The sequence below is a fragment of the Cedecea sp. VD22 genome (assembly GCF_037150195.1).
Taxonomy (GTDB): domain Bacteria; phylum Pseudomonadota; class Gammaproteobacteria; order Enterobacterales; family Enterobacteriaceae; genus Cedecea.
On record NZ_JBBCPX010000016.1, the window covers coordinates 1 to 57,671 of the forward strand.

Sequence of the window (57,671 nt, forward strand, 5' to 3'; positions counted from 1 at the left end):
GGTCTTTGAGACGCATGTTGAACATTGTTGCGGCTGCCTGAAGGTTGGCGGCGTAATTTCCTCGCTCAGGACGATAAGTGTGTCCGGTATCGGCATTGTTATGAGTTCCATTACTATTACCGTTATTGCCGTTATTGCCGTTATTGCCGTTATTGCCGTTATTGCCGTTATTACCGTTATTACCGTTATTACCGTTATTACCGTTATTACCGTTATTACCGTTATTATTTTCACTCTGACTGGTGAGATACCAGTTATTGTTATTCATGCCGGAAGGGGTACCCTGCTGGAGATGATACTCATAACTGCCGGCTACAATTCGCCCTTTCTGAATAAAGGCACCGGAGGCGGAGTTACCGGTGGAAATAACTTCAATTCCCTCCAGGGTCTGTGCCCCGATACCGCCTTCGTTGGCGACCCTGATGTAGGTGGTGCCGGAAGCATTCCCGCTGATGGTCAGCTTATCTGTCAGGCTGTCATCGCCACCCAGCACAGTTCCGAGAGAAACTGTACCGCCATTTCCGGTCCAGTCGCCTTCCACGGCCAGGGTCTGGCCCGCATTAGTGGCTCCGTTATTAATCATTACCAGTCCGCTGTTAATCATGTCACCGTACAGTGTTACTGCTTTCGGCAGTGCATCTGCGCCGGTATCATTAATTAATACGGTACCACTGTTGTTCAGTGTGGTGACGGTCTGGCTGTTGCCGCTGAGATTAAGGGTCGCACCTTCAGCTACCGTCACACCGGAGGTGGAGGCAAAAGTATCCTCAACACCGGTTTTAAGTGTGCCGCGGCTGACCGTAGTAGTACCTGTGTAAGTGTTGGTTCCGGATAAAATAAAGCTGCCTTCACCATTTTTACTTATGCCTCCCCTGCCAGAAATCTTGCCTGAAAATGTGGTAGCGGTGCCAGCGGTATTATTTTCCGTGAGGGTATTATCGCCTAGTAGAATCTCTCCTTTTCCGGATAGGGCATTTACTTGCTGATTGTAACCTCCAAGATCTAAACTGGCACCAGAGTTAACGACCAAGCTGTGGGAGGTCATGATTGCATTTTCCACACCCGTCTTGAGCGTTCCTTTCTCAATCAGAGTATCGCCAGTATAAGTATTGTTACCGCCTAAAATCAGCGTTCCATCTCCTAATTTTTGTAGGCTGCCCGTACCTGCTATAATGCCTGAAAGTGACATGCCTACACTGTTAGTGTCTAATGAAGAGATACTATTTCCATTTAGATTGATATCGATGCTGGATGTTAGCGTCGATTTGTATGCCTGAAGGATTCCACCGTCGAGAGTAAAAAGGGGTGGAATACTGCTTCCCCCATAAACAATGCCGTTCTGCCCGCCAATGGACAGTTTGCCGCCATTGGAAATGATCATCTCCGTAGTGCCAGCAGAACTTGTCGCAAGGTATAATTTGTCTGCAACGGTGATGCTTGCTCCGTCGGTAACCGTAGTTTTGGCTGTACCTTCATCTGCGCCGAGATAGAAAGTATTAACATTTAACGCTGAGCCCTCACCCATGACGGTAATAGCGGTGTCAGAATTGTCATTGCTGTTACCGGCAGCGAGCATATCTGCATTGACAATGCCACCATTAGATATATTGAGATATCCAGTTCCACCTCGGCCGTAACCAGTCCCCCCCATACTTAGTAATGCTCCATTAGAGACATTAACAATACCTCCATCGGATACGTTTAGTTCTCCGATAAAACCTTGAGATCCAATTGTTAATTGCTGAAATGGGGTGCCGGCCGCATCGCGGCCAGGCTTTACAGTCAGAGCTGAACCATTTCCCTGTACGTTAATCGTGCCTTCAGCGCCATATCCGGTGTAAACATCAAACGAGTTAACCTTGCCGCCATCGATAATGTTGAGAATATTGTTTTTACCTCCTCCAGCATTACCAACACGGATCTGGGGGCTGGTTAGTGAGGAGCCATTTCCGGAAACTACAATATATGACGACAGACTGTTATCGCTTCCAATGAAAATATTTTGCTCTGCTAACACAGTTGCACCATTTTGCACCTGCATATAAGCTTCTTTATCGCCCGATGCAGCACCGTTACCGATACTTATGGTGCCGCTTAGCGGTAATGTATTAGTATACTTTGCGGCAATTGATGTGCCCGATCCTGTAACAACAAAATTTGATGAGGTATTATATTTTTCACTGTACGTGAGAAAGCTTGCAAATTCTCTTGAACCACTTTCGTATACAGTGTCACTTGATGCTGAAACTCCAAAGTTTATTCCATAAGCGATCATGGAAATCGACATGGCAATTTTTTTAATTTTCAAAGCATATTCCTTAAGCTCTGGTGTTAATGAGTGGGTAATTTATAATTGATACTCTGGTGTTTTTATTTTTATGAGGTTGCTTTGAATCTTTGCAAAAAAAAATATTAATGTATTAGCATTATCAGATAGGGGGGCATGCTCCTTTTCTTATGGCGCTTTCAGGTAAGCTACCGCCCGTTACTATACCAAGTACACTAGGGAAAATAATTATCAATACTTGTGGCGAGTTACTATCAATGAACATGCATTTATTTGCGCCTTATTCATCCTCATATGAAGAGTTCACGTATGTGAGTTCATTCCCAGACGAGAGTACAAAGAATACCAAATTAAATAAATGTCAAAAAAAAGCACCAAAGTTTGTTACTGAAAGTTATTGACATTACGAAAAAATGTATTTTATTCCCCGTGAGCTTGGTGAACCTTAAGGTTGTATTATTTAGGAGAGATGTTTTATGAGAAAAATTTAGAGAATTCAAGTGGATTGGTAAGTAATATCATTGAGTTATGAGGTTGATGTTTCTATTCCCCCAGTTGTCTTGGTTCATCGACTCCTTAGCCTCTATATATTAAGGCGCAACTTCATCGTTAAATTTATTTTTGGGTGCTCATTTATCACTCAATAGATAAAGCGCTAACGCATATAGATTAACCCGCTCCAAGTGAGAAGAATTGTTACATCTGGTTATTTACCAGACTCTACGCGATAGTTTTCGGAATAGTTCCCGTTATTTCATATGTTCACTAATTTATGTTTAAATACTTGAGCATTGTTCCCTTGATTCCCTTTTCTTAAACATGTTTATAGTTACCCGGCTTGATTAACGCTTTCCCCTGCGATGTTCGATAAGCGTTGGCATCCCGCAAAGAATAAGCGCAGCCGCAATACTCCTGCTGATAAAACTGCTCGCGTTTGCAGATCTCTACCGTGCGCGCGGAGCCACCTTGCTTACGCCAGTTGTGGGTCCAGTAAAACATTCCCGGATGACGCGCCGCTGCTCGCTGGCCGCATTCGCAAACCTGCTGAAAATTCTTCCAGCGTGAAATTCCCAGCGAACTGCAAATCGCCTCGAAGCCGTGTTCAGCCGCGTACAGCGCGGTGCGCTCCAGGCGCATATCAAAACAGGCCGTACAGCGCGCGCCGCGCTCGGGTTCCCATTCCATACCTTTCATGCGCGCAAACCAGTTATCGGCATCATAATCCGCGTCGATGAAGGGCACGCCGTGTTGCCCGGCAAACCGCTTATTCTCCTCCTTACGGATGAGATACTCCTTTTGCGGATGGATATTGGGATTGTAGAAAAAAATCGTAAAGTCGATATCCGAGGCAAGCAAAGCCTCGATGACTTCGGAAGAGCAGGGCGCGCAGCAGGTATGCAATAACAGCTTGTTTGCACCGTCCGGCAGCACAAGCTTCGGGCGCTTAAATTCGGTGGTTGTCATGATATGTTGGCGGAAAGAAGGAAAACGGCGTGGATTGTACCACTAAAATTGTGGTCAATGGGCTTTGCCAGCTTAAGGTGAGGCGGGAGACTGCTTCTCCCACCTTAGCTAACAGTTATTCCTGCCCTGATAAATGCATCCCGACGTACCGCTCATAGCGGCTTTTTTTCAGGAACGTTAAATCCACCAGCACCAGCCCATCGACGCAGTTGTTGAAGGCCGGGTCGCTGCCAAAATCAATAAACTGCACACCGCCCGGCTCGCAGAGTTCCGAATATTGCTTATACAGCGTCGGGATGCCGCAGCCCATATTGCTGAGCAGGGATTTTAAACGAGTCAGATCTTCGCCGTAATCCTCGCCTTTGAACTGCGCCAGCACGTCGGGGAGGCTTGCCGGGTAAGGGCTGCGGGACGAGGCCAGCGGATGGCTCGCCGGGAACCACAGCCGATAAAAGGCGACAAGCAGATCGCGTGCGTCCGGCGGCAGGCCACCGGAAATAGATACCGGGCCGAACAGGTAGCGATATTGCGGGTAACGGGCCAGGTAAGCGCCAATCCCCGACCATAAATAGTCCAGGCCACGGCGGCCCCAGTAGCGAGGTTGAATAAAGCTGCGCCCCAGCTCGATGCCGTGCTGCAGCACATCGTCCATTTTTTCGTCGTAGTGGAACAGGCTATAGCTGTAAAGCCCGTCTAAACCGCGTTTTTTGATCTGCTGAGCGGTAGGCATAAAGCGGTAGGCGCCGACGATCTCCAGGTCCTGCTCATCCCAAAGGATTAAATGCAGGTAATCGTCATCATACCTGTCGAGATCCCGGCGTTTGCCGCAGCCTTCACCTACGGCGCGAAATGCTATCTCACGCAGGCGACCAAGCTCGCGCAGCAGCGGAGCCTCTTCTTTGGTGTCGTTTCGCTGCCAAAGATAAATCACTTTATCGTCGGCGGTTCGGCCCAGACACTCGGCTTTAGCCAGCTCCCGGCGCAGCGTGGCCCGGTCTTCCGCCCGGGCAATCGCGCTTTCCGTTGTGAATTTGCCGGACAGCCCTTTACCCAGCAGCTGAACGTGCTGGCGGCACTTTTTAGCCAGTTCGCGCGGGATTTGCTGTGGACTATGCCAGCTTTCCCAGGGAATGCGCTGGCCAAGCGTGATTGGCAAAGTGGAGTTGCGGCGGCGGAACATTTGCTGCATCAGCAGCAGCAACGGCAGCGCAGGGGAAACCATCGCGCCAGCATAAAACAGGGCGCTGTTACGCGCGTGGATAAAGGCCGGCAGAAGCGGCACGCGGTACTTCGCGGCAAGCTTAATGAAGCCGGTGTGCCAGTGTCCTTCGGCAATGCCTTCCCGGGATAAACGAGACACTTCTCCCGCCGGGAAAAAGATCAGTACGCCGCCGTTTTGCAGCTGCTGTTCCATCTGCACAAGCGATGATTTAGGCGTGCGGCCATTGATATTGTCGACCGGGATAAACAGAGAACTCAGCGGTTCGAGGTGATTGAGCAGGCGATTGGTGACGACTTTAACATCGCGGCGGACGCGGGAAACGGCATACAGCAGCGCCAGTCCATCAAGCGTGCCCGTTGGATGGTTGGACATCATCACCACGGGGCCACTTTCAGGGATATTTTCTAATTCACGGGGAGAGATATTACAGCGGATTTGCAGGTGGTCCAGTACCTGTTCGACCATGTCGAGGCCACGAAGATGAGGGTATTGCCCGGCAAAGGCCTGAAACTCTTCCTCATGCAGCAGGCGTCTTAACAGATTTTTTTGCCAGGGTGCAGGCTTAGCCTGAGGCCAAAGATCGTCAAGTACGTTATCGATACTAAACATGTCAGCTCCTCCTAACTTCCTGTTGGTGAAAGTATAAGCAAAAGATGAAGTTTTCGTGTCAGTGAGGTGATGTTTCAGGGATACGCGCAGAAGCGGTGCCGATTTTTTATTCCGCAGTGATACATCGATGGGGGGTTAACGCGATTTTGGGCTTAGGTAATGGGGTAAACCCTGATGAGTTGTAGGTTAATGGCGAGTGTTTCGTGAAAAAGCGTGATTTTTATTTAATTAATTGTTTTTAATGAATTTTAATGAATTTTAATTTTGGTTGTTTGAGATTTTATTGTCAAGATGAAAGCGCATTTAATGAGATTTTTATCATGAAAAATGAGAGTTAAGTCGATTTTTAATCTAAAAACCCTCTATTAGACACTAAAGTTACTCTTCGTCCTGATGATTTTTCAACGATCTACGCTAAAGTAGCCGCCGCTGGCTAACGACCAGCCTATGATTAAAAATCTGCAACCGAACGCCGGGAACGGCGTTTTATCAACACCGCATCAAAAAAAAGATAACCTATGGGAGTTCACAGATGAGTCACTCTGCGACGAAAACAAAAACATTTTTCGGGCATCCGTACCCGTTAAGTTCGCTCTTCCTCACCGAAATGTGGGAACGTTTTTCTTTCTACGGGGTTCGCCCGCTGCTCATTCTGTTTATGAGCGCCGCGCTGCTTCAGGGCGGGATGGGGCTGCCGATTGAGCAGGCATCCGCCATTGTCGGGATCTTCGCCGGCGGTGTGTATATCACGTCTTTACCGGGCGGCTGGCTGGCCGATAACTGGCTCGGGCAGCGCCGCGCCGTCTGGTATGGCTCGCTGATTATTGCCCTCGGCCACCTCTCGATTGCGCTGTCGGCATTCGTGGGCAACACCTTCTTCTTTGTCGGCCTGCTGCTGATCGTCCTGGGAACCGGGCTGTTCAAAACCTGTATTACCGTCATGGTCGGCACGCTGTACAAAAAAGAAGATACCCGCCGCGACGGGGGCTTCTCGCTGTTTTACATGGGCATCAATATGGGCTCGTTTATTGCCCCGCTGATCATCGGCCCGCTGCATGAAAAATACGGCTGGCATATGGGCTTTGGCCTGGGTGGCTTAGGGATGCTGGTTGCGCTGTTCATCTTCCGCTTCTACGCCATTCCGCAAATGCGCCGCTACGACAAAGAAGTCGGCCTGGATTCCACCTGGAACCGCCCGACGACCGAGCGTAAAAACGTCGGTAAATGGGTGACGCTTGCCATGGCGCTGCTTGCCGGGCTGGTGGTACTTATCTCCAATGGTACGATTCCGTTCAATCCGACGGTAATTGCGAAAAGCTCCGCCTACATCATTTCTACCTGCGTGGGCCTCTACTTCCTGTTTATGTTCTTCTTCGCGGGCTTAACCAGCAGCGAGCGTTCGCGCCTGCTGGCCTGCCTGATCCTGCTGATTGCGGCGGCGTTCTTCTGGTCTGCCTTTGAGCAGAAGCCGACCTCCTTCAACATCTTTGCGCGTGATTACACCGACCGCCAGATGGGCAGCTTTGAAATCCCGACGATCTGGTTCCAGTCGATCAACGCGCTGTTTATTATCCTGTTAGCCCCGGTCTTCAGCTGGTTCTGGCCGTCGCTGGCTAAGCGTAATTTGAACCCGAGCAGCATGACGAAATTCGTTATCGGCATTCTGTTTGCGGCGGCAGGTTTTGCGGTGATGATGGCGGCGGCAAACCAGGTGCTGGCGACGCAGAGCGGCGTTTCTCCGTTCTGGCTGGTAGGGAGCATCCTGCTGCTGACCCTCGGTGAGCTGTGTCTGAGCCCAATCGGCCTCGCGACCATGACGCTGCTGGCCCCGCAGAAAATGCGCGGCCAGGTGATGGGGCTGTGGTTCTGCGCCAGCGCGCTGGGTAACCTGGCGGCGGGTATTATGGGCGGGCACATCAAAAAAGATCAGCTTAGCTCGATGCCGGAGCTGTTCTCCCACGTCTCTATCGCCCTGGTTATCTGCGCCGTTGTGCTGGCCGCGCTGATTATTCCGGTCAGAAACATGCTGAGAAACGCGGATGCCAACGAGGCTAAATAACGGTTTTTAAGCACCTGGCCCGGTAGCCTTTATGGGGTACCGGGCCTTTTTATTTTGTGGGCCGCTACTGCACATCAGTCGAACGACTTACCGTTTCCCACGCCTCAATATCTGCTTCCATTCGCTCAAGCTTCTCTTTGACGAAGGTAACGGCGTCGCTGCCCAGGAGCAGGGTTGCCGGTGGATGAGGGCTGTCGATAAGCGCCAAAATTGCTTTGGCGGCTTTGATCGGATCGCCCGGCTGCTGCCCGCTGCGTTTCTGGCGCGCGTCGCGAATCGGGCCGAAGCTCTGGTCATAATCGCTGATGCTGCGAGGGGTTCGCACCATAGATCGCCCGGCCCAGTCGGTTCTGAAGGAACCGGGCTGCACGGCGGTGACCGCGATATTAAAAGGCAGGAGCTCTTTGCTCAGCGTTTCGGAGATGCCCTGCAGGGCGAATTTGCTGCCGCAGTAGTAGCTGATACCGGGCAGGGTGATAAAGCCGCCCATCGAAGTGATATTGATAATATGGCCCGTACGACGAGTGCGGAACCCAGGCAAAAAGGCTTTTATCATCGCGACGGCGCCAAATACGTTGACGTCGAACTGGTGAATCAGTTCGTTCATCGGGGATTCTTCCATCACCCCCTCGTGCCCGTAGCCTGCGTTGTTGACGAGTACATCAATAGCGCCAATCTCCTGTTCCACCGAAGCCGCCAGCGGGGCTGCGGCATCAAAGTCGGTGACGTCCAGAATTCGGGCAAAACACTTGCCGGGTGCCAGCGCCTCAAAGGCTTCCTTCGCCTGGTGATTACGCACGGTTCCAACCACGCGGTGTCCGGCTTTCAGGGCTTCTTCTGCCAGCGAACGGCCAAAGCCGCTGCTGACGCCGGTAATTAAAAATAACTTCGACTGGCTCATTATTATGTCCTCCGTTAATGGGAGGTAAATCGTAGGGCTGGAAGGACTGAGTGAGTAGCCTGGATCCTCTCTGATGTTTGCCTATTCCTATGAGGTGTCTGGACGAGGTGAGGTTTCACTGCCAGACTCTGCCAACATTTCCCTTAGCCAGATGAACCGCTATGACAAACGCCAGCCTTCTGGCCAGTAAACAAATGGTTGAGCTTCTGGATCGGTTAACCCCGCATGAAGGCTACAATCTCACCGCGCTGAACGAAGTCCGTTTCTTACGCTCTAATCGCCCGCTGATGCGAACCCCGGTTCTTTATGAGCCCGGCATTGTGATTGTGGTGCAGGGGCGTAAACGGGGTTTTTTAGGTGAGGATGTCTATTTATATGATGCCCAGCACTACCTGATGGTTTCCGTGCCCGTGCCGTTCACCATGGAAACGGAGGCCAGCGCCGAAGAACCCATGCTGGCTATCTACATGAGGTTAGACTTTACGCTGGCTGCGGAGGTGATGCTCGCGCTCGATGGCCGAGGCATTGAGCTGGCCTGCGAGCCACGCAGCATGATGTCCAGCCCGATGGACGAAGCGATGAGCGCCTCCGTACTGCGTTTCCTCCAGGTGATGTCGACGCCGCTGGATGCCGAACTCTTGGGGCCGGCTATGATGCGGGAGATTTATTACCGGGTACTGACGGGCGCGCAGGGGCAGACGTTACGCAGCGCGCTGACGATGCAGGGGCAGTTTGGCAAAGTGGCGAAGGCGCTGCGCAAGCTTCATGCTGAATTTGATGCGCATCTGGACGTTGATGCTCTGGCAAAAGAAGCGGGCATGAGCGTGCCCACTTTCCACAGCCATTTCAAAGCGGTGACCAACACTTCCCCCATGCAATATCTCAAATCCACAAGGCTGCACCAGGCGAGATTGTTGATGCTGCGAAACGATCTGACCGCTTCGGCGGCCAGCGCCCGCGTGGGCTACGAAAGTGTGTCGCAGTTCAGCCGCGAATTTAAGCGTCTTTTTGGGCTCACGCCGCTTAACGAGGTGGCGCGCATGCGGCAGCATTTTTCCATGCCGGCCCCGCTTTCAGAGTCCGCATTTATCTCTTCCCACTGAAGAGGTTAGTACCGGTATTTCTTATCCAGAATTCGGCAGGTTGTATAAGCCCCGGCGGCGCAGAGCAGCGCGGGGGCAAAATAGCCGTGATCCATATGGGTAAACTCCATCACCAGCGCCACGGCGGTGATTGGCATCTGCATCGAAGCGGCTAAAAACGCCGCGCCACCGACCAGCGCAAAGCTGCCCACGTCCCCGCCAGGGAAGACAAACTGCCAGACCACCGCCAGCAGCAGGCTTAGCAAAGCGCCCACCGTTAAGCCCGGCGTCAGCAGCCCACCCTCAGCGCCGCCTCGCAGGACGGCGAGGATCACCAGCATTTTCAGCGCCAGCAAAATCGCCGCGAAGTTAAAGCTCAGGCCGTTGCTGATGGCAAGCTGCATCGGACCTTTGCCGTTGCCCGGCAGCTGCGGGAACCACAGGCTAAGCACGGCCAGCAGCGCAAAGGCCAGCAGGCAAAATACCGGCATCTGCCAGTTAGTTTTTACCAGCGTTCTCACGCTTGTTGTCGCCTTGCGGAACAGCCAGGCTGCATAACCCAGCAGCGGGCTGGCAACAATGGCCCAGGCGATAAACGCGTGGGGAAGCGCAAAAGAAGCGAAGTGATACTGCGACTCATCCCCCAGCCCCAGCGTGGCGACCCAGGCCGCTACTGCCGAAGTGATAACCGCCGCCAGCGCTTTCTCCCAGCTGAACGAGATCAGCAGCACTTCCAGCGTGAACAGCGCTCCGGCAAGGGGCACGTTATACACCGCAGCCAGGCCCGCGCCTGCGCCGCAGGCAATCAGCGTCCGGGTTTCATCCGGCTGCAGGCTGAACTTCCGGGCAAGGAGCCCGGCCGCCAGCGCGCCCATTTCCCGAGGGGCCACTTCACGCCCGAGAGGGGAACCCAGCGCAACGGTAATGATTTGCAGCAAAGCATGAACAGTGGTGGTGCCCGTAGGCATAGGCACGGCAGGATTTGACACGGCGGCAGCGATAGACACTCTTTTCTTGCCGTAACGCGCGAGCAGCCACCAGCCAAACCCGGCGACGGCCCCGCCGCCAAGAATCGCCGCGACCCGGCGTAAATGCGTGGCGTCCGTCACGCCCTCAAGGAACGTCTCGCTCCCAACCAGTTGGTCAATGCTGTAGCCAAAAGCCAGGTGCTGAATGGCGTGTAAAATCAGCGCGAGAAGCATCCCCGCGATGCCGGCAAGAATGCCGGTAAGTACGACCGCAATCAGGCGCACAAGGTAGTGTTTAGCGTCAGCCTGGTCAGCTTGCTGGGTCATATTGGGATCCTTAACGCGGGAAAATTCGATGATAAGGGAGAAGAATTAAACAGTTAGTATAAATGTAGCATTCATCCGGCCCGAATCTCTCTCACCTTTCCCCACGCAGATTGCCCTTGTTTAACTCGCTTTCTGGCATGCCGCAAGCAGCATGCCTGCCACAGCGGCAGCGCCCAGCAGCCGGAAAGCCGTTGCCCACTGTGTTATATCGGGAGCCTGCCCGAGCACGACGGAAAGCACCGCCAGCATCATTGCCCCGGCCATATACTGGCTGGTGGCCATCAGGGCGCTGGCGCGTCCCTGTTGATCAAGCGGGGTGGATGACAGCCCCACGGCGAACATCGCCGGGAAGATGAGCCCGTGGCCAAGCCCGCTTAACGCGATACCACTGATAAATACTGCAGACAGCGGGGACGCCACCCCGACGGACAGCAGCCCCAGCCCCAGTGCCGAACAGGCAAACCCGACGGCCAAAACCGTGGCGCTGGCGTAACGGGCCGTCAGGCGGGTAAAAAGAGTATTGCCCGCGACGATTAATAGCGCGAGCGGCGTGAACATCAGCCCGGTGGTAACGGCATCCTGCTGCAGCGTCTGCTGCCAGAATAGCGTCATGGCATAAAACTGGCTTCCCACGCTTGCCATATAACAGGCGCTGCTGAGCCAGCCCGTTTGCAGGCCCGGCAGAGCGCGAAGCGAGCGGGCCAGTAAAGGCTGAGGGGCGTAGCGCTCGTGCAGAATAAACAGGATCCCCATGGCAACGGCGAAGCGGTTGGCAACATAGTCAGGCTGCCCGGTTTCGCCATAGCGCATCAGCGCCCAGACCAGTGCCCCGGCGGCGAAGCACCCGACCAGCGACCCGATGCCCGTCTGCTGTTTTTCGCCCTGCGTGCTGAGCGGGAGATAATCCCGGCGAACCAGCCACAGCGCAAGCAGCCCCGGCGGAATGTTAATAAAGAAAATGGTTCGCCAGTCCAGCGCGGCCAGGATCCCGCCCAGTATCACGCCCGCAACCAGGCCCAGCGCGCCGATGGCGCTCCATATCGCCAGCGCCCGTCGGTGCGCCTCGCCGTGAAACCGCTGCGCCATCAGCGCCAGTACCGCAGGCTGCAACAACGCTGCCGCCATCCCTTGTCCGCAGCGGGCAATGAGCAGCAGCGTGCCGCCCTGTGCCAGCCCACCAACCGCTGACGAGAGTAAAAACAGCGCCATGCCGAAGCTGAACATCCGGCGTGCCCCCAGCCGGTCGCAGAGGCTGCCGCCCGCCAGCAAGAGGGCGGCAAACGTCAGGCCATACAGGGAAACCACCCACTGCATCTCGCTGAGAGAAAGATTCAGGCTCTGCGCCAGCGTGGGGAGCGCGACGTAGACAATTGCATAGTCCAGCGCAATCAGCGCCTGTGCAATGCCGGGCGCGGTTAAAGCGCGCCAGGACCCGGCGGCGGGTATCGCATAAGTTTGTGTCATCGACGTTTCCTGCTATTTTCTCTTTGATGAATCATTTTCATCATTTGATGAGCGTGAATAACAGGCTACGCCTTTGTTGATGGTGCAATCAAAATCATATAATTCAGCCAAGGATGAGTTAAATTCACTCATGAAAAGTCGTCGACTCCCGCCACTCACGGCCATTCGGGCCTTTGATGCCGTGGCACGCCACGCCAGCTTTAAAGCGGCAGCGGAAGAAATTGGCGTGACGCCCACCGCCATCAGCCACCAAATTCGCCTGCTGGAAGATTCGCTGGAGCAGCGATTATTCACTCGCTCTGCTCGGGGCGTGGCGCTGACTGCGGCGGGGGAGATTCTGTTTCGCGCCTCCGGAAACATGTTCACCATGCTGCGCGAGGCCGTTGAGTCCATAGCTACAATATCTCAGCCCGGCACGCTCACGCTCAGCACTACTTCGAACTTCCTGACTAACTGGCTGGTGCCGCGTTTACCGTCTTTACATCAGCAGCATCCCTCGCTGGAGCTGCGCTTTCACAGCGGCGTAGCGCTGGCCGATCTCCACGGAAAAATGGCGGACTGTGCGGTGCGTTACAGCATGCAGGCCGACGAATCTCTCGACAGCACGCTGCTGCATAGCGACAGCTTTGTGCTGGTGGCAAGCCCGCAGCTAAAGCTCAGGAGCGTGAAGGATCTCGCGGGGATGACGCTGTTTCATATTGATAACCGGCATGTGCCCAGCCCTGAACCCAGCTGGCAGCACTGGAAATCCGTCTTTGGGCCTGAAGATTTGGATGTGCAGAGCGGCATTCATTTTGACGACGAAACTCATGCGATTCAGGCGGCGATAGCCGGGCAGGGGATCTTGCTGGCAAGCGAGCTATTGATTCGCCGGGCGTTGCAGCAGGGCTTGCTGCATATTGCGCTGCCGGGCGCGCTGCCTGGGGCGAACTATTATTTTGTGACCAGCCACGAAAAGGCCCGGAGAGAAGATGTGCGGCAGGTTAGGGCGTGGTTGCAGCAGGTGTTTGAGGCAGGTGGCTGATGATTGCCCCTCACCCTGACCCTCTCCCCAAAGGGGAGAGGGGATTGGATCGAGTTTGGTTTCTCCCCTTTCCCCGGAGCGTACAGGAGGGATGAGGGGGACTGGATCGAGCAGAGATTTTCCGTCGGTTTTCCCCCTCTTCCTTCCAGGGAGAGGGCCGGGGTGAGGTTCTTGTTATTCCCCGGATTCCCACCGTTTCAACAGCAGGCTTGCATTCACGCCGCCAAAACCAAACCCGTTCGACAGCGCATAGCGCAGCGTCTTCGGCCGGGCGGTAAGCGCCACCAGATCCAGCCCGGCCGCCTCTTCATCGGGGTGATGCAGATTCAGCGTCGGCGGCACAACCTGGTCACGCAATGCCTGAATAGTAAATATAGCCTCGATGCCGCCCGCCGCGCCCAGCAGGTGGCCGGTGGCGGATTTCGTTGACGTCACAGCCACCGGATGCGTGCCGAAAAGCGCTTTAATCGCCGCCAGCTCGCCTTTGTCGCCGACCTGCGTCGAGGTTGCGTGCGCGTTGATATGGTCAACATCCGCGGCTGCAATGCCGGCCTGGCGAAGGGCCGCCTCCATTGCTCGCCTTGCGCCGTTGCCGTCTTCCGGCCCGGCGGTCAAATGCCAGGCATCCGCGCTGGTGCCGTAGCCGACCAGCTCAGCCAGCGGCGTTGCGCCACGAGCCATGGCGTGTTCCAGAGATTCAATCACGATAAGCCCGGCGCCTTCGCCCATCACAAAACCGTCCCGGTCACGGTCGAACGGGCGTGAGGCGGCTTCGGGATTGTCGTTGGAGGCGGTAGACAGCGCGCGTGCGGCAGCAAATCCGGCCAGGCTGACGCGGTGAATGGCCGCTTCTGCGCCGCCGCAAAGGGCAATATCAGCCTCGCCGCTGCGGATCAAGCGGGCGGCATCGCCAATGGCCTGGGCTCCGGCGGCACAGGCGGTCACCGGGGCACCAATCGGCCCACGAAAGCCGTGCGCAATGGACACATGCCCGGCGGCAAGGTTGGCGAGGAAAGAGGGGATGGTAAACGGCGACAGGCGACGTGGTCCGCGCTCGTCCGTGGTGCGCACTGCATTGGCTATTTCGCTGAAGCCGCCGATCCCGGTGGCAATCACCGTTGCGGTACGATCTTTCTCTTCCTGCGAAGCTGGAGACCAGCCCGCCTGGGCGAGCGCTTCATGGGCGGCAACCAGTGCAAACTCGATGAACCGATCCATCTTTTTACGTTCTTTGGCGGGGATCGTCGCCAGCGGATCAAAGCCGTGCTCAGGATCCTGTTCTACGGACGGCACCTGACCGGCCACTTTGCAGGGGATATCTGCCACGATGTTTTCATCCAGCGCCGAGATGCCGGATTTTCCCGCCAGCAGCGACCGCCAGACATGCTGCACGCCACAGCCCAGCGGGCTGACGATACCCATGCCCGTGACCACAATCCTTTTCGCTGAAACGCCCATCATTATTCTCCTGAAATATCAGTGTGGCTGCGGCTTTTTCATTAACGGAACCAGCATCGCAGCAATCAAAAAACCTATCATGATCAGGTAAAAAGCATCCGAAAATGCCTGAGTTCGTGCCTCGCGCAGTGCCAGAGAGGACAAGTTTTTTAGCGCCCCGCTGGTGGCGGCATCCGGGGACAGACCCTGCGCGGCCAGGCCGGCGGCGCTGCGCTGGACAAAATCCGTCATCGCGAGGTTAGCGGTATTGAGATGGTCGGCCAGGCGGCTGTAGTGCAGGTTGGTTCTGTCATTCAACACCGTGCCGCACAGCGCAATGCCGATAGCGCCGCCGAGGTTACGCATCAAGTTGAACAGCCCGGAGGCAAGCTTAAGCCGCGCGGGCGGCAGGCTGCCCAGCGTTAACGTTACCGTAGGCGCGACGGCGAACTGCTGCGCAAGGCCGCGAAACGCCTGCGGCAGCAGCAGTTGGTCCGCGCCCCAGTCGTGGGTGATCGGCACGAAGCTGTACATCGAAATGGCAAAGCCGATCAGCCCGGCCATCAGCAGCCAGCGGAGATCCACGCGGTTTGCCAGCCAGGCATAAAAGGGAATCGACATCACCTGGAACAGGCCAGTGGAAAACACCGCCAGGCCGATTTCCAGCGCGCTAAAGCCGCGTACGCTGCCGAGATACAGCGGCGTTAAATAGATCGTGGCGAAAATGCCCACCCCGGCCATAAACGAGAAATAGCAGCCGAGGCTAAAGGTTCTGTCCTTGAGCGCCCGCAGGTCCATCACCGGCTGGGCGTGGCGCAGCGTTCGAATAATAAAGGCGATGCCGCACAGCAGCGCTATCCAGCCGGTTGTGGCGATGGTGTTGTCATCAAACCAACCCCAGCGCGGGCCTTCTTCCAGCGTATATTCCAGGCAGCCGAGCGAGGCCGCCAGCAGCAAAATACTGAAATAGTCCGCGCCGCGCAGCAGCGAGAAATCAGGACTATCCACCTTCACCAGCAGCGGCACGGCGACGGCGATATAAATCCCCGGGATGACGTTAATAAAGAACAGCCAGTGCCAGTTGAAGTTCTCGGTGATCCAGCCGCCGACGGTGGGGCCAAGCGTCGGAGCCAGCGAAGCCAGGCCGCCGATGGTCGCGGCGGCAATAACGCGCTGTTTGCCCTGAAAGAAAGCGAAGGCGGTGGTAAACACCAGCGGGATCATCGAGCCGCCCGCCAGCCCTTGCAGGGCACGGAAGGCAATCATGCTTTGAATATTCCACGCCCAGCCGCAGAGCAGGCTCATCAGGGTGAAGCCTGCCGCCGAGGCGGCAAACAGCCAGCGGGTGGACATCACCCGCGCCAGCCACCCGGACAGCGGAATAATAATGATCTCGGCGATCAGGTAGCTGGTTTGCACCCAGACAGTTTCATCATCCCCAGCCGAAAGGCCGCCGCCGATATCCCGCAGCGACGCGGAGACGATTTGGATATCAATCAGCGCAATAAACATCCCGACGCACATGCTGGCAAAAGCGAAGATCTTTTTTGCCATTGGCATAGAGATGCCCAGCGGCATCGGTGCGGCCTGGGCGGTGCTCATCGCGTGCTCTTTTGATCGACGGTAACGATGACCGACAGCCCCGGACGAAGCACATCCAGTTTTGCGCCGTCACCTTCCAGCGCTATCCGCACCGGAACCCGCTGAACGATTTTGGTGAAGTTCCCCGTGGCGTTTTCCGCCGGAAGAATGCTGAACCGGGAGCCGGTCGCCGGAGAGACGCTGGCAACGTGGCCCTTAAAGGTGTGGTTCGGCAGCACGTCGGCCACCACGGTCACCGGTAAACCGGCTCGCATGTGCGCCAGCTGGTTTTCCTTGAAGTTGGCATCGACCCAAAGCCCCTGGGAAGGCACCAGCGAGAGTAGCTGCGTGCCGCTGGTCACGAAGGAGCCGGTCCACGCGCGGCGGTTGCCGATCACGCCGTCAAACGGGGCGCGAATTTCGGTATAGCTGAGATTCAGCTTCGCCATCGCCAGGTTAGCCTGCGCCTGTTCCAGCGCGGCCTGGGTTTGTTTTTCACGGGCATCAAGCACCGCGAGCTGGCGCTGGGCCACGGCTTTGTCGGCCAGGGCTTTGCTTTGTTCCGCCCGCGCCCGCCGATAATCCGCCGAGGCGTTGTCGCGTATTTGGGCTGAAATGGCGCTCGAGGCTTCCAGGGCGTTATAGCGGCGGTTGTCGTTGGCCGTTTTGTCCGTTGCCGCCGCCGCTGCCGCTAAAGAAGCGGTGGAACCTTCAATCGTCGCCTGCTGCAGCTGGCGCGTGGCGGCGATATCCGCCAGCGCAGCCTGCTGGGCGGCAACTTCCCCAAGGGCTTTCGCCAGCGCGGCCTGGTAATCACGATCGTCAATGCGGATCAGCAGGTCGCCTTTTTTCACCGCCGTGTTGTCCTGCACCGCAATTTGCTGAATGTAGCCGGAGACTTTGGTTGAAATGGCGCTGATATCCCCGCCGATGTAGGCGTCGTCAGTCGACTGAATAAAACGCCCGCTGTGCCACCACCATGTACCATAGCCTGCGGCCGCCAACACCGCGGCACCAAGTACGGTCAGCGTGATCAATTTTTTCTTATGGGCGGCGTTCATTACTGGGGTTCTCTGTACGGTTCTGGCTGGAATTTAAGCCCGGCGTCGCCGGCGTGTTTACGCTGCAGGTAGTCGTGGCGGTATTTCATCATCGGTGAGGCCGCTGGGCCCGGCACCATGGCGTATTTTCCAGGCTCAATCAGCTCGCCGGTTTCTTTATCGGTAAGAATGGGCTCTACCGGGCGCTGGGTTTCGCGCTCAACCAGCTGCATCTGACGCCCTTCGGGCGCGAAGTGGCGGTTGCCCCATTCCGCCAGTGCCAGAATCACCATGCGGAAATCACGCCCGCTTTGGGTGAGGTGATATTCGTAGCGCGGCGGCGAGCTGCTGTAGCAAACCTTCTCCAGTAAGCCATCATCAACCAGCTCTTTCAGGCGGCGCGAAAGAATATTGGGCGCCACGTTGCTGCTCTTCTGAAATTCATCGAAGCGGGTAAAACCGGCCAGGGCATCCCGCAGGATCATGATGCTCCAGCTGTCGCCGATACGGCCAAGACTGCGGGCAATGGGGCAGGGAGCGCTGCACAGAGGTTCGTTTTTCATGGTTCGATCCGGGGGCGGGGTTATCGTCTGCTGACAAATTGGCATAGTGACTTTCAAAATGCAAGTTACTAAATACAGCGCTGATGAAAGTGACTTGATCGTAACGTCACGGATATATTCAGAAAGGCGTCGTTCTTAAACGAAAAGTGCGGATTTAAAATCTTTTCAGTTGACTTATGTCGGCGTTAAATTCTGATTTATTTTATGGGATGGCTTTTCCATAAATCCAGGTAATAAATAATATACCCGCCCAAGTCTCGCACAGGATTACCTATGCTTAAGAATGCCAGCGTTCGAAGCGTTATTGTCTATTTTTTGGCAATATCCTTTTTAGTTATAGATTTCTTAGCATTTGCTTTATCAGCTAGCGTGCTTGTTTTAGCCATGCTTAATATTGCCTGGGTTGTCTTACTCTTCTCCCTGTGGACGTATATGACGATATATCTTGTACGGCCCATTAATAATGTTAAACGGAGCATTGACGAAATTAACTCGGGGAATTTATCGGTGCATATCCCTGAGTTTGGTAATAATTGTGCCGGACGATTGATTCCGGGCATAAATACGCTTTCCGCTGAGATTACCACCCTGGTAATGGATATTCGCAAGTCGTCCCAGTCGGCCAAAGCGCTTTCGGAAAGTCTGGCGCACCAGAGCGCCACGCTGTCGGTAAAAACCGAGCAGCAGTCGGCGATGCTGATTCAGACGGCATCGAGCATGGAACAGATTTCCGCCGGGACAAAAAACAATGCCGACAGCACCCGCGAGCTGAGCGACATCACCAGCGGCGCGCACCGTTCGGCCAACCACGGCAGTGACCTGATGCAGAAGCTGACCAGCAACATGACCTCAATCACCGACTGCGCCAACAAGATGACGGAAATCATTACCATCATCGACAGCATTGCCTTCCAGACCAATATCCTGGCGCTGAACGCTGCGGTGGAAGCCGCCCGCGCCGGGGAACACGGCAAAGGCTTTGCGGTGGTGGCCGGTGAAGTCAGAAATCTGGCGCATAAAAGCTCGGAATCGGCCAAGAACATTAAGTCGTTAATTGATATCACCAACCAAAACGTTCTGCAGGGCGCAAGCCTGGTCTCCGAAGCGGAAAAAAATATGAAGGATATTGTTTCTGGTTCAGAAAATATCGACGCGCTGATGGGGCATATTTTTATCTCCACCAACGAACAGGAAAAAGGTATTCAGCAAATTACCACGGCGCTCTCCGAACTGGAGAAAGTCACCCAGGGGAACGTAGCGGTGGTGGAAGAGCTGGCCGGATCTTCAGAAGTGCTGAATAAACAAGTGTTCGAGCTGGAAAAAAGAACCAGCAGCCTGCATTTGGGGGCAAGCGATGAGGCAAGCGTAATATTATCGCCCCAGCTGGCACCGCGCCGGGCGTTAAAAAGAGAAGAGGAACACTGGCAGGCGTTTTAATCTTTAACTTTAGAGCAAATAATAAAAGGCTCCGACGCATGAATATGCCGGGGCCTTTTATTTTTCAATGACTTTTTCATTGTGATGCAGATCACATTAAAGCATTGCTTCGGGCCAAAATGCTGCTTTATCGACCGTTCCCCCCTGGTTTTTGCCTGCAGAAATAACCGTGACCTCCGATATCGGTTAACAACGTGGTTACAAAACACGCCATTCCCTCGCGCCAGGCGCCGGGGGCACTCCGGGATGTGGTTTTCTAAGGAACGAGAATGAAACTAAGTAATTTGCGTGTAGGCGTCAGGCTAAGCGGCGGTTTTTTTCTGCTGTTGTTTTTAATGATTCTGATGGGGATCGGCGCCAGCCTGTTCAGCCGGAACAATGTTCACGCCGTCGATGAGATGATTAACCAGCATTTGCTGAAGGAAAGGCTGGTCGAGGAATGGCTGGCGCAGGTCGACAAGAGCAGCGGGAACGCTATCGCGGCAATGGGAACTGAAAATGCGATGCTGCGTAAGAAACTGCTCGCCAGCATTGCGCAGAATTCGGCGGTCACCACCCGAGTCCAGTCCCAGCTCACATCTTTGATTGCGTTGGAAACCGGCAAACACCTGCTGGCGAATCTTGTCCCCGTGCGTGAAAAGTATTTGCAGGTTCGTTCCGAAGGGTTGGCCCGGGCTGAGCGGAGCGAACATGAGGGCATGGATAGCTATATCTCGGAACGTTTTATTCCGATAAGCGAAGAATATCGGCAGGGGCTGCAGGCTCTGCTGGATTTCCAAAAACAGCTTATCGATAACACGCATGCCAGCATTCAGAAAAACTCCCGTAATAATGAGCTGCTCATGTTGCTGCTAGTGGCGCTGGGTGTGGCGCTGGGAGCGGCAACGGCCTGGTACATAACCCGCAGTATTACGCATCCGCTGCTGCAGGCCGTTAACGTTGCCGGCAGAGTGGCGCAGGGCGATCTCACCGCCAAAGTGCATGTGCATGCGAAGGACGAGCTGGGGCAGCTCATGCATTCATTGCAGGAAATGATTACTTCGCTTGGGAGTACGGTTAGGAACGTCAGCAGCGGGGCGGAAAGTATTGCCCTGGCAGCGGATGAAATTGATGCCGGGAACCAGGATCTCGCCTCACGAACAGAGGAACAGGCGGCGAGCGTCGAACAAACTGCCGCGACCTTAGAGCAGCTAACGTCGACGATCAAGAGCACCGCCAGTCATGCCCATCGGGTGAATACGCTGTTTAATGAGTCCGGAGAAATGGTCAAGGCCAACAGCGAACGTATGCACGTGGTGGCCGATGCCATGGGCGAAATCCATGCTGATGCAGGCCGGATGACCGATATCATTGCGGCCATTGAAGGAATTGCTTTCCAGACAAATATCCTGGCATTAAATGCCGCCGTTGAGGCTGCCAGAGCCGGTGAACAGGGGCGCGGTTTTGCCGTGGTAGCCGGGGAAGTGAGAACGCTGGCGCAGAGAAGTTCGGCCTCCGCGAAAGAGATTCGTGACATCATTAGCGCGTCCGTGAACAAAATCACCGATGGCCGTAAGCTGGTCACGGAAGCGGATGAGGGCATGCAGGAAATCGTTGAAAACGTTGCCCGCGTGCGGCAGATCGATACCACCACTCAGCAAAACGCCTCCCTGGTTGAGCAGTCCTCCGCGGCCAGCGGTTCCCTGAAGGAACAATCCGGCTTGTTGCTCAACAGTATTCGTGTCTTCACCCTACATCAGGCGTAGTTCTTCGGAGGCAGGTATCCTGCCTCCTTTTTTCGCTATTTCAACTGCTCGTAAATCAGCAGCAGCGCAATGATTACCATGAGGACACCCGAAAGCATACTCACCCTGCGAGCGGCCTGAGGGCGGGTGCTTAAGAGGGCTCTTGAACCGTAACCAATCAAGAGATAAATCAGGGTACAGGTCACCAGGTGCATCGCACCCAGAGCGGACATCTGCTGCGCCACTGACCACTTCCCCTGGGGATCGGTAAACTGCGGTAAAAGGGCCAGAAAAAGCAGAAACACTTTCGGATTCAGGCCGCTGATACACATCCCTTTGATGGCCCACTGTTGCCAGTTGCCGTTGTTCTGAGCGGCGGCGTTCAGCCCGGGAGGGCTGCGCAAAATAGTGAGGCCAAGCCAGAGCAAATAGAGCGCACCCAGCAGCGTGAGGACGGATAAAGCGAGTGGATGTCCGGCGAGCAGAACCCCCACGCCGGCAACAACAATGATTGTCGCGATAGCATGGCCCGACATCAGTCCGGCCACGGCGGGAATAATTCTGCGGCCATTGATTCCGGCGCTGATGGTGTAAGCCCAGTCAGCTCCTGGGGTGATGATTAGCAGGAACGAAACCAGCCAGAATCCTGCGGCAAGGCTCATCGCCATGATGGTATTTCTCTCTTGGATAACGGGAAAGAAAGAATACGGTTAATCCCCGGCAATGGGCTTTCAATGTTATGCTCAAAACTCTTGTTAAAAGAGAGAATATTCCAAATGGATAGCGTAGACAGAAAAATTCTTGCTGAACTCCAGGCCGATGGGCGTCTGTCCATTACCGACCTGGCCGAGCGGGTTAACCTCAGCCTCTCGCCGTGCCATCGTCGGCTCAGAGCGCTGGAGCAAGAGGGGGTCATTACGGGCTATCGGGCTAACCTTGACCCGGGCAAGATGGGCTTTAATTTTGTGGCTCTGGTCTTTGCGACGCTCAAAGAAGGGGACAGAAAGGCCGTCAGCGCGTTTGAAGAAGCTGTGGAAGATATCCCGCAAATTGTGCTGGCGCAGAGACTGTTTGGCGACCCGGACTATCTGATGCAGGTCGTAACCCGGGACCTGCCTTCGTTCCAGGCGCTGTATGACAGAAAACTATCGGCCATGCCCGGTGTGCAGCATCTCCGCTCGACGCTGGTGATGAAAACCGTGGTACAGGACAGGCCCTTTCCGCTGGAGAAGTTAAAATAGGCCTGCATGTTACGATGTGATTTTTCCGCCATCGCTCTCTGGCTGCTTTATGGGCTTATTGGCCGTATTTCACTTTTGCCGCGGGTGCTGAACAACACCAGCGGCACGGCAACGGCGTACACCACAATCACCGACAGCCAGATAGCGCCTGGCCACGAATCCTGCACCACAAAGTAGAAGCTTGAGAAGCCCAGCGGGGCAATGATAGACGCGAGGCTGACCGCCGAGGCCAGAATGCCCTGCAACTGGCCCTGGCTGGCTTCATCTACCCTCCGGGTGGCTAGCGCCTGCAGGGCCGGGGCGCCAACGCCGCCAAGCCCGAACAGCGGCATAATCACAAACACCTGCCAGCCTGCTTGCACAAAGGCCAGCATCGTCAGCGCAATACACGAGCTACAAATGCCAAACAGCACCGCGCCGCGCTCCCCCAGCCAGCGGGTTATCGGGCCGGGAAGCAGCGCCTGCGTCAGCGTCTGGCAGATGCCATAAGCGCCGAGAGAAAGCCCAATCCACAGCCCGTTCCAGCCGAAAGTATCGGTCCCCCAAAGCGCCCAGCAGGTGCCGTACACTTCGCCGGTTGCGCTCAGAATGAAAAAGACCATCGCAATAGGGATTAGCCCTTTCAGGGTGAAAATGCGGCGCAGAGGCTGCAGGGGATTGAGTACGGCAAAGCTGAACCGTTGGCGGGCGGGTTCGCGGGATTCCGGCAGCATAAACAGCGCCATCAGCAGGTTAACGGTGTTTAGCACGGCAGCCGCAATAAACGGCAGCCGCACCCAGGCATCGCCCAACAGGCCGCCAAGCACCGGGCCGATGATAAACCCGGCCCCAAACATGGCGTTAAACAGCCCGAAGCGACGGGCGCGTTTATCCGCCGGAGTGACGTCGGTGATGTAAGCCATCGCCACCGAGACGTTCGCGCTGGTCAACCCGGCGATAGCGCGGCCCAGCAGCAGCATCCACAGGTGCGGGGCGAAGGCCATGATCAAATAATTCACGGCGGCCCCGATAAGGGATACGAGCAGCACGGGGCGGCGACCATAGTTGTCGCTCAGCGCCCCCAGCAGCGGGGCGAAAACAAACTGCATCAGGGCATACAGCGCGGTCATGATGCCGATCCAGTGGGCGATATCCGAGGTGTGCGTTACCTCTTCCAGCAGGCGCGGCAGAATCGGAAAGATCAGGCCGATGCCGACGGCATCCAGGCAAATGGTGGAGAAAATGACAACCAGCGCTTTGTTCATGTTTACCTGTACTAAGTACCAATATATACTCAGTACATAATTATCCATTCCGCAGGATCCTGTCAATGTCCGTCGATCGCCGAACCCTGAACCGACTCGCCACCCGCCAGAAAATTTCTAATGTCGCCACCCGGCTGTTTCTGGAAAAAGGCTTTGAACAGGTGACGATTGACGAAATCGCCACGGCGGCAGAGGTGGGGAGAATGACGGTGTTCAACCACTTCCCGCGCAAAGAGGAGATGTTCTTCGACCGCGAAGAAGAGGGGTTGCAGATGCTGCGCCGTGCGCTGAGTCAGCGGGATAAAAACACGGGGCCGCTGGAAGCGCTGCGTCGCTTTGCTCACCATCTGGTGGAGCAGAATAGCCCGGTGGTGGCTTTCTCCGTGGCGGGGCAGGGGTTTGTCTCGACGATTGAGCACAGCCCGGCACTGAAAGCGAGAGCCAGAGAGATTCGGGATGAATTTGCCCAGGCGCTGGCGCATGAGCTGGCCGCCGGGGCCGGCCTTGAAAAAAGCGACCCACACACTCAACTGGCGGCGGGCCTGGTGCTGGCCACGTGGAGCGCGGCGCTGATTCAGGCTCATCGAACTTTTAGCCAGACGCTGAGCAACGCCGCCGCCGCCGCCGTGTTTCTTGACCTGATCGACAGGGGAACCGCGGGCGTTATCGCGGCAATGAACGGGACAGTTTACGGCGAAAAATAACGGCATCAGGGCATTGTCGGCTGAGCTGAATTTCAGTAGATTTATCGTTTTCGGAGTTAGAAAAATGTCCGTCACCGATGCGCTTCTTGCTTTCACGCTAGCTGCCACTCTGCTCACGCTTACCCCTGGTCTCGATACCGCCCTTATCCTGAGAACTGCCGCCGCCGAAGGGGGCAAAAAAGCTTTTCATGCCGCGCTTGGCATCGACGTAGGCTGTTTTGTGTGGGGGGCGCTGGTTGCCTTTGGACTTGGCGCTCTGTTGGCAGTTTCTGAATTTGCCTATACCTTGCTCAAGTGGTGCGGTGCCGCGTATTTATGCTGGCTGGGTATTCAGCTGCTTTTGCGTCCTCGCCAGAGTTTTAGCCTTGCCTCCGCTGACTCAACCCGAGCCAGCAACTGGTTTTTGCGCGGCATGTTAGGCAACGTGCTTAATCCGAAAATGGGCGTGTTCTACGTCTCTTTCCTGCCGCAGTTTATCCCCTCCGGCCATTCGCCGATCCTCTGGACTTTCCTGCTGGTTTCTATTCATGCGGTGCTTGGCACGCTGTGGTCCCTGACGCTGATTCTTGCCACGCGCTACGCTTCCGGCGTGCTAAGAAAGCCTGGCGTTGTGAAGTGGATGGATCGCGTTACCGGCTGTGTGTTCCTGCTCTTTGCCGCGAAGCTGGCCATCAGCCGACGTTAAGTCTGTTTCGCCGTCAGCATGCCCGGCGTCTGGCCGGTCATGCTGCGGTAAAAGTAGATAAAGGCGCTGTCGCTGGAAAAACCCAGCTCCGAGGCAACAACGGTAACCCGCGCGTGGCTGGCCAGCATTTCCACCGCCTTCATTAAACGCCACTGCTGCCGCCATGGCTGGTAGGAGAGGCCGGTTTCCCGGAGGAAAATACGGCCAATGGTGCGCTCGCTTGCGCCGGTTACGCTGGCCAGTTCGTTGAGCGGCGGCGGCAGCGTGTCGCCCGTCAGGTGGCGCAGCCGCTTATCCTGAGGGAAGCGCAGCGTCATCGGGACTTCTTGTGCGGCATTCAGTTCCGCTACGCACAGGGCGGCCATGTGCATCGGGGCGCCTTGTTCCCAGTCCGTTTCCCAGGCGCTGGCCGAAATCCTCTCCAGCAGTTCGTTGAGCAACGGCGTCACGTTGAGCACCAGCGCGGTGGCGGGCAGCGTGGGGTAACGTTTCATATCAAACCAGATTGAGCGGTAGGCCACGCTACTTTTCATTTCTGCCCGATGGCTGACGCCGCCGGGGAGCCAGGCGACTTTACCCGGCGGCAGCAAAGAGAGTACCTGGCCTTCATCCAGCGTGAGCTTCACGCAGCCTTCCCGGGTAAACAGCAACTGCCCCATCCGGTGTCGATGTAGCCCGGAATCATGATCCCCAAGTTCAGCCTGCACGCCAATCACGCCGTTATGCAGCGCGTCAGGGTTAAATTCTGCATCCGCACTTAGCCAGCTCATAATGTCTGATTTCCGATATTAAATGTCATAATGTTTATAATGATTCATCTGACGTTCTCCTACAATAGCGCCTCTTTTTGAGGAGGACGTATTGTGAAAACACATCGCGGTATGGCGCTCTTAACGGCGCTACTGATGTTTCCGCAGATTGTGGAAACCTTTTATAGCCCGGCACTGACCGATATTGCCGGGTATTTCGCGGTCAGCGCGCAGGATGCAGCCTGGACGCTGTCCATTTATTTCCCGGGCTTTGCCCTCGGCGTTCTGGTCTGGGGACGGGTATGCGATCTGGCCGGCCGTAAGCCAGCCCTGTTGCTGGGCCTGGCATGCTACGCAGTAGGGTCGATCCTTGCGCTGCTGGCGCACGATTTCAGACTGCTGCTCGCGGCACGCGTTATCGCGGCCTTTGGTGCGGCGTCCGGGTCGGTTGTCACCCAGACGATACTCCGGGACCGCTTTAGCGGGCAGACGCTGGCAAAGATCTTCGCTTTTATGGGCATTGCTCTGGCGGTAAGCCCGGCGATAGGCCTGTGGGCGGGCGGGATGCTTGTTTCCTGGGGCGGTTTCCGGGGAGTGTTTGATGCCCTTGTGGCGCTTGCCCTGCTGCTCTTTATCTGGAGCGCCTGGCGGCTGGAAGAAACTCGCTCTGCGCAGCATCAGAGTCAGTCCATCGCCAGCGTCGCGGTGCGAATGCTGAAAGATATGCAGATCTGGCGTGCTGCAGCGCTGGTCGCGCTGTTTAACGTGAGCCTGTTCAGCTATTACGGCCTGGCGCCGTTTATGTTTGAGCGGTTTGGCATGGAGCCCGGTACATTTGGATTGAGCGGTGTCCTGCTGGCGCTTGGCTCTTTGGCTGGCGCGCAGCTTAACCATCAACTCATCCAGCGCGGCGCGAGTTCAGCCACGCTCTTACGCCTCGCCTGTATCTGCGGCCTGATCGGGGGCCTGGGCGTTGGCCTGCTGTCGGCCAGCCCCTGGTTCCTGGCACCGATGTTTATGGTGATGCTGGCCTTTTCGATGGCAATTCCGGTGGTGCTTGGCACTGCGCTCAGCGCCTACTCAGATTGCCGGGGGACGGCAGGCGCACTTTTCGGCCTGGTCTATTACGTGCTGATTGGCGCCGGGCTTTTCGTTGCCGGCTGGGGACAACGGCTGGATATAACGCTGATCGTATGTGCCGTGGGCATTACGCTTATCGGTTGGAAACATTTACGGAGATAATACTCTGCGCCCTCTCCTCGTGGAGAGGGCCGCATCGCTAAGGCAACAGTTACAGCAGTCCACCCAGATTCACATACTTGGTTTCCAGGTACTCTTCTAGTCCACAGTCGGAGCCTTCGCGGCCGAGGCCGGACTCCTTCACGCCGCCGAAAGGCGCGACTTCCGTGGAGATAATCCCTTCATTAACGCCGACCATGCCGCTTTCCAGTTGCTGTGTCACCCGGAAGGCGCGGGCGAGATCGCGGGTATAAAGATAGGCGGCAAGGCCAAACGGCGTGCCATTAGCGCGTTCAATCGCCTCCAGTTCATCGCTGAAGCGGAAGCAGGCCGCCAGCGGGCCAAAGGTTTCTTCGCGGGCCAGCAGCATGGCTTCGGTAGCGTCGGCCAGCACGGTAGGCTGGTAGAACGATGCGCCGAGGGCGTGACGCTCGCCGCCGCACAGCAGGCGCGCGCCGTGCTCAAGGGCGTCCTTCACGTGGGCTTCCACTTTCTCAACCGCTTTCTGGTGAATCAGCGGCCCCTGCTGTGCACCCGGTGTCAGGCCAGGGGCAACTTTCAGCGCCCGCGCGGCGGCAGCGAGTTTCTCAACAAACTGCTCATACACACCCGCCTGGATGTAGAAACGGTTAACGCACACGCAGGTTTGCCCGCTGTTGCGGAATTTGGCCGCCATCGCACCCTCTACGGCGGCGTCAATGTCCGCATCGTCAAAGACGATAAACGGTGCGTTACCGCCCAGCTCCAGCGACAGTTTTTTCACGGTATCCGCCGCCTGGCGCATCAGCAGCTTGCCGGTTGGCGTAGAGCCGGTGAAGGAGATTTTACGCACCGTCGGGCTTGCCATCAGCGTGCTGCCGATTGCCACGGTATCACCGGTGACGGCGTTAATTACACCAGCCGGGACGCCTGCCTGTTCGGCGAGCACGATAAGCGCGAAGGCCGAAAGCGGTGTTTCGTTTGCCGGTTTAATCACGGCGGTGCAGCCCGCAGCCAGTGCAGGGCCGAGTTTGCGGGTTAGCATCGCCAGCGGGAAGTTCCATGGGGTAATAGCCGCGACCACGCCAACTGGCTCCTTGAAGGTGAGGATTTGGTTACCCGCTTTTGTAGAAGGAATGGTTTTGCCGTTGGCACGTTTGGCTTCCTCGGCAAACCATTCTATAAAGCTGGCGGCGTAGGCCACTTCGCCTTTGGCTTCTGCCAGTACTTTGCCCTGTTCGGTGACCATCAGTTCTGCCAGTTCGGCCTGATGCTCCATGATCAGCGCGAACCAGCGCTGGAGGATCTGCGAGCGGGCTTTGGCGGTTAATGCTCGCCAGGCGGGCAGGGCGGCGTGTGCGGCAGCGATGGCTGCCTCGGTCTCTTTTGCTCCGGCGTTGGCTACCTGAGCCACTATTTCATCGGTTGCCGGGTTTAATACGGCATAGAGCTCGTTGGCGTCCCGCCATTCACCGTTGCAGTACCAGCCGGTACGAACCAGTGCGTCAAAGCTGCTCATGCGATGTTCCTTGTGGTTACGTTGTCGATAAACAGGCCGCGAGCGGCGCGGCTCTCACGCGCAATACGTTTGCCTGCGGTGTAGTCGTTGATGACGTCGCACGGCGTGTAGTTACGCTCCAGTTCGTAGCGCTCATCTTCATCCAGCGGTGTGCCGAGTGCGGCAATTGCGCTGTCAATTTGCTGTACAGAATCTGCGCCAACCAGCATGCAGTCCACGCCCGGATGGTTCAGGACCCATGCCTGAGCAATTTGTGCCGGAGGCAGGCCGCGCAGCTGAGCTACATGGCTGACGGACTGCGCAACGTTTCGGGAAGTGATGTCCGCGTACATCTCCTGGGTGAAGAAGTCGGTCTGGTTGCGCACGGAGGTAAAGTCACAGCTCAGCAGGCCGCGGGCGAGCGGGCTAAAGACTGACACGCCAAGCCCCTGGTCGCGGCAGAAAGGGATCATTTCCCGCTCTTCTTCGCGGTAGGCGCAGTTCAGCTGCAACTGCATATTGATGGGTTTCGCGTAGCCATAGCGCTCGCAGCACCAAAGGATTTTCGCCAGTTGCCAGGTGTACATGGTGGAAACGCCGACGTAGCGCGCTTTGCCACTGCGCACGATGTCGTTCATCGCCGCCCAGGTCTCTTCGACAGGCGTATTCACGTCGAAGTAGTGCAGCATGTAGATATCGACGTAGTCGGTGCCGAGGCGCTTCAGGCTGCCGTCGATGCTTTCCATGATGTGTTTGCGTGAATGGCCCTGGTTGTTAAAGCCGGTGCCGATGGGGTAGCCGACTTTGGTGGTGAGGACCAGGTCATCGCGGCGGGCAATGCGTTTTAACACGTTGCCGACCACTTCCTCCCCCGCGCCGCTGGAGTAGAAGTCCGCGAGGTCGATAAAGTTAATGCCGGATTCCAGCGCGTGACGGATCAGCGGCTCGCTTTGCGACTCGTCAAAAATCCAAGGTTTCCACTGTTTGCTGCCCATGTTCATGGTGCCGAGGCACAGGCGAGAGACTTTCAGGCCGCTGTGGCCCAGATTGACGTATTCCATTTCGCCTCCTCAGGCTTTTGGGGTGTAGAAAGGGTTACCGAGCTGCGGCAGGGCGTCAGCAATCTGGCTGCGCTGCGGCAGTTTGCCCATGGCCGCGCGGATGGCCTGGCGGCAGGCGCGGTAGTTGTTGTGGTACACCTCGTCGATATCGTTGCAGCCGGGATTGACCCAGTTGGCGGTGACGATGCACCAGTTGTCTTCTGCTTCCGGCGGCAGCGTGCCGTCCAGAAGTGCTTCGGTGACCGCTTTGGCGATGGCGGCCTGAGAGGCTCCCCAGGTGGCATTGCCGTGCAGCTCGCCGCTGATTTCCGCTTTGTTGACGTACAGCGTCATCGGTTTGGCCGGAACGTTAGGTTTGATCACCACCATAAACGGGCAATGACCCTGGCTTGGCGAAGCGAGGCTGCTGGAAAACGCCTGGCCAACCACGCCGCTGCGTGGGCCAATCATGATGTTGATGTGCGAGGCGTTAACGCCGTTACCTTCAAACCCTTCTCCGATATACATTTCCACGAGACTTCTCCTGTTAAGCGTGAGCGTTATTTAGCCGGTTCAGCGGCGGCATTGCCGTGGCGCTGGGCCGGATCGTGAGCGGCATCGACCAGGGTTAACCCTTTGGTTTCAGGCGCCCAGGCGAGAGAGACAACGGCACCGATGACGAGGATCAGCGCCAGCATGCCGGTGGTGGCCTGCATGCCGTAATTCAGAATGGCCAGCGGCAGTAAGCCGGTGCCGATGGCGGAGCCGAGGCGGCTCATGGAGGTGGCAAAGCCGACGCCCATCGAGCGCACTTCCGTCGGGAAACTTTCAGCCGGGAAGACGCCCACCAGATTGCTGACCGCCGACATCACCAGCGTGAAGGCGGCAAAGAACAGAATTAACCAGCCGGACTGGCTGACCGGAATGATGCTGAGCATCACCAGGCAGGCGGCGAGGAAGACGAACGAGCCGATCAGGAAGCCACGGCGCGAGCAGACCACCGTCAGCAGGATCCCGAGCAGCGCGCCGACGATCAGCAGGGCGTTCAGCAGCAGGTCGGTGGTGAAGTTATTGTTCAGCCCCATCACCTGCAGAATCGACGGCAGGAAGGTGTAGATGGCGAAATACGGGATCACCAGGCAGACAAAAAACAGACTGTTGAAGGCGGTGCGGCGGCGGTATTTCGGCCCGAACAGCGACATAAAGCGCTGTTTTGAGGCGACGGGGGCTTCATCCACCAGCAGCACGTTAGGGCCGAAGTGTTTATGGACAATCGCCATCGCTTCTTCTCGTCGCCCTTTGCCCATCAGCCAGCGCGGGGATTCCGGCGTGCCGATGCGCATCAGCAGAATAATCAGCGCGGGCAGGGCGGAAGAAGAGAGCAGCCAGCGCCAGGCGTCCGGCCCTAGCGCCGTCAGGAAGTGCCCGGCAAAGCCTGCGGCCACGTAGCCAAAGGTCCAGATCACGCTGAATGAGCCGAGCAGGACGCCGCGATGTTTTCGGGGGGAAAACTCGGCCAGCATAGTGTGGCCGACGGAGAAGTCGCCGCCGAGGCCGATGCCGACCATTACCCGCAAGAAGAACAACTGTTCTGGCGTGGTGGCGAAAAACTGCAGCGCCGAAGCGAGGGTGATCACCACGAAGCTGAAGCAGAAGATCTTCTGGCGGCCAACGTAATCGGAGATCCAGCCCAACACCAGGCTGCCGAGAAACAGGCCGATCAGCGCCGAACTGCCGAGCATCCCTTCCCAGAAGGGCGTTAACCCCATTTGAGGTTTGATTTGGGCCAGCGCGAAGCCGATGACGCCGAGCACGTAGCCGTCGGTAAAGTGTGCGCCGAAGGTCAGGCCGGCGATTTTGATATGGAAACGGTTTAACGGCACGTCATCCATACGGGTGTACTGTTGTGTCAGGTGGGACATGATGCCTCCTCCCGCGAGGTGGTTTTGTAGGGTGTTTGTATTTTTTATGTTTCAAGTACGTTAACAATGTGGCAGTAAAGCGCCTCAGCAGGCGAGTGCGTTTTAGTCATACCCCCAGGCAAAAAACGCATGTGATCGTCCTCCTGTTTTGCAGAAATAGCTGCGGCGGGGGATGGTGTTTCAGGGCAGGTTAGAAACATATTATTAACATGACTGGCGCTCGCCCGCGGATAATGACAACAATGAGAAAACTCCCGTCACTCAGTATGTTAAGGGTCTTTGAAGAGACTTGCCGGACGCTTAGCTTTAGCAAAGCGGCGCAGGCCTTGTGCATTACCCAGAGCGCGGCCAGTCGGCAAATCAAACAGCTCGAGGCGTTTCTCGGCAAGCTGCTGTTCGTGCGTACCCACAGCGGGCTGGAGTTGACCCAGGACGCGATGCTGCTGTTGCCGGTGGTACGCCAGTCGCTGGATATTCTTGAAGAGGGCGTGTGCCACGTTCAACTGCGCAATCCTCTCCAGCATCTTCGCCTGCAGGTTGCTCCGACCTTTGCCACCCGCTGGCTGGCACCGCGGCTGGTGGCGCTTCGCCAGCGCAACGGCCAGCTACAAATTGCCCTTATCAGCGAAACCCGGCAGAAATACAGCGATTTTGACTGCGCCATCCGCTTTGGCACCCGCCAGGAAAGTGAAGGACGGGGGCAGTGGCTGTGCCATGAAAAACTGCTGTTGGTGGCCAGCCCGCTGCTGATGATTGACGGCGTCTTTCCCTCGCTGGCCTCGCAGTCACAGCTGCATATTCTTAACGGCGACATCCGACTGGATAACTGGTCGCGCTGGCTTGCTGCGACGGGAGAAAATGACAGTCTGCTTTCCGGCGGGCTGGAGTTCAGCACCGAGGATCAGGTGATCAACGCCTGTGTGACCGGGGCAGGCTATGCGGTGCTCGACAGGATGATGATCCGCAACGAGCTGCGTGGCGGGTTATTGGTGCCGCTGGCGGAGCTGGAGCTTGAAAGCGGAAATGGTTACTGGCTGGAGATCCCCCAGGGCAAGCGGGAGCTGCCGCGAGTGGGCTATTTTAGCGACTGGGTTCAGGCCGAGATCGCCCGTTTTTGGCACGAAGAAGAGGGGGAATCTTCCCGGGCAAAGCTGCTTCTTTCCCGTGAAGAACCGATAGCCCTTTCTCTCTAATGTGATCTTAATGAGAGTTAACATATATTTTTCATTCGATTAATTTCCACAACGTGCTGAGAGTATGCTTCGCCAAACTCAACGCAGTCTCTGACCTGACACGCCATGAAAAGTGAGTTGGATCGCATTTCTATTTCTGAAAAAAAAACAAATCTCAATATTTGGTGGTTGTTTTTAGGATTATTCTTGGGAATAATGGCGCAACGCTTTGCTTCTCTTCAACCATGCTCGGTTCTATGAATGCGTGGTGTTAAATATCATTGATTATTTTGTTGTTATTTAGCTCTGTGCTCAATCCATTAGTTTCCTGTCGGTATAGTTTCGTCTGGCATCTATTATGAGTTGGTTAACATGTCCGCAATTGAATTAAAAAATGCTCCTGTGGAAGATATCCGTACGTTTTCGGTGATAACTGAATCGAGTCAGGAAATTGATTTGATTCATCTGTTAAGTACCCTTTTCGCGGCAAAAAAAACGATAATTGCCATCACATTTGCTGCTGCATTAGCCGGGTTGGGCGTTAGCTTTTTGATGCCGCAGAAATGGTCAAGCAAGGCCGTTATTACGCCGCCAGAATCCTCTCAGCTAATCGAGTTGCACCGCGCGATGGTTGAGCTGACGGTTCTGGATGCAGCGCCTAATGTCGACGCCGGGCATGTTTATCAAGCCTTCCTGAAAGACTTTGACTCGCAGGCGTTGCGTGAAGAGTATTTGGCCAATTCTGAGTATGTTAAAAAGCTTGTTAATGCCGTTAACTCGGACGATAGCGTAAAACTACACCGGGCTATTCAGGAAACGGCTGCAAAATTCAAATCGGTAAATACCGCAGATTCTAAACTGCCGGATGCCATCCCCTATACCTCATGGGCTTTAAGCTTCACTGGACCGAATCCAGAAGAGGCCAGGGATGTGCTGAGCGGTTATATTCACTTTATTGCGCAGCGAGTTAATCAAGACATTGTGCAAAATTTACGCTATAGCGTTGAATTAAAAAGCGCGGTAGAGAAAGATAAACTCGAGCTGGATAAGAGAAACCTCGAAAACCAGCATAAAGTGAATATTCAGCGTCTGGGCTACTCGCTTGAAGTTGCTAACGCGGCGGGAATTAAAAAGCCGGTATACAGCAATGGGCAAGCGGTAAAAGACGATCCTGATTACTCGGTTGCGCTGGGGGCTGATGGGCTGGCCGAAAAACTGAAAATTGAATCCGCGCTTAAAGATGTGGCGGAATTAAACGCCAGCGTTCAAAACCGGGAGTACTATTTAACTAAACTGGAGCAGGTCAAGGTTAACGACGTTGACTTCCAGCCCTTCCGCTATCAAATGAATCCTTCTTTGCCGTTGAAAAAAGAAGGCCCGGGGAAATCCCTCATCGTCGTGCTGGCGGCTTTGCTTGGCCTGATTGGCGCCTGTGGCTACGTGCTAATGCGCAATGTCATGGCCGATAGGCAGAAAAAGCTGGAAATTGTTTAGCGCGCTGCATTCCTTTTAAAGCCTCCCTTCGGAGGCTTTTTTCTTACCGGAATAAGGGTTATAACCGAAGGGAAATGGCAAAAGGGGATGACAATGAAAACGATTGGGCTGCTGGGCGGCATGAGCTGGGAATCCACCATTCCTTACTACCGATTAATTAACGAAGGGATCAAACAGCGTCTGGGCGGGCTGCATTCGGCCAAAATTGTGCTGCACAGCGTCGATTTTCACGAGATTGAGGCCTGCCAGTCTGCCGGTGAGTGGGACAAGGCCGGTGAGATGCTGGCTGAGGCGGCGCTGGGGCTGCAAAAGGCCGGGGCTGAAGGCATTGTGCTGTGTACAAACACTATGCACAAAGTCGCGGAGCATATTGAATCCCGCTGCTCGCTGCCGTTTCTGCACATTGCCGACGCCACCGGGCGGGTGATTGCGGCTCAGGGAGTAAGCCAGGTGGCCTTGCTGGGCACGCGCTACACCATGGAACAGGATTTTTATCGTGGCCGCCTGCAGGCGCAGTTCGGGATCCGCTCGATTATTCCTGACGCCTCCCAGCGTCAGCGTATCAACCAGATAATCTTCGATGAGCTGTGCCTCGGGGTGATCAACCCTGAGTCGAAGCGCTATTATCAGCAGGTGATTCAGGCGCTGCAGGCGCAGGGGGCGGAAGGGGTTATTTTCGGCTGTACCGAAATTGGCCTGCTGCTCAGCCAGCAGGACTGCCCGCTGCCGGTGTTTGATACCGCCGCCATCCACGCCGCCGATGCAGTTCGCTTTATGTGCGGTGAAGAGTAATGGTTTATCCTTATATATCAATTAAATAAGCGTAAGTAGTGTTTTTTCCCCACGACGAGCCGGGTCATGCCCGGCCGCTAATGTGTTATAAATTTGTTATGTAGCGCACATTATTCCAAAAAGCTGCTCCTCTGAAATCCTCACACTACAGGCGATTGCGCACAGCAATGGCTTTTCATCATGTCTGCAACCGGAGTTATACAATGCCTGTTTCCTTACTGGCGCTGGCGATGAGTGCGTTCGCCATCGGCACGACGGAGTTCGTGATTATGGGACTGCTGCCCGAAGTGGCAGGGGATCTCCATGTCTCCATTCCCGTCGCCGGCTGGCTGATCAGCGGCTATGCGCTGGGGGTCGCCATTGGCGCGCCTATCATGGCGCTGCTGACCGCCCGACTGCCGCGCAAGCTGTCGTTAATTTTGCTGATGGTGATTTTCATTGTTGGCAACCTGCTGTGCGCCCTCGCGCTGAGCTACAACTTCCTGATGCTGGCGCGCGTTATTACGGCGCTGTGTCACGGCGCGTTCTTCGGGATTGGCGCAGTGGTCGCGGCAAGCCTCGTACCTGCCGGGCGCAAGGCTTCGGCGGTGGCGCTGATGTTTACCGGCTTGACGCTGGCTAATGTGCTGGGCGTGCCGATTGGCACCTGGTTCGGACAGCTTTACGGCTGGCGAGCTACTTTCTGGGGCGTGGCCGTTATTGGGGTGATTGCGTTTCTGGCGCTGGGAGTGAGCCTGCCTTCGCAGAAAGATGAAGAAGCCACTGACTTAAAAAGCGAAATCAAAGCGCTGGCGCACGGCAAGCTTTGGCTATCGCTTAGTATGACGGTGTTCTTCTCTGCGGCGATGTTCGCGCTGTTCAGCTATGTTGCACCGATGCTGCTACAGGTGACAGGCATTACGCCAGAGGGCGTGAGCTGGACGCTGTTCCTGATTGGTGCGGGGCTGACGGTGGGGAACATTCTGGGTGGGCGGTTGGCGGACTGGCGGGTGTCATTCAGCCTGATCCTCAGCTTTAGCCTGATTGCGGTCTTTTCGTTACTGTTCAGCTGGACAAGCCATGCCGCATGGCTCGCGGAAATCACGCTGTTCCTGTGGGCGATGGCGGCGTTTGCCACGGTACCGGCGCTGCAAATCAACGTGGTGCTGCACGGCAAAGAAGCACCTAATCTGGTGTCCACGCTGAATATTGCGGCCTTTAACGTCGGCAATGCGCTCGGTGCCTGGGTTGGCGGCACGGTCATTGATCGTGGCTTCGGCCTGACGGCGGTGCCGGTCGCCGCGGCTGCGCTGGCAGTGGTTGGCCTGATACTTTGCCTGATTAACTTTAGCAACGGCACGGGGCATCAGCAGCCGGTGACCGGGCAATAAGCTAGCGGTTGAGCAGCGCGTTGAGCGGGTCGCTATACAGATGCATGTTGTGCTGTAAGTGGTCGCTGAACGCGCTGACCAGGGCTGATGCCGGGCGGTGCAGGGGCCGAATCAGGCTGACGGTAAAAGGCACCGCCACGCTGAACGGGCGTACCACCACGCCGCGTTCGTGGTAATCCAGTGCGGTTAAAGGGTTGACGATAGACACGCCAGCCCCCGCCTGAACCATTGCGCAGACGGACGCGGCGCTGTGCGTTTCCACCACCATTCTTCGTTTTACGTCATATTCCTGAAACAGCGAGTCCAGCAGTTGCCGATAGCTGTCGGTTCTAGACAGGCTGATGTAATTTTCCCCGGCAAAATCCTGCGGTGTGAGTTCTGCTTTCGCGGCTAGTTTGTGCCCGGCGGGCAGCACGCAAACTTCATTCAGAGTGAGTAGGGTTTGGCGTTCCGTCCCGGCAGGCGTGGTGATGTTTTCCGTCAGCCCCAGGTCGTGGCGTTGGGCGGAAAGCCACTCTTCCAGCAGCGGGGATTCCTGCGGCACGATGTTCAGGCTGAGCTCCGGGTAGCGGGCCAGGAAAGGGTGTATCAGGCGCGGCAGAAATGACTGAGAAAATACCGGCAGGCAGGCAATAGACAGTTCGCCCTGGCGGAACTCACGCAGGCTTTCGGCGGCATTAATAATACGATCCAGTCCGTACCAGGAGCGCTGAACTTCTTCAAACAGCCGCAGTCCCTGAACGGTGGGGTAGAGGCGGCCCCGACTGCGCTCGAACAGCTGCAGGCCGATAAGCTTTTCAAAGCGCGCCAGCTCCCGGCTGACCGTGGGCTGGGAGGTGTGCAGCAGGCCTGCGGCTTCGGTGAGGTTGCCGGCCGTCATCACGGCGTGGAAGATTTCGATGTGGCGCAGGTTGATGGCTGGCATGGTGTTGTTCCGCTGATGTTGATTACCCTCACCCCGGCCCTCTCCCTGGAAGGGGGAAACAGAAATTGCATTGGGCATTAAACTGTCCCCTCTCCCCTCTGGGGAGAGCGTTAGGGTGAGGGGCATTTTCTAAACCATATCATATTTGAATAGACTCGCTAGAAAACGATATTTTTTATCCCTCACTTTCTGTGGCGTAATAGGGAAAATGACGTTTACCGGAGTTCACCATGCCACGCTCGCTGCACGACACCACCACCGCGCTGAACGCGCAAAACTTGCTGACCCTGCCTGCTGAATTTGGCTGCCCGGTTTGGGTGTATGACGCGGAGATCATTCGCCAGCAAATTGCCCAGTTGCGCCAGTTCGATGTGATTCGCTTTGCCCAAAAGGCTTGCTCGAATATCCACATCCTGAAACTGATGCGTGAGCAGGGCGTGAAGGTGGATTCGGTGTCGCAGGGGGAAATCGAGCGCGCGCTGGCGGCAGGCTACAAGCCGCTGGAAAACCCGGATGATATCGTCTTTACCGCCGACGTGATCGACAACGCCACGCTGGCGCTGGTGGCCGAGCAGAAAATCCCGGTCAATATCGGATCTGTGGATATGCTGCATCAGCTCGGCGAAGTCTCGCCGGGACACCGCGTCTGGCTGCGTATTAACCCGGGCTTTGGGCACGGGCACAGCCAGAAAACCAACACCGGCGGCGAGAACAGTAAGCACGGCATCTGGCTGAGCGATATGCCGAAAGCGCTGGAAGCGATGCAGCGCTACGGTATCCACCTGGTGGGTATCCATATGCACATTGGTTCCGGCGTGGATTATGGCCATCTCGAACAGGTGTGCGGCGCGATGGTGCAGCAGGTCATCGACTTCGGTCAGGATCTTGAGGCGATTTCTGCGGGCGGTGGGCTGTCCATTCCTTACCGTGAAGGTGAGGAAACGATCAATACCGATCACTATTACGGCCTGTGGAATACCGCGCGTGAAAAAATTGCCGCTCATCTGGGGCACCCGGTGAAGCTGGAGATCGAGCCGGGGCGTTTCCTGGTGGCGGAAGCCGGGGTGCTGGTTTCGCAGGTGCGCGCAGTGAAAGATATGGGATCCCGCCACTTTGTGCTGATCGACGCTGGTTTTAACGATCTGATGCGTCCGTCTATGTACGGCAGCTACCACCATATTTCTGCGCTGGCGGGTGACGGGAGGGATCTGTTCGCACTGGAGCCGAAAGAAACCGTGGTGGCGGGGCCGCTGTGCGAGTCCGGGGATGTGTTTACCCAGCAGGAAGGCGGCAAGGTAGAAACCCGCCTGCTGCCGCCGGTAAAACCGGGTGATTACCTGGTGCTGCACGATACCGGCGCATACGGGGCTTCTATGTCCTCTAACTACAATAGTCGTCCGCTGCTGCCGGAAGTGCTATTTGATAACGGCAGCGCGCGCCTGATTCGCCGCCGCCAGACGATTCAGGAGTTGCTAGCGCTCGAGCTACTTTGAGACTTTCCGTCCGGCCTCGAAAAAGGGGCCGGGCGCAACGGAGTCCCTCAGTACCAGCGTCCCCACAAATGGCGGGATGGGGGCTAACGGTTCGCCGCTCGCTAGCTTAATGGCCTGATCGATGGCGGTAATGATCATGTTGTCGATGGGCAGATAGACGGATGACAGCGCTGGTTCCAGCCACTGGGCGCTAGGCGCGTCATCAAAGCCGAACAGCGAAATATCCTGTGGAATACGGATCCCGGCCTGGTGCAACGCTTTAGAGGCACCCAGCGCCATATCGTCGTTACAGGAAAACAGCGCGCTGAAGGTCACGCCGCTGGTCAGCAGCTCCTGGCACAGGTGGTGCCCTTCGGTCATGCTGGAATCCCCGTATTTCACCCGGCTCTCATCCCACGCAATGCCATGTTTTTGCAGTGCTTTCCGGTACCCCATCAGGCGCGCCTTGCCGGTTGGCGTGGAAATAGGCACGGTAATGCAGGCAATTTCCCGGTGACCTTGCTGGATCAGGTATTCGGTGGCCTGAAAGGCGGCATCCTGCTGCTCGAAGAAGACGCAGCGTTCACGGGCCTGGGTGACGTCCCGGTTAATGACGACCAGCGGCACCTGAATCGCATTCATCAGCGACATCAACGCCCGTTCGCTCATAAAACGTGTGTAGAGAACGATGGCGTCGCAGTGCCTGTCCGCCAGCATTTGTACGGCATCCAACTCTTTTTCAGGCGTGTCATGCCCGTCGGTGACAATCAGCTGTTTACCGTAGAATTCCGTGCGGCGTGAAGCCTGCTGCAGCAGGCGCCCGAAGTAGAAGCCATCGAAGGTGGAGACAACCAGCCCGATACTGTTGCTGCTGCGGTTTGCCAGCGATCGTGCCAGAAAATTAGGCTTATAGCCCAGCTCTTCCATGGCCTTAAATACCTGTTCGCGGGTGCTTGCTTTAACCTGTCCGGTGCCGTTTAACACGCGAGATACCGTCGCTTTGGAAACCCCTGCGCGTAACGAGACATCTAACATTGTTACCATTGTTTCCTTCCCGATCTGGACGCTGTCGCGATTTTCCAGCAGTTTATCACAGGAGTTTCGCCCGCAAGCGGCCTTGCCGTTTCGCCGTGCAAATTGTCGTCCCGGATCACGCTTTCAGAATTTGGTGTGGTTTTTTAGGAGTATATCGTTGTGAAAATTGTCCCGTTGTACCAGGCCCCTCAGCACGCAGAGCAAGTCACGGAGTGGCTTTGGCTGGCGTTTGGCAGTCAGGAAAGCCGAGGCTTTTTTGCGTCTATTGTTGCCGCCAGCCAGCGGGAAGGCGAAATGCCCCTGACGTTTATTGCGCTGGAGGGCGAAAAGATGGTGGGGACCGTGGGGCTGTGGCGCTGTGATTTGATCAGCCGGCAGGATCTCTGGCCCTGGCTGGCGGCGCTGTATATTGATGAAAGCCAGCGAGGAAAGGGACTGGGCGAGATTTTACAGCGACACGTCGTGGAATATGCCCGCCAGCTGGGTTTTGAGTCTTTGTATCTGTATTCGGCCTGTAAGACCTATTATGAACGGTTTGGCTGGCGCTACATTGGCGACGGGCTGGATTACCCCGACCAGCCCGTACATCTTTATCAACTTACGCTTTAAGCGTTGTCGCCCGGAGAGGCCACCGAGTGTCGGCGCACCAGCGTCGGGCTAAACATATGGGTGATTTCCGGCAGCGGCAGGTTTTCGGCCAGCGCCAGCGCGAGCTCTGCTGCCTGAGTCGCCATGGTCACTATCGGGTAGCGAACCGTGGTCAGCCTGGGCCGCACGTAGCGTGAAATTAACACGTCATCAAAGCCAATCAGCGAAATCTCACCGGGAACATCAATGCCGTTGTCGTTCAGCACGCCCATCGCCCCGGCGGCCATTGAGTCGTTGTAGCAGGCCACGGCGGTGAAGTTTTTGCCGCGTCCCAGCAGCTCCGTCAGGGCCTGCTCGCCGCCGCTTTCATCGGGTTCACCAAAGGTCACCAGACGCTCGTTGACGGGGATATTGTGCTCGCGGAGCGCGTCGTAGTAGCCCTGAAGGCGGTCTTCTGCGTCCGATATCTGGTGGTTGGAACAGATGTAGCCGATGCGGGTGTGCCCCTGCTGAATCAAATGGCGCGTCGCAAGCCAGGCGCCGTAGCGGTCATCCAGCGCAACGCAGCGTTGCTCAAACCCTGGCACAATGCGGTTAATGAGCACCATACCGGGGATTTGCTTCATCAGCGAAATTAGCTCCTCATCAGGGAGTTTTTTGGCGTGAACGACCAGCGCCGCGCTGCGGTGGCGAATAAGCTGTTCAATGGCCTGGCGCTCTTTTTGTTCGCTGTGGTAGCCATTGCCAATAAGCAGGAAGTTGCCGGTGCGGTAGGCAACCTGCTCCACGGCTTTAACCATCGCGCCAAAGAAGGGGTCGGAAACGTCGCCCACGATCAGGCCAATGGTTTCCGTGGCCTGTTGGGCAAGGGCTCTCGCGTTAGCGTTGGGATGATAATTCAGCGCTTCCATGGCGCTATTCACCGCCTGCTTTGAGGCATCGCTGGCTTTTGGGGAGTGGTTGATGACGCGTGAAACCGTGGCGACAGACACACCAGCCAGCCGAGCCACATCCTTAATTGTCGCCATGAAAAGCCTTCCTGTTAGGGGTAATCGTTTACACTGCGTTTAGTTTTACGGAATTCCCTGATGACTGCAAGGCAACAACTGATGGGAATATTGCAAAGTAGAGCAAAATCAAGGTGAAAGCGTGTAACGGTTACACTTGCTTCAAGAGGTTGCCTCTTTTTAGTGCATGTCGCGGATTTTTAAACGTTTCCGCCCAAATCTTTGCTTACATTTTGCAGTCGGCTGTTGCGATTTCAGCATAGCTTAATGGAAGACGCCGCTGCTACATTTGTGGTCCCAGAGGTATTGATAGGTGAAGTCAGCGATTATTTGCTGATCCTATGAATTACACCAACCTGCGCGGATGCGCAGGTTTTTTTTTGCCTGAATCCAGCCGCCTGTAACAAGAATCGAAAATTTAAACACCTGGTTGCACTTGGGCTCATTCCCTTGCTTTTTGCCGCTGGTTTCGCCGCTGGCGGCACGAGACAATTCGGATCCCAGAGGTATTGATTGGTGAGAATTCCTGGTACTCTGCTGAGTACAATTCTTTTGCACCAACCTGCGCAGATGCGCAGGTTTTTTTTTGCCATTTTTTGAGCCCCCTCCCGCACTTAACGCAACTGGTGTACTCTGCGACTCTACACTTAATGCTGACCGACAGACGACAAAGAGAGTCGCTATGCTTCTTGCTTTTTTCCGTGCGCTATTTCGCATTCTGTTCCGGGTAACCCTTTCCGGCGATCCGCAGGTGCTTCAACGCCAGCGGGTGCTGATTGTGCCAAACCACGTCTCATTTCTGGACGGGATCCTGGTTGCACTTTTTCTGCCGGTGCGCCCCGTATTTGCGGTCTACTCCTCAATAAGCCAGCAGTGGTTTATGCGCTGGCTTAAGCCGCTCATTGATTTTGTTCCGCTGGACCCGACCAAACCGATGTCTATCAAGCACCTGGTGCGCCTGGTGGAACAGGGGCGCCCGGTAGTGATTTTCCCAGAAGGACGCATCAGCGTGAACGGATCGTTGATGAAAATCTACGATGGAGCTGGATTTGTGGCGGCCAAAGCACAGGCCACGGTGGTGCCTTTGCGCATCGACGGCGCGGAGCTGACTTTCTTTAGCCGCCTGAAAGGGCTAGTAAAACGCCGGGCTTTCCCGCGTATTACCCTGCATCTTCTGCCGCCAACTTCCATTGCAATGCCAGAAGCCCCACGGGCCAGGGATCGCCGTAAAATGGCCGGCGAGATGCTGCACCAAATCATGATGGAAGCGCGCATGGCCGTGCGCCCGCGTGAGACGCTTTTTGAGGCGCTGCTGGCGGCGAAGGATCGGTATGGTTCGAGTAAAAACTGTATTGAAGACATAAATTTCAAGCCAGATACTTACAGTTCGTTGCTGAAAAAAACGCTGTTTGTGGGCCGAATACTCGATAAATACAGCGAACAGGGTGAAACCATTGGTTTGATGCTGCCGAATGCGGCGATCAGCGCGGCGGTGATTTTTGGCGCTTCATCCCGGGGCCGTATTCCGGCAATGATGAACTACACGGCTGGCGTAAAAGGGCTGACCAGCGCGATTACGGCGGCGCAAATCAAGACGGTCTTTACCTCCCGGCAGTTCCTGGATAAGGGCAAACTGTGGCACCTGCCGGAACAGCTGAAGCAGGTGCGCTGGGTGTATCTGGAAGATTTAAGGTCCACCATCACCCTGCAGGATAAAGTGTGGATCTTTGCTCATCTGCTTGCGCCTCGCCTGGCCCAGGTGAAACAGCAGCCGGAAGATGCGGCGATGGTGCTGTTTACCTCCGGCTCGGAGGGCAATCCAAAAGGCGTGGTGCACAGTCATAAAAGCCTGTTGGCCAACGTAGAGCAGATTCGCACCATCGCGGACTTCACCGCCGATGACCGGTTTATGTCCGCGCTGCCGCTCTTCCACTCTTTTGGCCTGACTGTGGGGCTGTTCACGCCGCTGCTGACCGGGGCGGAAGTGTTCCTTTACCCCAGCCCGCTGCATTACCGCGTGGTGCCGGAGCTTATTTACGACCGCAATTGCACGGTGGTCTTTGGCACCTCGACGTTCCTCGGCAACTATGCCCGTTTTGCTAACCCGTATGATTTCTTCCGCCTGCGCTATGTAGTTGCCGGGGCAGAAAAGCTGCAGGAAAGCACGAAGCAGCTGTGGCAGGACAAGTTTGGCCTGCGCATTCTGGAAGGCTACGGCGTGACCGAGTGCGCGCCGGTGGTGTCTATCAACGTGACGATGGCGGCGAAACCGGGCACCGTGGGCCGCATTCTTCCGGCAATGGATGCTCGCCTGCTGGCGGTGCCCGGTATTGAACAGGGCGGAAGGCTGCAGCTAAAAGGGCCAAACATCATGAACGGCTATCTGCGCGTGGAAAATCCGGGCGTGCTGGAGAAGCCTGAGGCTGAAAATGGCCTGGGTGAGATGGAACCCGGCTGGTACGACACCGGCGATATCGTGACCTTTGACGAGCAGGGCTATTGCGTGATTCAGGGACGTGCGAAGCGCTTTGCCAAAATCGCCGGGGAGATGGTGTCGCTTGAGATGGTCGAACAGATGGCGATCGGCATTTCGCCGGACAAATTGCATGCTACGGTCGTTAAGCTCGACGCCGCCAAAGGCGAGGCGCTGGTGATGTTTACCACCGACAGCGAGCTTAACCGCGAAAAACTTCTGCATTATGCGCGTGAGCACGGCGTGCCTGAGCTGGCGGTGCCACGCGATATTCGCTTCCTCAAACAGCTGCCTGTGCTAGGCAGCGGAAAACCAGATTTTGTCACCCTGAAAGCACAGGTTGATGAAGCGGAGAAAGCCCATGGCTGAACAGGCTGGCAATAGCGGTTCGTTGTGGTCCCGGGGCATGATGGCGGTCACCGCGGCGCAGTTTTTATCGGCTTTTGGCGATAACGCGCTGTTGTTCGCCACGCTCGCGGTGCTCAAGCAGCAGTTCTACCCGGACTGGAGCCAGCCCGTGCTGCAAATGGTGTTTGTTGGCGCGTACATCCTCTTTGCGCCGTTTGTGGGACAGGTGGCCGACAGTTTCGCCAAAGGGCGAGTGATGATGCTGGCGAACAGCATGAAGCTTGTGGGTGCGGCGGTGATTGCGCTGGGGCTGAATCCTTTTGTCGGTTACACGCTGGTGGGCATCGGCGCGGCGGCCTATTCACCGGCTAAATACGGCATTCTCGGCGAGCTGACCACTGGCGATCGGCTGGTGAAGGCCAACGGCCTGATGGAGTCTTCTACCATTGCGGCGATCCTGCTGGGATCCGTTGCCGGCGGCGTGCTGGCAGACTGGAATCTGACGGCGGCGCTGGTTGTCTGCGCGCTGGTTTACGGCGGGGCGGTGGTTGCCAACGTCTTTATCCCTAAACTTGCCGCCGCGCGCCCCGGCCAGTCGTGGCGTTTCAAGCCGATGACGCACAGTTTCTTTTCCGCCTGCTGCAGCCTTTGGCGCAGCGGAGAAACGCGCTTCTCGCTGGTAGGCACCAGCCTATTCTGGGGGGCGGGCGTGACGCTGCGATTCCTGCTGGTGCTGTGGGTACCGGTGGCGTTAGGGATCACGGATAACGCGACACCGACTTACCTAAATGCGATGGTTGCGGTTGGGATTGTGGTGGGGGCCGGAGCAGCCGCGAAGCTGGTGACTTTGGAAACCGTCGCCCGCTGCATGCCCGCCGGGATTTTAATCGGCGTTGGCGTACTGATTTTTGCTCTACAGCATTCTCTGTTGCCGTCTTACGCTTTGCTGGTGTTGATTGGCCTGTTGGGCGGTTTCTTTGTGGTGCCGCTTAACGCGCTGCTCCAGGAGCGCGGCAAGCACACGGTCGGGGCAGGTAACGCCATTGCCGTGCAAAACCTTGGTGAAAACACGGCCATGCTTTTGATGCTGGGTCTGTTCTCACTGGCGGTGAAAACCGGGGCGTCCATCGTTGGCATTGGCATTGGATTTGGGGCGGTGTTTGCGCTGGCGATTAGTGCCCTGTGGCTGTGGCAAATCAAACATAAATAGCAAAAAGGCCCTCTTTTGGAGGGCCTTAGTTTTTTACGGTGCCGGGTAAGTATAGAGGCGATGCACCGCTTCAATCTCCTCAATCACCTCTTCGCTTAGCGTCAAATGCAGGCTTTCAAGGTTGGTTTTCAGCTGTTCCAGCGTCGTGGCGCCGAGCAACGTGCTGGCCACAAACGGCTGACGGCGAACGAAGGCCAGCGCCATTTGCGCCGGGTCGAGATTATGGCGTTTAGCTATTTCTACGTAGGCCGCAACGGCTTTTTGCGACTGCTCGCCGCTGTAGCGGGTGAAGCGGCTAAACAGCGTGTTGCGAGCGCCGGCCGGTTTGGCTCCGTTAAGGTATTTGCCCGACAGCACGCCGAAGGCGAGGCAGGAATAAGCGAGCAGCTCAACGCCTTCGTGCTGGCTGATTTCAGACAGGCCAACTTCAAAGCTGCGGTTTAACAGGCTGTAAGGGTTTTGAATGGTCACGATGCGCGGCAGATCGTGTTTTTCCGCAAGCTGCAGGTAGCGCATCACGCCCCACGGGGTTTCGTTCGAGACGCCGATATAGCGAATTTTCCCGGCACGCTGGCACTCGGTCAGCGCTTCAAGGGTTTCCAGCAGCGTTACCGGCAGCGAGGTTGTGTCGCTCCAGGTGTAGCCCAGTTTGCCAAACATGTTGGTCTGACGCTGCGGCCAGTGAACCTGGTAGAGGTCGAGGTAATCGGTTTGCAGGCGTTTGAGGCTGGCATCCAGCGCCTCGCGGATGTTTTTCCGGTCGAGGATCTGGTTTGGGCGGATGCCCGCGTCGTTGTTGCGGGTGGGGCCAGTGACTTTGGAAGCAACAACCAGTTTTTCGCGGTTGCCGCGAGCTTTAAGCCAGCTGCCGACATAGCTCTCGGTTAAGCCCTGGGTTTCCGGGCGCGGCGGCACCGGGTACATTTCCGCGACATCAATCAGATTCACGCCCTGACTGACGGCGTAGTCGAGCTGCTGGTGGGCATCGGCCTCGCTGTTTTGTTCACCAAAGGTCATGGTTCCCAGCCCCAGCGTGCTGACTTCAAGTGAACTGTGGGGGATACGGTGATAGTGCATAGCCGGCTTCCTGTTGTTCTTTTGACTCGTCAGGCATCGTTACCCGACAAAAGGTCTATAAACATGGCAGAGGCCGGAGCAAAGCGAAAGAGGGGGAAAGAAGAAAAATCATCAGGCCAGCCGAGGGGCTGACCCTGCGAGATTAGCGCTCAATAATCTGGGAAACGTCGTTGCGGTTGATCTGCATTTCATTACCTTGCTGGTCACGATAGCTTACCAGACCTGTATCTTCATCGACCTTCGGCTTGCCCTCGGTCAAAATCATTCGTCCATCTTTGGTGGCCATTACGTAGTCACTGCTGCAGCCTGAAACGGCAAAGGCAAGACCAATGGCGGAGATTGCTACTGCCCATTTAGTCATCGGTATGTTCCTCGTCAGGAAGGGATCTTGTTAATAAGTTTAGTAATAACCTGATGAACAGGGGAAAGAAAGCGGTAAATTCTTAATAGGACGAGGGAAATGTAACATTCCCCGGTACTTACTGACAGAACCCTGGATTCCGTTCTCTGCGGCGGCTATTAGAGCGTGAAGTGCCGTGCGAGAAGAGCTGCGGTGAAATTCTTCTTTAAGTAGAAGCCGCGAGGTAACGTGAGAATAGGTGAGCCGTCCGCGCCAATAGCCTCTGTTAACGCCCGGCTGTTGGCGGCTTTTGGCCGCAGCTGCAGCACTTCGCCGTGACGGGCGGTAATGCGCTCGACCTGGCCCAGCACGATCAAATCCATCAGTTCTTCCCAGTCCAGGCGCAGCTGCTGTTCTTCCTCTTCTGAAGGGCTCCATAATAGCGGAGAACCCACGTGCCGCTCGGCAAGCGGGATCTGCCTTTCTCCCTCAACCGGGATCCACAGCACGCGCTTGAGCTTATGCCGCACATGGCTGGTTTCCCAAATGACGCCGCTATTACCGGTTAACGGCGCGACGCAGACGAACGTGGTTTCCAACGGGCGGCCAAGGCTATCCACCGGGATCGTTTTCAGTTCGATCCCGAGCGCGGCAAAGTCTTGTTCGGGCTTGCTGCCCGCGCTGGCACCCAGCCACAGCTCCAGCAGCACGCCAATCCAGCCTTTATCGCGCTTCAGGTCTTTCGGCGTCTGTAAGCCAGCGCAGGCGGCCAGCTCGCCCAGAGTATAACCGGCGACGCTTTGCGCCTGTTGGAGCAGCTCGGCTTCACTGCGTGGGGGCGTGATGAGCGGACGTATTGGTTGCATAACTCGTTGATGTTTTTTGGTTAAAAAATGAACGCACTTTGTGCACAGCGAAAGCTTAGTTTAGTCGTCTGAGGATAAGATTAACAATATTCTGATTTATAATGAGTTTTTAAAGGCAGCCGTTTCGTTGCAGCAACATTAAAAAGGCTTTTCCAAATCTGGTCACTGACAATGAACAGGATCTTACACCATGTTATCCACAGAAAAGTGGGATAACTGGGAAAAAGCATGACTACTGGTTCCATTTACAGCCTTGACGAGGCGCTAAAATACAATTTATCACCGATTTGTGACTAACTTGTTGGCACAATCTGTGGATAAAAACAACATTGTGCGATCTTTCATCAGTAGGCGATCTTCATATGTGACGATCATCACATTATGAAACTCGTGTGTCATTTTTATAGTATTATGATTATGAAATTTAAAGGCTTTAATGTGTGGCAGGATTGCTCCTTATTTTAGTTGTCCTGAGTTGTCCCGATGTAATTCGGTAGTTCTTCACAGTTATATCCACAGAAAAAGTGAATAAAACCGCCGGTTTTGACCGTCCCCTGTTTATAACCCGGCTCTCTTTTGTGAGTTATTCAAATGTTATTCCATGCGAGCGCCGCCGAGAGAGTGGTTTACCGCCTGACACTTGTATGAAACAATCGATGCAATCTAAGTTTGTTTTGAGGTAGTCCGGTGATCGATGATGATGGCTACCGCCCCAACGTTGGGATCGTAATATGTAATCGGCAGGGACAGGTGATGTGGGCGCGACGCTTTGGCCAACATTCCTGGCAATTTCCCCAGGGGGGTATTAATCCTGGCGAGTCCGCTGAACAGGCAATGTACCGGGAGCTTTTCGAAGAAGTCGGTCTACAAAGAAAAGATGTTCGCATTCTTGCCTCGACCCGAAACTGGTTGCGTTACAAATTACCTAAACGTTTGGTGCGTTGGGACACAAAGCCGGTTTGTATCGGCCAAAAACAAAAATGGTTTCTTTTGCAGTTGCTGAGCAGCGACGGTGAGATCAACATGCAAACCAGCAGTACGCCGGAATTTGATGGCTGGCGCTGGGTCAGTTATTGGTATCCGGTCCGTCAGGTTGTTTCATTCAAGCGCGATGTCTATCGCCGGGTAATGAAAGAGTTTGCCAGCGTGGTGATGCCACTGCAGGAAGTTACGCCACCACGCAATAACTCGCCGGCATGGCGACGTAAAAGAGGTTAAGTCACGCGAAAAATGCTCACCCGTCTGCGAGAAATAGTCGAAAAGGTCGCCAGTGCCCCGCGTCTCAATGAGGCGCTGGACATTTTGGTGACTGACATCTGCCTTGCGATGGATACCGAGGTTTGCTCGGTTTATCTCGCCGACCACGAGCGCCGCTGTTTTTACCTTATGGCGACGCGCGGGTTAAAGAAACCGCGCGGCCGCACCGTCACGCTTGCCTTTGATGAAGGTATTGTTGGCCTGGTTGGGCGGCTCGCGGAGCCGATTAACCTTGCAGATGCGCAAAAACACCCCAGCTTTAAATATGTGCCCGCCGTAAAAGAGGAGCGTTTTCGTGCGTTCCTCGGCGTGCCTATTATCCAGCGCCGTCAGCTTCTGGGAGTGCTGGTTGTTCAGCAGCGTGAACACCGGCAGTACGATGAGAGCGAAGAGTCTTTCCTCGTTACGCTGGCAACGCAAATGGCCGGGATATTATCGCAGTCTCAGTTAGCGGCCCTGTTTGGACAGTATCGCCAGACCCGTATTCGCGCGCTGCCTGCGTCGCCTGGCGTGGCGATTGCCGAAGGCTGGATGGACACAACCGTCCCGCTGATGGAGCAAGTTTTTGAAGCGTCGACCCTGGACACGGCGCTTGAGCGTGAGCGTCTGACCGCCGCGCTGGAAGAGGCTTCCGGGGAATTCCGCCGCTACAGCAAGCGTTTTGCCGCCGGGGCTCAGAAAGAGACTGCGGCGATTTTCGACCTTTACTCTCACCTGCTGACCGACGCCCGCCTGCGGCGTGAGCTTTTTGCTGAGGTAGATAAAGGCCTGGTCGCTGAATGGGCCGTGAAAACGGTGGTGGAGAAGTTTGCTGAACAGTTTGCCAGCCTTTCAGATAGCTACCTGAAAGAGCGAGCGGGCGACCTCAGAGCGCTGGGGCAGCGCCTGTTGTTCCACCTCGATGACACGATTCAAAGCCCGAATACCTGGCCTGAGCGCTTTGTGCTGGTTGCCGACGAACTTTCAGCCACCACGCTTGCCGAACTGCCGCAAAACCGTCTCGCGGGCGTTGTCGTGCGCGATGGTGCGGCAAACTCCCATGCCGCCATTATGGTCCGTGCGCTCGGTATCCCAACCGTCATGGGCGCGGATATTCAGCCATCGGCTCTGCATCGCCGAATGCTGATCGTGGACGGCTATCGCGGTGAATTGCTGGTGGATCCTGAGCCGGTTTTGCTGCAGGAATACCAGCGCCTGGTGACCGAGGAGAACGAACTTAGTCGCCTGGCGGAAGATGATGTGGAGCAGCCCGCGGCGTTAAAAAGCGGCGAGCGGGTGCAGGTCATGCTGAATGCCGGGCTTAGTCCTGAGCATGAAGAACAGCTTGGTAGCCGTATCGACGGCATCGGGCTGTACCGCACCGAAATACCTTTTATGCTGCAAAGCGGTTTCCCGTCGGAAGAAGAGCAGGTTGCACAGTATCAGGGCATGTTGCAGATGTTTAACGACAAACCTGTGACGCTGCGAACGCTGGACGTCGGGGCGGATAAACAGCTTCCGTATATGCCTATCAGCGAGGAGAATCCCTGTCTTGGCTGGCGAGGCATTCGTATTACGCTGGATCAGCCAGAGATCTTTCTGATCCAGGTTCGCGCCATGCTGCGTGCGAATGCGGCTACGGGGAATTTGAGTATCCTGCTGCCGATGATCACCAGCATTGATGAAATCGATGATGCGCGCAGACTTATCGATCGTGCGGGCCGGGAAGTCGAAGAGGAATTAGGCTACCAGTTGCCGAAGTTCAGGCTTGGGGTGATGGTTGAAGTGCCTTCCATGGTGTTCATGCTGGGGCATCTGGCCGGGCGTATTGATTTTATTTCCGTTGGTACAAACGACCTGACTCAGTATCTGCTGGCGGTTGACCGTAACAACACGAGGGTGGCTAACCTTTACGATAGCCTGCATCCGGCGATGCTGCGTACGCTGAACCTGATTGCCCGTGAGGCCGAGCGCTATGACCTCGATCTGTGCCTGTGCGGCGAAATGGCCGGTGACCCGATGTGCGTCGCGATTCTTGTGGGCATGGGGTACCGTCATCTTTCAATGAACGGCCGTTCCGTCGCGCGCATTAAATACCTGTTACGCCATATTCAGCTTGAAGAAGCCGAAGTGCTTGCTCAGCGTACCCTTGAGGCTCAAATGGCGACGGAAGTACGCCACCAGGTCGCTGCGTTTATGGAGCGCCGCGGCATGGGTGGCCTGATTCGCGGTGGGCGCTGATCCGTTCTCAATGTCCCGATCTCACCGGGACATTTTCCCCGTCTGACAACAAGGGAAAAAGCGTGGTTTTTCCCTTGTTGTGGCTCATCTTCCGAAAACCCCAAAGGGGTTTCCCTGTTCGTTTTCTTCGATGCCTGGTGTTGGTTCACACTCCCGGATACGCCCTGGATGCCCCGGTACCACCGGGACATTACACATCTTTTACAACTTCCGTAATCAATCACTCTGGCTGTTTGTGCTATGATCCGCTGCTTTCGGAGCGCATCGAGAGTGGTGCGTACTTGCCACTCACCTTCTATTTTGGGTGAGGTAATAATAGCTTGTGGTGACAGATGAATAGTGGCTATCTGCGTTTCCCTGAATTTGATCCGGTGCTTTTCTCCATCGGGCCGGTTTCCCTGCACTGGTACGGGCTCATGTACCTGGTCGGGTTCGTGTTTGCCATGTGGCTTGCCGGGCGCCGCGCCAGCCGTCCGGGCAGCGGCTGGACGAAAAATGAAGTAGAGAATCTGCTGTATGCAGGTTTCCTTGGCGTGTTCCTGGGGGGACGCCTGGGCTATGTCTTCTTCTACAATCTGCCGGTCTTCCTTGCCGATCCTCTATACCTGTTCAAAGTCTGGGACGGCGGTATGTCCTTCCACGGCGGCCTGATCGGTGTTATCTGCGTGATGATTTGGTTTGCGCGCCGCACCAAGCGTACTTTCTTCCAGGTCTCTGATTTTATTGCTCCGCTGATCCCGTTTGGTTTAGGTGCTGGGCGCCTCGGTAACTTTATCAATGGCGAACTGTGGGGCCGTGTTGACCCGAACTTCCGCTTCGCCATGCTGTTCCCTGGTTCACGCAGTGAAGACGTTGGCCTGCTGGCAACGCACCCGGAATGGCAATCGCTGTTCAATACCTACGGCGTACTGCCTCGCCACCCGTCTCAGCTTTATGAGCTGGCGCTGGAAGGGGTTGTCCTGTTCATCATCCTGAACCTGTTTATTCGTAAGCCTCGCCCAATGGGGTCCGTCTCTGGCCTGTTCCTGATTGGCTACGGTGCGTTCCGTATCATCGTCGAATTCTTCCGCCAGCCGGATGCGCAGTTCACCGGCACCTGGGTACAGTACATCAGCATGGGGCAGATCCTGTCGATTCCGATGATTGTTGCCGGTATCATTATGATGGTCTGGGCTTACCGCCGTCCGCAGCAGCAACTTTCGTGAGGTGACATGAAACAGTATCTTGATTTGATGAAAAAAGTGCTCGAAGAGGGCACGCCAAAAGCGGACCGTACCGGTACCGGCACGTTGTCGATTTTTGGGCATCAAATGCGCTTTAACCTGCAGGAAGGCTTCCCGCTGGTTACCACCAAAAAATGTCACCTGCGTTCGATCATTCATGAGCTGCTGTGGTTCCTGAATGGCGATACCAATATCGCGTACCTGAAGGAAAACAAGGTGACGATTTGGGACGAATGGGCGGATGAAAACGGCGATCTCGGCCCGGTTTACGGCAAGCAGTGGCGTTCCTGGGCAACCCCTGACGGGCGTTATATTGATCAGCTAACCACCGTGCTCAACCAGTTGAAAAACGATCCCGATTCTCGGCGCATTATTGTCTCTGCGTGGAACGTGGGCGAGCTGGATAAAATGGCGCTGGCCCCTTGCCACGCGTTTTTCCAGTTCTATGTGGCAGACGGCAAACTCTCTTGCCAACTCTACCAGCGCTCTTGCGACATCTTCCTTGGTTTGCCGTTCAACATCGCCAGCTATGCGCTGCTGGTGCATATGATGGCGCAGCAGTGCGACCTGGAAGTGGGCGACTTTGTCTGGACCGGGGGCGATACGCACCTGTACAGCAATCACCTGGAACAGACACGTCTGCAGCTAACCCGTGAACCGCGCGCGCTGCCTAAGCTGGTTATCAAACGTAAGCCGGAGTCATTGTTTGACTACCGTTTCGAAGACTTCGAGATTGAAGGCTACGATCCGCATCCGGCGATCAAAGCGCCTGTCGCCATTTAACCTGCTGACAGAGTGACAGAACCGGTGCCTGAGTGCGCCGGTTTTTTTTGCCCTAGTTTTGCTTCTTCGGCATTGATTCCAGAGCGTATGCAACTCTCCGTAACGCCTTAATTATCTTCCGATATGTGTCGCATCATCTGATTTGCGAACTGGCTGATTCAACTTCTGTGGCCCACACTCCTCCCATGAAAATCAACCAACGTGGTTTTAGCGTTATTGAGGTGATGGTGGTGATAGCCATTGTTGCCGTACTCAGCGCTGGTGGGCTTCACGGCTGGCACGAGTGGCAGCAGAGAGTGCAGTTGCGGCAAACGGCTCAGCAACTGAGTCACTTTCTCTCGCGGCTAAGAAATGATGCCAACTGGCACAACCAAACCCATCTTTTGGCGCTGCATCAATTGGGGAAAAGCTGGTGCCTGACAAGCCGTGCCGCTGAAGAAAACTGTTCGGGAAACTCAAATCTGACGTTTACCCCCGAGTTTGACGATATCGTCGTGGAGGATATGACTGCCGGGTTAGGTTTCTACGGTATTCGCAACACAGCCTGGCCAGGCCACCTTATTGTGAAAAGTCAGGTCGGGCGCTGGAAAGTGACGCTCTCGGTTTGGGGGCGCATCCGGCTGTGCGAAATGTCCGGAGACAAGTCATGTTGAGCGCTCAGAGAGGGTTTACGTTACTCGAAACGCTTATTGCGATGGCCTTGAGCAGCGTGCTGCTGCTAGGCACTTCAAGGTTTTTCCCCGCTTTGCAGGGCGAGGTTTTACGCCAGTACAGCTACGTTGCTCAGCAGGAAGCGCTTTGGCAAATGGCGTTCACCGTTGGAAAAAATTTACAGCGTGCGGGTTATTGCCGAGGGAAGTGTCAGGGGGAGGCTGTAAAGCTTATGAACAACGGAAACTGCGTGGTATTGCAGTGGGATGCCAACGGTAATGGCCGGTGGGACACAACCCCTGGTAGTCAAAATGAACAGACGGGCTATCGCTTGCGTAACGGCAGCCTGGAGACTCAAAAGGGCGTAGAGCATTGTGAAGGTACCGGCTGGGAAAGAATGTCTGACCCGACGCAATTGGTGGTGCAGCATTTTTCCGTGGTTCGCCTGAATCGCAAAACCGGCAGGCCTTTATTCCTCGTGAGTCTTGCTGCATCTCTGAAGCAAGGCGGGCGTCCTGTGGAGCTTAGCTACACGGTGAGTGGAGAAAATTCATGAGCGGCAAGCAAGAGAAAGGGAGCACCTCTTTGCTGATGGTATTGATGCTGCTTGCAGTTGGTTCTCTGATGATGAGTGGGCTTTCCCGGCAACTTAGCGCCCAGCGCTTTGAGGTTGCCGCCGAAATTCAGTTTATTAAAAATCAGACGGCTGCAAGATCTGCGCTGGCATGGGGGGAAAAACAAAGCTGGCAACCCCAGAGAACCTGGCAATGTCAGTTTGAGTCGCGTAATCAGTGGCACGCCTGCCTGCATCTAACCGATAAAGGTGAGGCCTTACTGGCTGCTTCCGGTTCTGTTGCAGGGCCCACGCTACCGTTCACATTGTGGCGCTGGGGGGGACTTCAGGGGAGTAAATTAGTGGCCTCCGCGCAGGGCTGGCTGGATTTTTGCCCTTTATTGGACGATGACTTATGCAAACTGCCTCGATAGTTTCCCGGCAGCATGGGTTCAGCCTCCCGGAGGTGCTATGTGCCCTGGCGCTGTTTGCGATAGTGATGACCGCATTGCTGGGGTACCACGGTGTATTGCAGCAGGGTTTCACCAGCCAATGGCAGCTAAGGCAGCTGTGGCGAGTCGCGCGTGAGCAGACCGAGCCAGAAGTTCCTCCACTTTCAGATGCATGGAATGTGCATCAACAGCAGACATCGTCTTTGGGATGTGTCAGCATCGACGTTACTGTAACAAGTCCAGAGGGCCGGATAGCGCAGCTTTCGAGGCTCGATTGCCCACGGTCAGAACAACGTCAGGAGTAGCGATTTCATGTTGCGTGTCTACCATTCCAACCGCCTTGATGTGCTGGAAGCCATTATGGAGTTCATTGTGGAGCACCAGCCATTGCCGGATCCTTTTGAGCCGGAAGTGGTGCTGGTGCAAAGCACCGGGATGGCGCAGTGGCTGCAAATGACGCTGGCACAGAAGTTTGGTATTGCGGCGAACATCGAGTTTCCGCTGCCCGCCAGCTTTATCTGGGACATGTTCGTGAATGTATTGCCCGATATCCCGGAGGTGAGCGCTTTCAACAAGCAGAGCATGAGCTGGAAGCTGATGACGCTTATCCCCAATATGCTCCACAAGCCAGAGTTCAAGATGCTTGGCCACTATCTGCAGGTAGACGACAGCAGCCGTAAGCTGTTTCAGCTTTCTTCCCGGATTGCCGACCTTTATGACCAGTATCTTGTCTATCGTCCCGGCTGGCTAAGCCGCTGGGAGAAGGGCGAGCTTGTCGAAGGCGTGGGAGAGTCTCAGCTCTGGCAGGCTCCGCTCTGGGCGGAACTGGTGCGCTACACCGCTGAGCTGGGGCAGCCTGAATGGCATCGAGCCAATCTCTACCAGCGCTTTATTAGCGCTCTTGAGAAAAGCGAGGTTTGCCCGACGGGACTCCCATCTCGCGTCTTTATTTGTGGGATTTCCGCTCTGCCACCTGTGTACCTCCAGGCTCTGCAGGCGCTGGGTAAGCATATCGACGTCCATGTGCTATTTACCAACCCCTGCCGCTACTACTGGGGGGATATTAAAGATCCCGCGTTCCTTGCTCGTCTTCTCAGCCGCCGTCGTCGTCGGCATCAGACAGAACAAGAGCAGACCTTGTTTAAGGACAACGACAATGCCTCTTCGTTGTTCAATGAGCTTGGTGAGCAGGATGTGGGGAATTCCTTGCTGGCCTCTTGGGGGAAATTAGGGCGCGACTACGCGTTTTTGCTTTCCGAGCTGGAGCGTTTTGAAGAGATCGATGTTTTTGTCGATTTAGAACCCGATAACCTTCTCCGCGGCCTGCAAAGTGACCTGTTGGAGCTGAAAGATTCGCAGGTGCTGGGGCTGACGGCTGAGGAGTATGAACACAGTGACGGTAAACGGCTGCTGGATCTTAACGATCGTTCTTTGACATTCCATGAGTGCCATAGCCCGCAGCGAGAAGTTGAAGTGCTGCACGATCAACTGCTGGCGATGCTGGAGGCCGATCCAGAACTTACCCCGCGCGATATCATCGTGATGGTTGCGGATATTGATAGCTACAGTCCGTTTATCCAGGCGGTATTTGGTAGCGCGAAGGATGAGCGTTGGCTGCCGTTTGCCATTTCTGACCGTCGGGCGCGCCAGGCTCACCCGGCCCTGCAGGCGTTCATTTTACTGCTTGGCTTGCCGGAAAGCCGTTTCGCAGCAGAAGATGTGCTTTCATTGTTGGAAGTGCCTGCCCTGGCGGCGCGTTTCTCTATTGATGAAGAAGGGCTGCGCTATCTGCGTAAATGGGTGAATGAATCAGGTGTACGTTGGGGCATTGATGATGACAACGTTCGAGAACTGGATCTGCCTGCGACCGGGCAGCATACGTGGCGGTTTGGCCTGACCCGGATGCTGCTTGGCTATGCGATGGAAAGCCAGGCTGGGGTCTGGGATTCTGTGCTGCCCTATGATGAGTCCAGCGGCCTGATTGCCGAACTGGTGGGGCAGCTTGCGGAGTTGCTGATGCAGCTGAACCGCTGGCGTCAGCTGTTAACTCAGGAGCGCCCTTTAGACGAATGGTTGCCGCTATGCAGGGACATGCTGAACAGCTTCTTCCTGCCTGATGGTGAAACAGAAGCCGCACTGGCGCTGATTGAGCAGCAGTGGCAGGAGATGATTGAAAAAGGCACTGATGCAGCCTACCAGCAGCCCGTGTCATTAACCTTGCTGCGTGATGAACTGGCCCAGCGTCTTGACCAGGAGCGCATCAGCCAGCGCTTCCTCGCCGGGCCGGTAAACTTCTGTACCCTGATGCCAATGCGCGCCATTCCCTTTAAGGTCGTTTGTTTGCTGGGCATGAATGACGGTGTCTATCCGCGAACGCTTGCGCCATTGGGCTTTGACCTGATGAGCCAGCACCCGCAGCGCGGGGACCGCAGCCGCCGAGACGATGACCGCTATCTGTTCCTGGAAGCGCTTATTTCGGCCCAGCAGCGGCTGTACATCAGCTATATCGGCCGTTCGATTCAGGACAACAGCAGGCGTTACCCGTCGGTGCTGGTGGAAGAACTGCTGGATTATATCGCTCGCAGTCACTACCTCCCCGGAGATGCTGAATGTAATGCAGATGACAGCAGTGAGCATGTGAGAAAGCATCTGGTCACGCTTCATGCCCGAACACCTTTTGACAGCACCAACTACCTTGCCGGAGGCGATGGGCAAAGCTTTGCTCAGGAGTGGCTGCCAGCGGCAAGTGGCAGCGGCGTAGCGCATGCCCACTTTATTCAGCCTTTGATTGCGGATCCCTGGGACGACATCTCCCTTGAGCAGCTCCAGCGTTTTTGGCGGCACCCGGTGCGGGCATTTTTCCAAATGCGTCT

The 57,671-nt window shown here is 55.8% G+C and carries 49 protein-coding genes (1 of these 49 running past the window's edge); 26 read left to right on the forward strand and 23 right to left on the reverse strand.

Annotated elements, in window-relative coordinates:
- The 3 genes from WFK85_RS20220 to WFK85_RS20230 form a co-directional block, all read right to left on the reverse strand.
- Positions 1-2,308: autotransporter outer membrane beta-barrel domain-containing protein (locus WFK85_RS20220; RefSeq protein ID WP_336804208.1), on the reverse strand; the 2,308-nt coding region annotated here is incomplete at its 3' end.
- 792 nt (positions 2,309-3,100) lie between these two features.
- Entirely contained in the window at positions 3,101-3,751 is a 651-nt protein-coding gene (locus WFK85_RS20225; protein ID WP_008458534.1) for an epoxyqueuosine reductase QueH, read from the reverse strand.
- A 115-nt stretch (positions 3,752-3,866) separates the two neighbouring features.
- Positions 3,867-5,582 carry a GNAT family N-acyltransferase gene (locus WFK85_RS20230; RefSeq protein ID WP_166995960.1) on the reverse strand — a complete coding sequence of 572 codons (1,716 nt, stop codon included), beginning with the start codon at positions 5,580-5,582 and terminating at the stop codon, positions 3,867-3,869.
- A gap of 532 nt (positions 5,583-6,114) precedes the next feature.
- Between WFK85_RS20230 and WFK85_RS20235 the strand changes: the two genes are divergently transcribed.
- On the forward strand, positions 6,115-7,641 hold the full coding sequence (locus WFK85_RS20235) for a peptide MFS transporter (RefSeq protein ID WP_039287465.1): 1,527 nt from the start codon (positions 6,115-6,117) through the stop codon (positions 7,639-7,641).
- Positions 7,642-7,705: 64 nt separating this feature from the next.
- Here the strand turns inward: WFK85_RS20235 and WFK85_RS20240 are convergent, their stop codons facing one another.
- Positions 7,706-8,542 (reverse strand): oxidoreductase, encoded by an 837-nt coding sequence (locus tag WFK85_RS20240; RefSeq protein ID WP_336709247.1) that lies wholly within the window; start codon positions 8,540-8,542, stop codon positions 7,706-7,708.
- A gap of 161 nt (positions 8,543-8,703) precedes the next feature.
- Here WFK85_RS20240 and WFK85_RS20245 point away from each other — a divergent pair, with 161 nt between their 5' ends.
- Positions 8,704-9,645 carry an AraC family transcriptional regulator gene (locus WFK85_RS20245; protein WP_336709248.1) on the forward strand — a complete coding sequence of 314 codons (942 nt, stop codon included), beginning with the start codon at positions 8,704-8,706 and terminating at the stop codon, positions 9,643-9,645.
- A 5-nt stretch (positions 9,646-9,650) separates the two neighbouring features.
- On the opposite strand, the gene WFK85_RS20250 is transcribed toward WFK85_RS20245, so the two are convergent.
- A complete protein-coding gene (locus tag WFK85_RS20250) occupies positions 9,651-10,919 on the reverse strand; it encodes a chloride channel protein (protein ID WP_336709250.1) in 1,269 nt (422 codons plus the stop codon).
- Positions 10,920-11,039: 120 nt separating this feature from the next.
- Positions 11,040-12,383 carry an MFS transporter gene (locus WFK85_RS20255; RefSeq protein WP_336709251.1) on the reverse strand — a complete coding sequence of 448 codons (1,344 nt, stop codon included), beginning with the start codon at positions 12,381-12,383 and terminating at the stop codon, positions 11,040-11,042.
- A gap of 130 nt (positions 12,384-12,513) precedes the next feature.
- On the opposite strand from WFK85_RS20255, the gene WFK85_RS20260 reads away from it, so the two are divergent.
- Complete coding sequence (locus WFK85_RS20260; protein ID WP_336709253.1) at positions 12,514-13,407, forward strand: LysR substrate-binding domain-containing protein; 894 nt, start codon at positions 12,514-12,516, stop codon at positions 13,405-13,407.
- 174 nt (positions 13,408-13,581) lie between these two features.
- Here WFK85_RS20260 and fabF read toward each other — a convergent pair whose 3' ends face one another.
- From fabF to WFK85_RS20280, 4 genes are read right to left on the reverse strand one after another with little or no spacing between them, the layout of a single operon-like run.
- Positions 13,582-14,865, reverse strand: coding sequence for a beta-ketoacyl-ACP synthase II (gene fabF / locus WFK85_RS20265; RefSeq protein WP_336709298.1), 1,284 nt, complete (start codon positions 14,863-14,865; stop codon positions 13,582-13,584).
- Between the two features lie 18 nt (positions 14,866-14,883).
- The gene (locus WFK85_RS20270; RefSeq protein ID WP_336709254.1) at positions 14,884-16,446 is read right to left on the reverse strand and encodes a DHA2 family efflux MFS transporter permease subunit; all 1,563 of its coding nucleotides are present in this window, start codon (positions 16,444-16,446) and stop codon (positions 14,884-14,886) included.
- The gene (locus WFK85_RS20275) at positions 16,443-17,486 is read right to left on the reverse strand and encodes an HlyD family secretion protein (protein ID WP_336709256.1); all 1,044 of its coding nucleotides are present in this window, start codon (positions 17,484-17,486) and stop codon (positions 16,443-16,445) included. Before WFK85_RS20275 ends, WFK85_RS20270 begins: the two co-directional genes overlap by 4 nt.
- Positions 17,486-18,028: a winged helix-turn-helix transcriptional regulator gene (locus WFK85_RS20280; protein WP_008458513.1), complete on the reverse strand. Its 543-nt coding sequence runs from the start codon at positions 18,026-18,028 to the stop codon at positions 17,486-17,488. The genes WFK85_RS20275 and WFK85_RS20280 overlap by 1 nt, the downstream gene beginning before the upstream one ends.
- 273 nt (positions 18,029-18,301) lie before the next feature.
- Between WFK85_RS20280 and WFK85_RS20285 the strand changes: the two genes are divergently transcribed.
- The gene (locus tag WFK85_RS20285) at positions 18,302-19,465 is read left to right on the forward strand and encodes a methyl-accepting chemotaxis protein (protein ID WP_336709257.1); all 1,164 of its coding nucleotides are present in this window, start codon (positions 18,302-18,304) and stop codon (positions 19,463-19,465) included.
- Between the two features lie 269 nt (positions 19,466-19,734).
- Positions 19,735-21,210, forward strand: a complete 1,476-nt coding sequence (locus tag WFK85_RS20290; protein WP_336709259.1) for a methyl-accepting chemotaxis protein — start codon at positions 19,735-19,737, stop codon at positions 21,208-21,210.
- Positions 21,211-21,245: 35 nt separating this feature from the next.
- On the opposite strand, the gene WFK85_RS20295 is transcribed toward WFK85_RS20290, so the two are convergent.
- A complete protein-coding gene (locus tag WFK85_RS20295) occupies positions 21,246-21,857 on the reverse strand; it encodes a LysE family translocator (protein ID WP_008458507.1) in 612 nt (203 codons plus the stop codon).
- A 108-nt stretch (positions 21,858-21,965) separates the two neighbouring features.
- Between WFK85_RS20295 and WFK85_RS20300 the strand changes: the two genes are divergently transcribed.
- Entirely contained in the window at positions 21,966-22,430 is a 465-nt protein-coding gene (locus WFK85_RS20300; protein ID WP_008458505.1) for an Lrp/AsnC family transcriptional regulator, read from the forward strand.
- A gap of 47 nt (positions 22,431-22,477) precedes the next feature.
- On the opposite strand, the gene WFK85_RS20305 is transcribed toward WFK85_RS20300, so the two are convergent.
- Positions 22,478-23,674, reverse strand: a complete 1,197-nt coding sequence (locus tag WFK85_RS20305) for a TCR/Tet family MFS transporter (RefSeq protein WP_336709260.1) — start codon at positions 23,672-23,674, stop codon at positions 22,478-22,480.
- A 65-nt stretch (positions 23,675-23,739) separates the two neighbouring features.
- On the opposite strand from WFK85_RS20305, the gene WFK85_RS20310 reads away from it, so the two are divergent.
- Both WFK85_RS20310 and WFK85_RS20315 read left to right on the forward strand, forming a co-directional pair.
- Positions 23,740-24,378, forward strand: a complete 639-nt coding sequence (locus WFK85_RS20310; protein ID WP_166995947.1) for a TetR family transcriptional regulator — start codon at positions 23,740-23,742, stop codon at positions 24,376-24,378.
- A 64-nt stretch (positions 24,379-24,442) separates the two neighbouring features.
- Entirely contained in the window at positions 24,443-25,063 is a 621-nt protein-coding gene (locus WFK85_RS20315) for a LysE family translocator (RefSeq protein ID WP_008458500.1), read from the forward strand.
- Here WFK85_RS20315 and WFK85_RS20320 read toward each other — a convergent pair.
- Entirely contained in the window at positions 25,060-25,833 is a 774-nt protein-coding gene (locus WFK85_RS20320) for an AraC family transcriptional regulator (protein ID WP_336709264.1), read from the reverse strand. The genes WFK85_RS20315 and WFK85_RS20320 overlap by 4 nt on opposite strands.
- 93 nt (positions 25,834-25,926) lie before the next feature.
- Between WFK85_RS20320 and WFK85_RS20325 the strand changes: the two genes are divergently transcribed.
- Positions 25,927-27,054 (forward strand): multidrug effflux MFS transporter, encoded by a 1,128-nt coding sequence (locus tag WFK85_RS20325; protein WP_442892328.1) that lies wholly within the window; start codon positions 25,927-25,929, stop codon positions 27,052-27,054.
- Positions 27,055-27,103: 49 nt separating this feature from the next.
- Here WFK85_RS20325 and WFK85_RS20330 read toward each other — a convergent pair whose 3' ends face one another.
- Genes WFK85_RS20330 through WFK85_RS20345 form a run of 4 tightly spaced genes read right to left on the reverse strand, consistent with a single transcriptional unit; the run spans position 27,104 to position 31,490 of the window.
- Positions 27,104-28,549: an NAD-dependent succinate-semialdehyde dehydrogenase gene (locus WFK85_RS20330; RefSeq protein WP_336709266.1), complete on the reverse strand. Its 1,446-nt coding sequence runs from the start codon at positions 28,547-28,549 to the stop codon at positions 27,104-27,106.
- A complete protein-coding gene (locus WFK85_RS20335; RefSeq protein ID WP_008458496.1) occupies positions 28,546-29,589 on the reverse strand; it encodes an aldo/keto reductase in 1,044 nt (347 codons plus the stop codon). The genes WFK85_RS20330 and WFK85_RS20335 overlap by 4 nt, the downstream gene beginning before the upstream one ends.
- Before the next feature lie 9 nt (positions 29,590-29,598).
- Positions 29,599-30,102, reverse strand: a complete 504-nt coding sequence (gene fae, locus WFK85_RS20340; RefSeq protein WP_008458495.1) for a formaldehyde-activating enzyme — start codon at positions 30,100-30,102, stop codon at positions 29,599-29,601.
- A 26-nt stretch (positions 30,103-30,128) separates the two neighbouring features.
- Positions 30,129-31,490 (reverse strand): MFS transporter, encoded by a 1,362-nt coding sequence (locus tag WFK85_RS20345; protein WP_166995939.1) that lies wholly within the window; start codon positions 31,488-31,490, stop codon positions 30,129-30,131.
- Between the two features lie 242 nt (positions 31,491-31,732).
- Between WFK85_RS20345 and WFK85_RS20350 the strand changes: the two genes are divergently transcribed.
- From WFK85_RS20350 to WFK85_RS20365, 4 genes are all read left to right on the forward strand, one after another.
- Entirely contained in the window at positions 31,733-32,683 is a 951-nt protein-coding gene (locus tag WFK85_RS20350) for a LysR family transcriptional regulator (protein WP_286180347.1), read from the forward strand.
- A 351-nt stretch (positions 32,684-33,034) separates the two neighbouring features.
- On the forward strand, positions 33,035-34,156 hold the full coding sequence (gene wzz(fepE), locus WFK85_RS20355) for an LPS O-antigen length regulator Wzz(fepE) (RefSeq protein WP_336709268.1): 1,122 nt from the start codon (positions 33,035-33,037) through the stop codon (positions 34,154-34,156).
- Between the two features lie 93 nt (positions 34,157-34,249).
- Positions 34,250-34,948: an aspartate/glutamate racemase gene (locus tag WFK85_RS20360; protein ID WP_166878276.1), complete on the forward strand. Its 699-nt coding sequence runs from the start codon at positions 34,250-34,252 to the stop codon at positions 34,946-34,948.
- A gap of 203 nt (positions 34,949-35,151) precedes the next feature.
- Positions 35,152-36,318, forward strand: a complete 1,167-nt coding sequence (locus WFK85_RS20365) for an MFS transporter (protein ID WP_008458489.1) — start codon at positions 35,152-35,154, stop codon at positions 36,316-36,318.
- A gap of 1 nt (position 36,319) precedes the next feature.
- On the opposite strand, the gene WFK85_RS20370 is transcribed toward WFK85_RS20365, so the two are convergent.
- Complete coding sequence (locus tag WFK85_RS20370; RefSeq protein ID WP_166878279.1) at positions 36,320-37,243, reverse strand: LysR family transcriptional regulator; 924 nt, start codon at positions 37,241-37,243, stop codon at positions 36,320-36,322.
- A gap of 230 nt (positions 37,244-37,473) precedes the next feature.
- Here WFK85_RS20370 and lysA point away from each other — a divergent pair, with 230 nt between their 5' ends.
- On the forward strand, positions 37,474-38,736 hold the full coding sequence (lysA, locus tag WFK85_RS20375; protein ID WP_336709271.1) for a diaminopimelate decarboxylase: 1,263 nt from the start codon (positions 37,474-37,476) through the stop codon (positions 38,734-38,736).
- On the opposite strand, the gene WFK85_RS20380 is transcribed toward lysA, so the two are convergent.
- Positions 38,728-39,759 carry a LacI family DNA-binding transcriptional regulator gene (locus tag WFK85_RS20380; RefSeq protein WP_071530500.1) on the reverse strand — a complete coding sequence of 344 codons (1,032 nt, stop codon included), beginning with the start codon at positions 39,757-39,759 and terminating at the stop codon, positions 38,728-38,730. The two genes, lysA and WFK85_RS20380, sit on opposite strands and share 9 nt — an antisense overlap.
- Positions 39,760-39,909: 150 nt before the next feature.
- On the opposite strand from WFK85_RS20380, the gene WFK85_RS20385 reads away from it, so the two are divergent.
- Positions 39,910-40,359 carry a GNAT family N-acetyltransferase gene (locus WFK85_RS20385; RefSeq protein WP_336709273.1) on the forward strand — a complete coding sequence of 150 codons (450 nt, stop codon included), beginning with the start codon at positions 39,910-39,912 and terminating at the stop codon, positions 40,357-40,359.
- Here the strand turns inward: WFK85_RS20385 and galR are convergent.
- The gene (gene galR, locus WFK85_RS20390) at positions 40,356-41,366 is read right to left on the reverse strand and encodes an HTH-type transcriptional regulator GalR (protein ID WP_008458479.1); all 1,011 of its coding nucleotides are present in this window, start codon (positions 41,364-41,366) and stop codon (positions 40,356-40,358) included. The two genes, WFK85_RS20385 and galR, sit on opposite strands and share 4 nt — an antisense overlap.
- 661 nt (positions 41,367-42,027) lie before the next feature.
- On the opposite strand from galR, the gene aas reads away from it, so the two are divergent.
- Complete coding sequence (aas, locus tag WFK85_RS20395) at positions 42,028-44,187, forward strand: bifunctional acyl-ACP--phospholipid O-acyltransferase/long-chain-fatty-acid--ACP ligase (protein WP_336709276.1); 2,160 nt, start codon at positions 42,028-42,030, stop codon at positions 44,185-44,187.
- Complete coding sequence (lplT, locus tag WFK85_RS20400) at positions 44,180-45,376, forward strand: lysophospholipid transporter LplT (RefSeq protein WP_166995928.1); 1,197 nt, start codon at positions 44,180-44,182, stop codon at positions 45,374-45,376. Before aas ends, lplT begins: the two co-directional genes overlap by 8 nt.
- Positions 45,377-45,409: 33 nt before the next feature.
- On the opposite strand, the gene WFK85_RS20405 is transcribed toward lplT, so the two are convergent.
- The 3 genes from WFK85_RS20405 to mutH form a co-directional block, all read right to left on the reverse strand.
- On the reverse strand, positions 45,410-46,453 hold the full coding sequence (locus tag WFK85_RS20405) for an NADP(H)-dependent aldo-keto reductase (RefSeq protein WP_008458473.1): 1,044 nt from the start codon (positions 46,451-46,453) through the stop codon (positions 45,410-45,412).
- 142 nt (positions 46,454-46,595) lie between these two features.
- A complete protein-coding gene (locus WFK85_RS20410) occupies positions 46,596-46,814 on the reverse strand; it encodes a YgdI/YgdR family lipoprotein (RefSeq protein ID WP_008458470.1) in 219 nt (72 codons plus the stop codon).
- 158 nt (positions 46,815-46,972) lie between these two features.
- Complete coding sequence (gene mutH / locus WFK85_RS20415) at positions 46,973-47,659, reverse strand: DNA mismatch repair endonuclease MutH (RefSeq protein ID WP_008458468.1); 687 nt, start codon at positions 47,657-47,659, stop codon at positions 46,973-46,975.
- A gap of 687 nt (positions 47,660-48,346) precedes the next feature.
- Between mutH and rppH the strand changes: the two genes are divergently transcribed.
- From rppH to recC, 9 genes are all read left to right on the forward strand, one after another.
- A complete protein-coding gene (gene rppH / locus WFK85_RS20420) occupies positions 48,347-48,877 on the forward strand; it encodes an RNA pyrophosphohydrolase (RefSeq protein ID WP_008458467.1) in 531 nt (176 codons plus the stop codon).
- Positions 48,878-48,889: 12 nt separating this feature from the next.
- Complete coding sequence (gene ptsP, locus WFK85_RS20425) at positions 48,890-51,136, forward strand: phosphoenolpyruvate--protein phosphotransferase (RefSeq protein ID WP_008458464.1); 2,247 nt, start codon at positions 48,890-48,892, stop codon at positions 51,134-51,136.
- 332 nt (positions 51,137-51,468) lie between these two features.
- A complete protein-coding gene (gene lgt, locus WFK85_RS20430; protein ID WP_008458462.1) occupies positions 51,469-52,341 on the forward strand; it encodes a prolipoprotein diacylglyceryl transferase in 873 nt (290 codons plus the stop codon).
- A gap of 6 nt (positions 52,342-52,347) precedes the next feature.
- On the forward strand, positions 52,348-53,142 hold the full coding sequence (thyA, locus tag WFK85_RS20435) for a thymidylate synthase (RefSeq protein WP_008458459.1): 795 nt from the start codon (positions 52,348-52,350) through the stop codon (positions 53,140-53,142).
- 185 nt (positions 53,143-53,327) lie between these two features.
- Positions 53,328-53,795: a prepilin peptidase-dependent protein gene (locus WFK85_RS20440; RefSeq protein WP_166995926.1), complete on the forward strand. Its 468-nt coding sequence runs from the start codon at positions 53,328-53,330 to the stop codon at positions 53,793-53,795.
- Positions 53,789-54,349, forward strand: coding sequence for a prepilin peptidase-dependent protein (locus WFK85_RS20445; protein ID WP_336709281.1), 561 nt, complete (start codon positions 53,789-53,791; stop codon positions 54,347-54,349). Before WFK85_RS20440 ends, WFK85_RS20445 begins: the two co-directional genes overlap by 7 nt.
- Entirely contained in the window at positions 54,346-54,780 is a 435-nt protein-coding gene (locus WFK85_RS20450) for a DUF2509 family protein (RefSeq protein WP_336709283.1), read from the forward strand. The genes WFK85_RS20445 and WFK85_RS20450 overlap by 4 nt, the downstream gene beginning before the upstream one ends.
- Positions 54,762-55,103: a prepilin-type N-terminal cleavage/methylation domain-containing protein gene (locus WFK85_RS20455; protein ID WP_213715297.1), complete on the forward strand. Its 342-nt coding sequence runs from the start codon at positions 54,762-54,764 to the stop codon at positions 55,101-55,103. The genes WFK85_RS20450 and WFK85_RS20455 overlap by 19 nt, the downstream gene beginning before the upstream one ends.
- Before the next feature lie 7 nt (positions 55,104-55,110).
- Positions 55,111-57,671, forward strand: the 5' portion of a protein-coding gene (gene recC / locus WFK85_RS20460; RefSeq protein ID WP_336709285.1) for an exodeoxyribonuclease V subunit gamma. 811 nt of this gene lie beyond the right edge of the window; 2,561 of the gene's 3,372 nt are visible here — the first part of the coding sequence; the start codon lies at positions 55,111-55,113; its stop codon lies off the right edge, out of view.

Excerpts from the sequence above, each read along its gene's own strand:
- WFK85_RS20225 (WP_008458534.1), bottom strand. The coding sequence starts at position 3,751 with ATGACAACCACCGAATTTAAGCGCCCGAAGCTTGTGCTGCCGGACGGT.
- WFK85_RS20230 (WP_166995960.1), bottom strand. The coding sequence starts at position 5,582 with ATGTTTAGTATCGATAACGTACTTGACGATCTTTGGCCTCAGGCTAAG.
- WFK85_RS20235 (WP_039287465.1), top strand. The coding sequence starts at position 6,115 with ATGAGTCACTCTGCGACGAAAACAAAAACATTTTTCGGGCATCCGTAC.
- WFK85_RS20240 (WP_336709247.1), bottom strand. The coding sequence starts at position 8,542 with ATGAGCCAGTCGAAGTTATTTTTAATTACCGGCGTCAGCAGCGGCTTT.
- WFK85_RS20245 (WP_336709248.1), top strand. The coding sequence starts at position 8,704 with ATGACAAACGCCAGCCTTCTGGCCAGTAAACAAATGGTTGAGCTTCTG.
- WFK85_RS20250 (WP_336709250.1), bottom strand. The coding sequence starts at position 10,919 with ATGACCCAGCAAGCTGACCAGGCTGACGCTAAACACTACCTTGTGCGC.
- WFK85_RS20255 (WP_336709251.1), bottom strand. The coding sequence starts at position 12,383 with ATGACACAAACTTATGCGATACCCGCCGCCGGGTCCTGGCGCGCTTTA.
- WFK85_RS20260 (WP_336709253.1), top strand. The coding sequence starts at position 12,514 with ATGAAAAGTCGTCGACTCCCGCCACTCACGGCCATTCGGGCCTTTGAT.
- fabF (WP_336709298.1), bottom strand. The coding sequence starts at position 14,865 with ATGGGCGTTTCAGCGAAAAGGATTGTGGTCACGGGCATGGGTATCGTC.
- WFK85_RS20270 (WP_336709254.1), bottom strand. The coding sequence starts at position 16,446 with ATGAGCACCGCCCAGGCCGCACCGATGCCGCTGGGCATCTCTATGCCA.
- WFK85_RS20275 (WP_336709256.1), bottom strand. The coding sequence starts at position 17,486 with ATGAACGCCGCCCATAAGAAAAAATTGATCACGCTGACCGTACTTGGT.
- WFK85_RS20280 (WP_008458513.1), bottom strand. The coding sequence starts at position 18,028 with ATGAAAAACGAACCTCTGTGCAGCGCTCCCTGCCCCATTGCCCGCAGT.
- WFK85_RS20285 (WP_336709257.1), top strand. The coding sequence starts at position 18,302 with ATGCTTAAGAATGCCAGCGTTCGAAGCGTTATTGTCTATTTTTTGGCA.
- WFK85_RS20290 (WP_336709259.1), top strand. The coding sequence starts at position 19,735 with ATGAAACTAAGTAATTTGCGTGTAGGCGTCAGGCTAAGCGGCGGTTTT.
- WFK85_RS20295 (WP_008458507.1), bottom strand. The coding sequence starts at position 21,857 with ATGGCGATGAGCCTTGCCGCAGGATTCTGGCTGGTTTCGTTCCTGCTA.
- WFK85_RS20300 (WP_008458505.1), top strand. The coding sequence starts at position 21,966 with ATGGATAGCGTAGACAGAAAAATTCTTGCTGAACTCCAGGCCGATGGG.
- WFK85_RS20305 (WP_336709260.1), bottom strand. The coding sequence starts at position 23,674 with ATGAACAAAGCGCTGGTTGTCATTTTCTCCACCATTTGCCTGGATGCC.
- WFK85_RS20310 (WP_166995947.1), top strand. The coding sequence starts at position 23,740 with ATGTCCGTCGATCGCCGAACCCTGAACCGACTCGCCACCCGCCAGAAA.
- WFK85_RS20315 (WP_008458500.1), top strand. The coding sequence starts at position 24,443 with ATGTCCGTCACCGATGCGCTTCTTGCTTTCACGCTAGCTGCCACTCTG.
- WFK85_RS20320 (WP_336709264.1), bottom strand. The coding sequence starts at position 25,833 with ATGAGCTGGCTAAGTGCGGATGCAGAATTTAACCCTGACGCGCTGCAT.
- WFK85_RS20330 (WP_336709266.1), bottom strand. The coding sequence starts at position 28,549 with ATGAGCAGCTTTGACGCACTGGTTCGTACCGGCTGGTACTGCAACGGT.
- WFK85_RS20335 (WP_008458496.1), bottom strand. The coding sequence starts at position 29,589 with ATGGAATACGTCAATCTGGGCCACAGCGGCCTGAAAGTCTCTCGCCTG.
- WFK85_RS20345 (WP_166995939.1), bottom strand. The coding sequence starts at position 31,490 with ATGTCCCACCTGACACAACAGTACACCCGTATGGATGACGTGCCGTTA.
- WFK85_RS20350 (WP_286180347.1), top strand. The coding sequence starts at position 31,733 with ATGAGAAAACTCCCGTCACTCAGTATGTTAAGGGTCTTTGAAGAGACT.
- WFK85_RS20360 (WP_166878276.1), top strand. The coding sequence starts at position 34,250 with ATGAAAACGATTGGGCTGCTGGGCGGCATGAGCTGGGAATCCACCATT.
- WFK85_RS20365 (WP_008458489.1), top strand. The coding sequence starts at position 35,152 with ATGCCTGTTTCCTTACTGGCGCTGGCGATGAGTGCGTTCGCCATCGGC.
- WFK85_RS20370 (WP_166878279.1), bottom strand. The coding sequence starts at position 37,243 with ATGCCAGCCATCAACCTGCGCCACATCGAAATCTTCCACGCCGTGATG.
- lysA (WP_336709271.1), top strand. The coding sequence starts at position 37,474 with ATGCCACGCTCGCTGCACGACACCACCACCGCGCTGAACGCGCAAAAC.
- WFK85_RS20380 (WP_071530500.1), bottom strand. The coding sequence starts at position 39,759 with ATGGTAACAATGTTAGATGTCTCGTTACGCGCAGGGGTTTCCAAAGCG.
- galR (WP_008458479.1), bottom strand. The coding sequence starts at position 41,366 with ATGGCGACAATTAAGGATGTGGCTCGGCTGGCTGGTGTGTCTGTCGCC.
- aas (WP_336709276.1), top strand. The coding sequence starts at position 42,028 with ATGCTTCTTGCTTTTTTCCGTGCGCTATTTCGCATTCTGTTCCGGGTA.
- lplT (WP_166995928.1), top strand. The coding sequence starts at position 44,180 with ATGGCTGAACAGGCTGGCAATAGCGGTTCGTTGTGGTCCCGGGGCATG.
- WFK85_RS20405 (WP_008458473.1), bottom strand. The coding sequence starts at position 46,453 with ATGCACTATCACCGTATCCCCCACAGTTCACTTGAAGTCAGCACGCTG.
- WFK85_RS20410 (WP_008458470.1), bottom strand. The coding sequence starts at position 46,814 with ATGACTAAATGGGCAGTAGCAATCTCCGCCATTGGTCTTGCCTTTGCC.
- mutH (WP_008458468.1), bottom strand. The coding sequence starts at position 47,659 with ATGCAACCAATACGTCCGCTCATCACGCCCCCACGCAGTGAAGCCGAG.
- ptsP (WP_008458464.1), top strand. The coding sequence starts at position 48,890 with ATGCTCACCCGTCTGCGAGAAATAGTCGAAAAGGTCGCCAGTGCCCCG.
- lgt (WP_008458462.1), top strand. The coding sequence starts at position 51,469 with ATGAATAGTGGCTATCTGCGTTTCCCTGAATTTGATCCGGTGCTTTTC.
- thyA (WP_008458459.1), top strand. The coding sequence starts at position 52,348 with ATGAAACAGTATCTTGATTTGATGAAAAAAGTGCTCGAAGAGGGCACG.
- WFK85_RS20440 (WP_166995926.1), top strand. The coding sequence starts at position 53,328 with ATGAAAATCAACCAACGTGGTTTTAGCGTTATTGAGGTGATGGTGGTG.
- WFK85_RS20445 (WP_336709281.1), top strand. The coding sequence starts at position 53,789 with ATGTTGAGCGCTCAGAGAGGGTTTACGTTACTCGAAACGCTTATTGCG.
- WFK85_RS20450 (WP_336709283.1), top strand. The coding sequence starts at position 54,346 with ATGAGCGGCAAGCAAGAGAAAGGGAGCACCTCTTTGCTGATGGTATTG.
- WFK85_RS20455 (WP_213715297.1), top strand. The coding sequence starts at position 54,762 with ATGCAAACTGCCTCGATAGTTTCCCGGCAGCATGGGTTCAGCCTCCCG.